The organism is Sulfurovum indicum (assembly GCF_014931715.1).
Taxonomy (GTDB): Bacteria; Campylobacterota; Campylobacteria; order Campylobacterales; family Sulfurovaceae; genus Sulfurovum; species Sulfurovum indicum.
Map to the genome: position 1 here is coordinate 57,672 of NZ_CP063164.1, position 56,794 is coordinate 114,465.

General features: G+C 43.6%; 58 protein-coding genes and 5 tRNA genes (2 of these 63 only partly in view). 41 read left to right on the plus strand and 22 right to left on the minus strand.

The features are described 5' to 3' along the window. From IMZ28_RS00245 to IMZ28_RS00310, 14 genes are all read left to right on the plus strand, one after another. Positions 1 to 238, plus strand: the 3' portion of a protein-coding gene (locus IMZ28_RS00245) for a glycosyltransferase family 4 protein (protein ID WP_197548663.1). It extends 878 nt beyond the left edge of the window; 238 of the gene's 1,116 nt are visible here — the last part of the coding sequence; the start codon falls outside the window, past its left edge; its stop codon occupies positions 236 to 238. Positions 239 to 282: 44 nt separating this feature from the next. Next, positions 283 to 2,169, plus strand: coding sequence for an exopolysaccharide biosynthesis polyprenyl glycosylphosphotransferase (locus tag IMZ28_RS00250; protein WP_197548664.1), 1,887 nt, complete (start codon positions 283 to 285; stop codon positions 2,167 to 2,169). A gap of 76 nt (positions 2,170 to 2,245) precedes the next feature. Then, the gene (locus tag IMZ28_RS00255) at positions 2,246 to 2,599 is read left to right on the plus strand and encodes a hypothetical protein (protein WP_197548665.1); all 354 of its coding nucleotides are present in this window, start codon (positions 2,246 to 2,248) and stop codon (positions 2,597 to 2,599) included. Then, on the plus strand, positions 2,577 to 3,272 hold the full coding sequence (locus IMZ28_RS00260; protein WP_197548666.1) for an LbetaH domain-containing protein: 696 nt from the start codon (positions 2,577 to 2,579) through the stop codon (positions 3,270 to 3,272). Before IMZ28_RS00255 ends, IMZ28_RS00260 begins: the two co-directional genes overlap by 23 nt. 20 nt (positions 3,273 to 3,292) lie before the next feature. Continuing rightward, the gene (locus IMZ28_RS00265) at positions 3,293 to 3,853 is read left to right on the plus strand and encodes a uridine kinase family protein (RefSeq protein WP_197548667.1); all 561 of its coding nucleotides are present in this window, start codon (positions 3,293 to 3,295) and stop codon (positions 3,851 to 3,853) included. Between the two features lie 36 nt (positions 3,854 to 3,889). Next, positions 3,890 to 4,930, plus strand: a complete 1,041-nt coding sequence (locus tag IMZ28_RS00270; protein WP_197548668.1) for a hybrid sensor histidine kinase/response regulator — start codon at positions 3,890 to 3,892, stop codon at positions 4,928 to 4,930. Further along, the gene (locus IMZ28_RS00275; RefSeq protein WP_197548669.1) at positions 4,930 to 5,580 is read left to right on the plus strand and encodes a response regulator transcription factor; all 651 of its coding nucleotides are present in this window, start codon (positions 4,930 to 4,932) and stop codon (positions 5,578 to 5,580) included. Before IMZ28_RS00270 ends, IMZ28_RS00275 begins: the two co-directional genes overlap by 1 nt. Before the next feature lie 206 nt (positions 5,581 to 5,786). Further along, positions 5,787 to 6,089, plus strand: coding sequence for a hypothetical protein (locus tag IMZ28_RS00280; protein WP_197548670.1), 303 nt, complete (start codon positions 5,787 to 5,789; stop codon positions 6,087 to 6,089). 333 nt (positions 6,090 to 6,422) lie between these two features. Next, positions 6,423 to 6,779, plus strand: a complete 357-nt coding sequence (locus IMZ28_RS00285; protein ID WP_197548671.1) for a hypothetical protein — start codon at positions 6,423 to 6,425, stop codon at positions 6,777 to 6,779. Then, the gene (locus IMZ28_RS00290) at positions 6,776 to 7,975 is read left to right on the plus strand and encodes a TolC family protein (RefSeq protein WP_197548672.1); all 1,200 of its coding nucleotides are present in this window, start codon (positions 6,776 to 6,778) and stop codon (positions 7,973 to 7,975) included. The genes IMZ28_RS00285 and IMZ28_RS00290 overlap by 4 nt, the downstream gene beginning before the upstream one ends. After that, complete coding sequence (locus tag IMZ28_RS00295; RefSeq protein WP_197548673.1) at positions 7,972 to 9,045, plus strand: efflux RND transporter periplasmic adaptor subunit; 1,074 nt, start codon at positions 7,972 to 7,974, stop codon at positions 9,043 to 9,045. The genes IMZ28_RS00290 and IMZ28_RS00295 overlap by 4 nt, the downstream gene beginning before the upstream one ends. Continuing rightward, a complete protein-coding gene (locus IMZ28_RS00300; protein ID WP_197548674.1) occupies positions 9,038 to 12,124 on the plus strand; it encodes an efflux RND transporter permease subunit in 3,087 nt (1,028 codons plus the stop codon). The genes IMZ28_RS00295 and IMZ28_RS00300 overlap by 8 nt, the downstream gene beginning before the upstream one ends. 160 nt (positions 12,125 to 12,284) lie before the next feature. Beyond that, entirely contained in the window at positions 12,285 to 12,710 is a 426-nt protein-coding gene (locus IMZ28_RS00305; RefSeq protein ID WP_197548675.1) for a permease, read from the plus strand. Beyond that, on the plus strand, positions 12,707 to 13,192 hold the full coding sequence (locus tag IMZ28_RS00310) for a permease (protein ID WP_197548676.1): 486 nt from the start codon (positions 12,707 to 12,709) through the stop codon (positions 13,190 to 13,192). The genes IMZ28_RS00305 and IMZ28_RS00310 overlap by 4 nt, the downstream gene beginning before the upstream one ends. 284 nt (positions 13,193 to 13,476) lie before the next feature. Here IMZ28_RS00310 and IMZ28_RS00315 read toward each other — a convergent pair whose 3' ends face one another. Next, positions 13,477 to 14,739: an arsenic transporter gene (locus IMZ28_RS00315; RefSeq protein ID WP_197548677.1), complete on the minus strand. Its 1,263-nt coding sequence runs from the start codon at positions 14,737 to 14,739 to the stop codon at positions 13,477 to 13,479. 123 nt (positions 14,740 to 14,862) lie between these two features. Here IMZ28_RS00315 and IMZ28_RS00320 point away from each other — a divergent pair, with 123 nt between their 5' ends. Genes IMZ28_RS00320 through IMZ28_RS00330 form a run of 3 tightly spaced genes read left to right on the plus strand, consistent with a single transcriptional unit; the run spans position 14,863 to position 15,878 of the window. After that, positions 14,863 to 15,186, plus strand: a complete 324-nt coding sequence (locus tag IMZ28_RS00320; protein ID WP_197548678.1) for an ArsR/SmtB family transcription factor — start codon at positions 14,863 to 14,865, stop codon at positions 15,184 to 15,186. Then, positions 15,183 to 15,596 (plus strand): arsenate reductase ArsC, encoded by a 414-nt coding sequence (locus tag IMZ28_RS00325; protein WP_197548679.1) that lies wholly within the window; start codon positions 15,183 to 15,185, stop codon positions 15,594 to 15,596. Before IMZ28_RS00320 ends, IMZ28_RS00325 begins: the two co-directional genes overlap by 4 nt. A gap of 21 nt (positions 15,597 to 15,617) precedes the next feature. Further along, positions 15,618 to 15,878 carry a hypothetical protein gene (locus IMZ28_RS00330; protein ID WP_197548680.1) on the plus strand — a complete coding sequence of 87 codons (261 nt, stop codon included), beginning with the start codon at positions 15,618 to 15,620 and terminating at the stop codon, positions 15,876 to 15,878. Positions 15,879 to 15,969: 91 nt separating this feature from the next. On the opposite strand, the gene IMZ28_RS00335 is transcribed toward IMZ28_RS00330, so the two are convergent. Together IMZ28_RS00335 and IMZ28_RS00340 are read right to left on the minus strand one after the other, a co-directional pair. Further along, positions 15,970 to 16,785 carry a hypothetical protein gene (locus tag IMZ28_RS00335; RefSeq protein WP_197548681.1) on the minus strand — a complete coding sequence of 272 codons (816 nt, stop codon included), beginning with the start codon at positions 16,783 to 16,785 and terminating at the stop codon, positions 15,970 to 15,972. 126 nt (positions 16,786 to 16,911) lie between these two features. After that, positions 16,912 to 18,360, minus strand: coding sequence for an alanine/glycine:cation symporter family protein (locus tag IMZ28_RS00340; RefSeq protein WP_197548682.1), 1,449 nt, complete (start codon positions 18,358 to 18,360; stop codon positions 16,912 to 16,914). A gap of 152 nt (positions 18,361 to 18,512) precedes the next feature. Here IMZ28_RS00340 and IMZ28_RS00345 point away from each other — a divergent pair. The 6 genes from IMZ28_RS00345 (at position 18,513) to IMZ28_RS00370 (ending at position 19,570) form a co-directional block, all read left to right on the plus strand. Continuing rightward, positions 18,513 to 18,589: transfer RNA gene (locus tag IMZ28_RS00345), tRNA-Pro, on the plus strand. A 77-nt stretch (positions 18,590 to 18,666) separates the two neighbouring features. Next, positions 18,667 to 18,742 (plus strand) — tRNA-His (locus tag IMZ28_RS00350). 30 nt (positions 18,743 to 18,772) lie between these two features. Continuing rightward, positions 18,773 to 18,849 (plus strand) — tRNA-Arg (locus IMZ28_RS00355). A gap of 20 nt (positions 18,850 to 18,869) precedes the next feature. Further along, positions 18,870 to 18,946: transfer RNA gene (locus tag IMZ28_RS00360), tRNA-Arg, on the plus strand. A 29-nt stretch (positions 18,947 to 18,975) separates the two neighbouring features. Next, a tRNA-Leu gene (locus IMZ28_RS00365) sits at positions 18,976 to 19,060 on the plus strand. Positions 19,061 to 19,156: 96 nt separating this feature from the next. After that, positions 19,157 to 19,570, plus strand: a complete 414-nt coding sequence (locus tag IMZ28_RS00370; RefSeq protein ID WP_197548683.1) for a hypothetical protein — start codon at positions 19,157 to 19,159, stop codon at positions 19,568 to 19,570. 9 nt (positions 19,571 to 19,579) lie between these two features. On the opposite strand, the gene IMZ28_RS00375 is transcribed toward IMZ28_RS00370, so the two are convergent. From IMZ28_RS00375 to rsmA, 7 genes are all read right to left on the minus strand, one after another. After that, complete coding sequence (locus tag IMZ28_RS00375) at positions 19,580 to 20,290, minus strand: OmpA family protein (protein ID WP_197548684.1); 711 nt, start codon at positions 20,288 to 20,290, stop codon at positions 19,580 to 19,582. 24 nt (positions 20,291 to 20,314) lie between these two features. Further along, entirely contained in the window at positions 20,315 to 20,596 is a 282-nt protein-coding gene (locus IMZ28_RS00380; RefSeq protein WP_197548685.1) for a glycine zipper domain-containing protein, read from the minus strand. A 73-nt stretch (positions 20,597 to 20,669) separates the two neighbouring features. After that, positions 20,670 to 21,860 carry a replication-associated recombination protein A gene (locus tag IMZ28_RS00385; protein ID WP_197548686.1) on the minus strand — a complete coding sequence of 397 codons (1,191 nt, stop codon included), beginning with the start codon at positions 21,858 to 21,860 and terminating at the stop codon, positions 20,670 to 20,672. Positions 21,861 to 21,862: 2 nt separating this feature from the next. Then, a complete protein-coding gene (locus tag IMZ28_RS00390; RefSeq protein ID WP_197548687.1) occupies positions 21,863 to 22,669 on the minus strand; it encodes a pseudouridine synthase in 807 nt (268 codons plus the stop codon). A gap of 9 nt (positions 22,670 to 22,678) precedes the next feature. Then, entirely contained in the window at positions 22,679 to 23,647 is a 969-nt protein-coding gene (locus IMZ28_RS00395) for a KpsF/GutQ family sugar-phosphate isomerase (protein WP_197548688.1), read from the minus strand. Positions 23,648 to 23,741: 94 nt separating this feature from the next. Continuing rightward, complete coding sequence (locus IMZ28_RS00400) at positions 23,742 to 25,871, minus strand: RNase J family beta-CASP ribonuclease (protein ID WP_197548689.1); 2,130 nt, start codon at positions 25,869 to 25,871, stop codon at positions 23,742 to 23,744. After that, on the minus strand, positions 25,801 to 26,664 hold the full coding sequence (rsmA, locus tag IMZ28_RS00405) for a 16S rRNA (adenine(1518)-N(6)/adenine(1519)-N(6))-dimethyltransferase RsmA (RefSeq protein ID WP_197548690.1): 864 nt from the start codon (positions 26,662 to 26,664) through the stop codon (positions 25,801 to 25,803). The genes IMZ28_RS00400 and rsmA overlap by 71 nt, the downstream gene beginning before the upstream one ends. 126 nt (positions 26,665 to 26,790) lie before the next feature. On the opposite strand from rsmA, the gene hisF reads away from it, so the two are divergent. From hisF to rlmN, 3 genes are all read left to right on the plus strand, one after another. Next, positions 26,791 to 27,555, plus strand: coding sequence for an imidazole glycerol phosphate synthase subunit HisF (gene hisF, locus IMZ28_RS00410; protein ID WP_197548691.1), 765 nt, complete (start codon positions 26,791 to 26,793; stop codon positions 27,553 to 27,555). Beyond that, entirely contained in the window at positions 27,555 to 28,175 is a 621-nt protein-coding gene (locus IMZ28_RS00415; RefSeq protein ID WP_197548692.1) for a phosphorylase family protein, read from the plus strand. Before hisF ends, IMZ28_RS00415 begins: the two co-directional genes overlap by 1 nt. Positions 28,176 to 28,257: 82 nt before the next feature. After that, positions 28,258 to 29,334: a 23S rRNA (adenine(2503)-C(2))-methyltransferase RlmN gene (gene rlmN / locus IMZ28_RS00420; protein ID WP_197548693.1), complete on the plus strand. Its 1,077-nt coding sequence runs from the start codon at positions 28,258 to 28,260 to the stop codon at positions 29,332 to 29,334. A gap of 233 nt (positions 29,335 to 29,567) precedes the next feature. On the opposite strand, the gene IMZ28_RS00425 is transcribed toward rlmN, so the two are convergent. Continuing rightward, on the minus strand, positions 29,568 to 30,512 hold the full coding sequence (locus IMZ28_RS00425) for an RluA family pseudouridine synthase (RefSeq protein WP_197548694.1): 945 nt from the start codon (positions 30,510 to 30,512) through the stop codon (positions 29,568 to 29,570). Positions 30,513 to 30,640: 128 nt separating this feature from the next. On the opposite strand from IMZ28_RS00425, the gene purB reads away from it, so the two are divergent. Next, positions 30,641 to 31,969 carry an adenylosuccinate lyase gene (gene purB, locus IMZ28_RS00430; RefSeq protein ID WP_197548695.1) on the plus strand — a complete coding sequence of 443 codons (1,329 nt, stop codon included), beginning with the start codon at positions 30,641 to 30,643 and terminating at the stop codon, positions 31,967 to 31,969. A 295-nt stretch (positions 31,970 to 32,264) separates the two neighbouring features. Next, positions 32,265 to 34,634: a ribonucleoside-diphosphate reductase subunit alpha gene (locus tag IMZ28_RS00435; RefSeq protein WP_197548696.1), complete on the plus strand. Its 2,370-nt coding sequence runs from the start codon at positions 32,265 to 32,267 to the stop codon at positions 34,632 to 34,634. Between the two features lie 628 nt (positions 34,635 to 35,262). Here the strand turns inward: IMZ28_RS00435 and IMZ28_RS00440 are convergent. Further along, positions 35,263 to 35,982 carry a heparan-alpha-glucosaminide N-acetyltransferase gene (locus tag IMZ28_RS00440; protein WP_197548697.1) on the minus strand — a complete coding sequence of 240 codons (720 nt, stop codon included), beginning with the start codon at positions 35,980 to 35,982 and terminating at the stop codon, positions 35,263 to 35,265. A 31-nt stretch (positions 35,983 to 36,013) separates the two neighbouring features. Continuing rightward, the gene (locus IMZ28_RS00445) at positions 36,014 to 37,297 is read right to left on the minus strand and encodes a citrate synthase (protein WP_197548698.1); all 1,284 of its coding nucleotides are present in this window, start codon (positions 37,295 to 37,297) and stop codon (positions 36,014 to 36,016) included. A gap of 86 nt (positions 37,298 to 37,383) precedes the next feature. Between IMZ28_RS00445 and ppnP the strand changes: the two genes are divergently transcribed. From ppnP to infC, 4 genes are all read left to right on the plus strand, one after another. Further along, a complete protein-coding gene (ppnP, locus tag IMZ28_RS00450; protein ID WP_197548699.1) occupies positions 37,384 to 37,695 on the plus strand; it encodes a pyrimidine/purine nucleoside phosphorylase in 312 nt (103 codons plus the stop codon). A gap of 313 nt (positions 37,696 to 38,008) precedes the next feature. After that, positions 38,009 to 39,070, plus strand: coding sequence for a GGDEF domain-containing protein (locus IMZ28_RS00455; protein WP_197548700.1), 1,062 nt, complete (start codon positions 38,009 to 38,011; stop codon positions 39,068 to 39,070). A gap of 145 nt (positions 39,071 to 39,215) precedes the next feature. After that, complete coding sequence (thrS, locus tag IMZ28_RS00460; protein WP_197548701.1) at positions 39,216 to 41,030, plus strand: threonine--tRNA ligase; 1,815 nt, start codon at positions 39,216 to 39,218, stop codon at positions 41,028 to 41,030. A gap of 50 nt (positions 41,031 to 41,080) precedes the next feature. Continuing rightward, positions 41,081 to 41,575, plus strand: a complete 495-nt coding sequence (gene infC, locus IMZ28_RS00465) for a translation initiation factor IF-3 (RefSeq protein ID WP_408646988.1) — start codon at positions 41,081 to 41,083, stop codon at positions 41,573 to 41,575. Positions 41,576 to 41,857: 282 nt separating this feature from the next. Here infC and IMZ28_RS00470 read toward each other — a convergent pair whose 3' ends face one another. After that, positions 41,858 to 44,794 (minus strand): MutS-related protein, encoded by a 2,937-nt coding sequence (locus tag IMZ28_RS00470; protein ID WP_197548703.1) that lies wholly within the window; start codon positions 44,792 to 44,794, stop codon positions 41,858 to 41,860. 192 nt (positions 44,795 to 44,986) lie between these two features. Between IMZ28_RS00470 and rpmI the strand changes: the two genes are divergently transcribed. Further along, entirely contained in the window at positions 44,987 to 45,178 is a 192-nt protein-coding gene (rpmI, locus tag IMZ28_RS00475; RefSeq protein ID WP_197548704.1) for a 50S ribosomal protein L35, read from the plus strand. Positions 45,179 to 45,280: 102 nt separating this feature from the next. After that, positions 45,281 to 45,637: a 50S ribosomal protein L20 gene (rplT, locus tag IMZ28_RS00480; RefSeq protein ID WP_197548705.1), complete on the plus strand. Its 357-nt coding sequence runs from the start codon at positions 45,281 to 45,283 to the stop codon at positions 45,635 to 45,637. Positions 45,638 to 45,831: 194 nt separating this feature from the next. Here rplT and IMZ28_RS00485 read toward each other — a convergent pair whose 3' ends face one another. From IMZ28_RS00485 to IMZ28_RS00505, 5 genes are all read right to left on the minus strand, one after another. Further along, positions 45,832 to 46,569 carry a ferredoxin-thioredoxin reductase catalytic domain-containing protein gene (locus tag IMZ28_RS00485; RefSeq protein ID WP_197548706.1) on the minus strand — a complete coding sequence of 246 codons (738 nt, stop codon included), beginning with the start codon at positions 46,567 to 46,569 and terminating at the stop codon, positions 45,832 to 45,834. A gap of 9 nt (positions 46,570 to 46,578) precedes the next feature. Further along, complete coding sequence (locus tag IMZ28_RS00490; protein WP_197548707.1) at positions 46,579 to 47,064, minus strand: MBL fold metallo-hydrolase; 486 nt, start codon at positions 47,062 to 47,064, stop codon at positions 46,579 to 46,581. Positions 47,065 to 47,152: 88 nt separating this feature from the next. Next, on the minus strand, positions 47,153 to 47,518 hold the full coding sequence (locus IMZ28_RS00495; protein WP_197548708.1) for a hypothetical protein: 366 nt from the start codon (positions 47,516 to 47,518) through the stop codon (positions 47,153 to 47,155). Between the two features lie 16 nt (positions 47,519 to 47,534). Then, a complete protein-coding gene (locus IMZ28_RS00500) occupies positions 47,535 to 47,972 on the minus strand; it encodes an HvfX family Cu-binding RiPP maturation protein (protein ID WP_197548709.1) in 438 nt (145 codons plus the stop codon). 567 nt (positions 47,973 to 48,539) lie between these two features. Beyond that, entirely contained in the window at positions 48,540 to 48,737 is a 198-nt protein-coding gene (locus tag IMZ28_RS00505; RefSeq protein ID WP_197548710.1) for a hypothetical protein, read from the minus strand. 165 nt (positions 48,738 to 48,902) lie between these two features. On the opposite strand from IMZ28_RS00505, the gene IMZ28_RS00510 reads away from it, so the two are divergent. The 6 genes from IMZ28_RS00510 to IMZ28_RS00535 all read left to right on the plus strand — a co-directional run bounded on the left by IMZ28_RS00510 (position 48,903) and on the right by IMZ28_RS00535 (position 53,118). Beyond that, positions 48,903 to 49,403, plus strand: coding sequence for a gluconate 2-dehydrogenase subunit 3 family protein (locus IMZ28_RS00510; protein ID WP_197548711.1), 501 nt, complete (start codon positions 48,903 to 48,905; stop codon positions 49,401 to 49,403). Beyond that, positions 49,400 to 51,094, plus strand: coding sequence for a GMC family oxidoreductase (locus IMZ28_RS00515; RefSeq protein WP_197548712.1), 1,695 nt, complete (start codon positions 49,400 to 49,402; stop codon positions 51,092 to 51,094). Before IMZ28_RS00510 ends, IMZ28_RS00515 begins: the two co-directional genes overlap by 4 nt. Positions 51,095 to 51,175: 81 nt before the next feature. Next, entirely contained in the window at positions 51,176 to 51,625 is a 450-nt protein-coding gene (locus IMZ28_RS00520) for a toxin-antitoxin system YwqK family antitoxin (protein WP_197548713.1), read from the plus strand. Positions 51,626 to 51,637: 12 nt separating this feature from the next. After that, entirely contained in the window at positions 51,638 to 52,315 is a 678-nt protein-coding gene (locus IMZ28_RS00525; RefSeq protein ID WP_197548714.1) for a M48 family metallopeptidase, read from the plus strand. Between the two features lie 25 nt (positions 52,316 to 52,340). After that, positions 52,341 to 52,598, plus strand: a complete 258-nt coding sequence (locus IMZ28_RS00530) for a hypothetical protein (protein ID WP_197548715.1) — start codon at positions 52,341 to 52,343, stop codon at positions 52,596 to 52,598. Between the two features lie 61 nt (positions 52,599 to 52,659). After that, a complete protein-coding gene (locus IMZ28_RS00535) occupies positions 52,660 to 53,118 on the plus strand; it encodes a globin domain-containing protein (protein WP_197548716.1) in 459 nt (152 codons plus the stop codon). Here the strand turns inward: IMZ28_RS00535 and IMZ28_RS00540 are convergent. The 3 genes from IMZ28_RS00540 to IMZ28_RS00550 all read right to left on the minus strand — a co-directional run bounded on the left by IMZ28_RS00540 (position 53,115) and on the right by IMZ28_RS00550 (position 55,834). Beyond that, complete coding sequence (locus tag IMZ28_RS00540; RefSeq protein ID WP_197548717.1) at positions 53,115 to 54,041, minus strand: bifunctional methionine sulfoxide reductase B/A protein; 927 nt, start codon at positions 54,039 to 54,041, stop codon at positions 53,115 to 53,117. The two genes, IMZ28_RS00535 and IMZ28_RS00540, sit on opposite strands and share 4 nt — an antisense overlap. Positions 54,042 to 54,254: 213 nt before the next feature. Beyond that, positions 54,255 to 54,914 (minus strand): response regulator transcription factor, encoded by a 660-nt coding sequence (locus IMZ28_RS00545; protein ID WP_197548718.1) that lies wholly within the window; start codon positions 54,912 to 54,914, stop codon positions 54,255 to 54,257. Next, on the minus strand, positions 54,911 to 55,834 hold the full coding sequence (locus tag IMZ28_RS00550) for a sensor histidine kinase (RefSeq protein WP_197548719.1): 924 nt from the start codon (positions 55,832 to 55,834) through the stop codon (positions 54,911 to 54,913). Before IMZ28_RS00550 ends, IMZ28_RS00545 begins: the two co-directional genes overlap by 4 nt. A gap of 230 nt (positions 55,835 to 56,064) precedes the next feature. On the opposite strand from IMZ28_RS00550, the gene IMZ28_RS00555 reads away from it, so the two are divergent. Continuing rightward, a protein-coding gene (locus IMZ28_RS00555) for a TAXI family TRAP transporter solute-binding subunit (RefSeq protein ID WP_232087483.1) crosses the window boundary here: on the plus strand, positions 56,065 to 56,794 show its 5' portion. It continues 221 nt past the right edge of the window; the window shows 730 of its 951 coding nt (coding positions 1-730); the start codon lies at positions 56,065 to 56,067; its stop codon lies off the right edge, out of view.

Consider the following 56,794-nt stretch of genomic DNA (forward strand, 5'->3'; position numbering starts at 1 on the left):
GGCAAGCGGTACACCAGTTGCAGCATCATTTACATCTTCTCTTCCGGAGGTAGGCGGAGAGGCAGCAGCCTATTTTGATCCGAACTCGCCTGAGAGTATTGCCCAGGTGCTTCAAACTGTTCTCAAAAGCACTGCTCTCAGAAACAGAATGCGTGAGCTCGGATTTGAACAGGTAAAAAAGTTCAATTGGGATGAACATGCAAGGATCATTCAAAAAAGTGCAGATTCTGCAAACTAAATGCAACATGCTGTGCGATACTGTCAAAAATAAGGAGAACAATTATGAAAGAATTTTGCAATACAGTAAAGAATAATCCCGGGAAATCAGCTATGGATATGTCGTTTGGCATACTGCTCTATCTGCTTTACCTGTGTATTCTCCCTTTTATGGTACTGATATCGGTACTGAAAAAAACAGAGCTTTATGCTCCTTTGAAAAACAGTCACGGAATGGAACTGTTGGTTTTCAATACCGACTTCAAACCTGTCCGATATTTGCCTCTGGGAAGATCGATACTGCAAAGAAAGATATCTCTTGCAGGAACAGACCTTTATGAGGGCAAACCGCATGAAGGTACTCTGCCCGGACTTATTTCTCTGCATGGACTTCGTACTCTGAGCGGTATCGATCATCTTGGTGTTGATAAGACAGATATGGAATACCTTCAGCACAGCAGTGTGATGTATGATATCAAGTTGATCGTACGTTATGCAGCAGCACTGCTGCTTTCATCCGGCAGAAGCGTATATCTGCCTCGTCTAAACCTGATGGGTGTAAGATTTATGAACACCACTATGAGTGATGCGGTTGCGATTATAGAGGCAAAAGCCAAAAGCAGAGAAAAGAGCAATATCTATTTTATCAATGCAGATACGTTGAATAAAACGTATGAACATGCGGCTTTAAAAAACATATTGAATAGAACACCTTATGTTTTTCCTGACGGCAGCGGTATCAAGATAGCCTGTAATATGATGAATATGCCGATCAGACAGAATATAAACGGTACAGATATGTTCCCGTTTATCTGCAAAATGGCGGAAAAAGAGGGCTTGAAGATATTTCTTTACGGTGCAAAGGAAGGTGTAGCAGACCAGATGAAAGAAAAAGTACTGAAAAGATTCCCTGGTTTACAGATCGTAGGTACTGCGAACGGTTATGATCTTCATGACAATGAAGTGATCAATATGATCAACCATTCTAAAGCGGACATAGTACTTGTAGCCAAGGGTGCACCGTTACAGGAGGAGTGGATCGATACTCATTCAGATAAGCTCTGTGCACCTGTTGTTATGGGAGTTGGAGGACTGTTTGACTTCTATTCGGAGAGTGTTTCCAGAGCACCGATATGGATGAGAGAGATCGGGCTGGAATGGATATACCGTCTTCTTCAGGAGCCTAAAAGGATGTGGAGACGTTATCTTGTGGGCAACCCACTCTTTTTGGTACGTACCTACCTATGGCATAAAAAACAAAAACGTGAAAGAATGAGAAGATACTATGAGACGGTAGCCGGAGAAAAAAGACTAACGTTCATTCCTGATCTCTCTTTGGTGACACACCGTGTCTATCCCTATTTCAAACGGGCGGTAGATATTATTGTAGCATCAATAGCGATACTTCTGCTTTCGCCGGTCATGTTAACTGTAGCAATGCTTATCAAGGCTGAGAGCAGAGGACCTGTCCTGTTCTCCCAAAAAAGGGTAGGAAGGGATGGAAAAGTATTCTCTATGTATAAATTCCGTTCGATGGTCCAGAATGCAGAAGCACTGAAAAAAGAGCTTGCAGCAGCAAACGAATCCAAAGACGGTGTGATCTTCAAGATGAAAGATGACCCGCGTATTACAAAAGTAGGCAAGTTTATACGCAAGTGGAGTATCGACGAGCTGCCGCAGCTGTTTAATGTGCTGAAGGGAGATATGAGCCTGGTAGGACCACGTCCACCGGTACCTTCGGAGGTAGCAGAGTACAGCAGTGAAGATCTTAAACGACTCCATATCGTTCCGGGGATCACCTGTTACTGGCAGGTATCAGGGCGAAGCGAGATACCATTTAAGCAGCAGGTAGATTTGGATAAAAAGTATATCTCTACCCGTTCGTTATGGACCGATATCAAGATTTTGTTCGCAACGATTCCTGCAGTACTTGCACAAAAGGGTGCCTATTGATCAAGTGAGCAGATTTTTACAATCTTTCTGCAAACATCTTGTATAGAATACAAAAAAACATATAAGGATAACAAAGATGTTGAAGATATTAAGAGAGTATAAAGACGGACATGTGGAATACCACTTTATCGGTTCAATGGAGGGTAGTGATCTTGAGCTGCTGAAAAAAATGATGAAAGAAGATATGAACCGTACATATAGATTTACATTTAATTTCAGAGAGACAACACATATCGATGCGAATACGGTCAAGATACTCAAAGAAGTATATGTTATGAGTGTTGAGTATGCATGTGAGATCAACCTGACAGGTCTTCATGCTCAGCCGGCGATCATGCTTGAAATCTTTCAGGCAGACAAACTCTACAATATAATGGAACCTGTCAACAATGTATATGGAGGCGAAAATGAACCTTTGTATTATGCTTGATAAAACAGACTATGAGTCAATTTGGACAGAGCCGGTACTTCATCCCGAAGCGATGAGTATTGCAGGCAAGGAGATCATACAGTACTGGCTGGAGTGGGCAAGGTTCAAAGGGATTGAAAAACTTTATATCTATACAGAGTCGGAAGGAGTAGCGAGTGAAAAGATCGATATGCTTGAGACCCTTTACGGTGTTGCAGTAGTCTACCTGCATCCTTCCAAAAACATAGAGTATACAGAGAATACCTATAGGGGGCTTGGTGTATTCCTTGACAGCGGTGAATACAGGACTATCAAAGATCTTGACAGCTTCCTGAAGTTGGAACGGGCATTGATTCAGGAACCGTTAAAGTACAGCTCTACTGTAGGGTATGGCAAGTTTAAGCATATACAGATAGGGAAAAACGTCTATATCCACAAATCTGCAAAACTGTCAGGGGCTGTGGTGATCGGAGATAACTGTATTATTGAAAAAGATGTTGAGATCAGGGACAGTGTCATTAACAGCGGTTCTCTTCTTAAGAGAGGTTCTGTTATCGATAACAGTCACATCGGCAAAAATATACACTTGGCGACGAACGTATATCTGAAAGAGAAAGCACTCTTTGAATCAACCATTTATGACATGGTCAAAAGAGAGAGTGTTGTACATGAGGGTATTTGTCTGAAAAGTTGATTTTTTATGAAGGATAATAGATGATTATAGCCGTTGCAGGCGGAAGCGGATCGGGGAAAACTACCGTATCCAGAGCAATGAAACATTCATATAGTCAGCGTTTTGATATAAATGTTGAAGTTGTCTCTATGGATGACTACTACAAAAATGAGAATGAAGAGAGGTTTGACAACTATGATCATCCTGATGCATTCGATACAGATCTACTGTACGGGGATATACAGGAGTTCCTGGACACAGGAAGCATTGTAAAACGCTCCTATGACTATGTTACCAAGAAGAGCAGTATCATTCATGACAGATCCAATGTCAAACTTCTGATCATTGAAGGATTATATGCCTTTTATGAAAAAAAAATAAGAGATATGTGCAGTTTGAAAGTATATCTTGATACAGAGGAAGAGATAAGGCTTCAAAGAAGGATATTGCGTGATCTGAGAGAGCGGAGTATCACAGTAGAAGAAAATATGAAAATGATAAAAAGGTTTGTCAGGCAGATGCATGGAAGATATGTGGAAAGGCAAAAAAGGCTGGCAGACAGAGTATTTGTAGACAGTGAAGAGGTGTTAATGCTTTTATAGCGGATATTTATGGTATAGTAATATTCAAGGAAAAAGATGTTAGAGGATGAGAATGTGGAAAAGAAACCCTATATCATGGCTATCGATGACACTCCTTACAATCTTGAAGTATTGAGAGTGATACTGATGGATACAGATGCTGAGGTAGCGTGTGTCGAATCGGGCCGTGAGGCGATCGGGATGATCAGGGAAAGGGTACCTGATCTGATACTGCTTGATATCATGATGCCGGAGATGGATGGTTTTGAAGTCTGCGAGATCCTGAAGAGATCACCTGAGACCAACAGTACCCCGATTATTTTTCTGTCCGCACTTGATGATATCAACAGCAAAGTCAAAGCTTTTGAGGTAGGAGGGGTCGACTATATTACGAAACCGTTCAATACCCTGGAGGTTGTAGCAAGGGTCAAGACCCATCTGAAGCTTCACTATATGCTTGAAGAGATGAATACTCTGCTCAGAGAATCGTTTCATGAAATATATACACCGCTGGGGCTCATTAAAAGCTCGCTTTCTCTTTTAGAGCTTGAACAGGGTGACAACGAGCATCTTCAGAATATAAAATCTTCCGTACAGTCACTTCACTCAATCTATGAAGACATATACTATGCCATTAAAAAAGAGGTACGGTCATACCCTCCCGAGTGGATAGACCTGGAAGCCTTCCTGAACAAAAGAATTGAACTGTTCAAACCCCAGATGAAGTATAAAAGACTCAAGTGTGAGATCACATCTGAAATAGAATCTCCTATGATAAGGATAAACCTTACCGAACTTGAAAGGCTGATGGACAATCTGTTGTCCAATGCCATTAAGTATGCAAATGAAGAGAGTATTGTAAAGATAGAGATCACTCTTTCGGGGGAAAAGATCAGGCTGGCTGTTTCGAACAGTTCCAAAAAGATCAAAGATCCCAAAAAGCTTTTTGAAAAGCTGTACCGTGAAGACCATTCGGTTATGGGGCTTGGTATAGGTTTGAGCATCGTAAGAAAGATATGTGACAAATATGACATAGACATTGATGTGGAATCAAACGAGCATATTACAAGTTTCATACTTTATTATGAGGAGAAATGATGAAGATCTTACTTTTGGAAGATGAAGAGGTTCTTTGCAGGAATATAGAAAAGTTTTTAACTATCAAGGGGCATCAGGTTGACAGTTATGGAGACGGTGGAGTGCTTCTGGACGAAGCCAACCTCTTTGAATATGATTTTTTTATATTTGATATCAATGTTCCGGATGTTGACGGCTTTGAGCTTCTTACCTATATTAAAGACAAAAAGATCGAAACTCCTTTGATCTTTATCAGTGCCATGGTCGGTATTGAGGAGATAAGCAAAGGGTTTAAGCTGGGGTGCAGTGATTATCTGAAAAAACCTTTTGAGCTTGAAGAACTTGAACTGAGAATCAATAATATCAAAAACAGCTTCAGTGCCCATGAACGGATCGAACTGCCCGGAGGCCTGGTCTATGATTTTGATACCAAATCCGTATATAAAGACGGAGAGCCGTTGGAGCTGTCCAAAAAACAGAGTGAGATCCTCTATATCATTATGAAGTATAATGGACAGGTAGTCAGTTTTGATACTATTGCCGACTATGCCTATGAAGATGATTTTCGCGATATGCATACCATATCAAGCCATATCAGGGATATACGGAAGGTTATAGGTTCGGAAACTATTAAAAATGTAAGAGGTGTAGGATACAAACTGGCTTTGTGATACTTTAGACTTGAACTCAGTAGGCAAGCACCTGCTATTGTGATCCAAAAGAGAAAAAGGAGGAGATATTTTTTCAAAGTGTTTATACATCTGTAAGAAGAGAGCATACACGGTAATAAAAAAGTATACTAAATAATAATTTTTTTCATTTAGATTTAAGATAATTTAGTATAAAGTTCTTCATTCTTAAAAAGAAAGGAGTATAAATGCGATCTAAAATAGTATTTCTTGTTGTATTTATGCTCTCTTTTGTTATCGTACACGATACAGTACTCACAATGATCGATCAGAACAAGAAGATCGGTGTGACCTCCTCTTTGGAGAGTTATACTGTATCAGAGAAAAGTCCGAATATCCATCAAATACATAATATGTTCCACTTTGTTGCACTTGTCTGTACAGAGCTTCCCTCCGTGGATGTTCATGCTGAGAAGAAAACCATTGCATATTACATACCACAATACACTTTATCCTGCAAAGAGAGCATCATCAAACCCCCGATAGCCTAACTTTTTTACTATAGGGCACCTCTAATAACCCCATATGCTCATAACATTGCCGGCTTTGTTCTAGGCAAGGCACACTTTACAGACCTAGCCGTAGCTAAGTCGAAAAAGTGTAACGCCGCATAGGGCAAAGCCGGCATTGCCCAAAGGGTGGGCTTTGCAGACGCGATCTTTCACAAGATGCTTCCCATCGTCTTAGCTTTGGCTAGGACTTGAAAGCCTCTTGCAAAATCTCACATCTGCAAAACCCATTATGGGTGTATGGGGTTATTAGAAGTGCCCTATACTCTTATTTATACAATACAATATTTTTTTATGTAAAAAAGGAATACCCTTATGAAAATTATATTATGGGTCATACCATTCTTTATGGCCGGTATGGCAGCTGCCGAGCAGTTGAAGATAGAGAGTTCCATACCACTTCGGATCTATAACCATAGACCAAGTGTACAGTTGCAGCATCAACAAAGGCTGAGGCAATTGTGCAAAATAAAACCGGAGGAGGCCAGGTGGATCGCACTGAAAGTGTGTCATGCACGAAAGCTTCGTTCCCGAAAACTGAAACATAAAGGGCAGCTGCTCTTTTACCGTATTGCTACGGAACACTGCACAGTAGAGATCAATGCACTGGACGGGGCGGTGATCTCCAAAATAACAGACCAGAATGTCAATGAAAAAGGAAAAAAACAATGAAACTGAGATATATGATGTATGCCCTTTTACTGATGCAGGGGCTATATGCATCGACTTATACACTTGACAGAGTATTGGAATCGACAAAAAAACATGGTGTACTGACAAAAGCACAGTATTACGAAAGACTTTCTCTTGAGGCAAAGAACCGGGCAGATACGGCAGGAGATCCCTTCTCCCTGACAGCAGAAGGAACACATGCTGCTCCGCATCTTGACAAAAGCGGTACTGAGTACAGTATCGGTCTCTCAAAGAAGATTATGATGCCGGGAGTACTTTCACAGGAGCAGCGGATCACACAGCTCTCCAATGATGCCTATATGCTGGAAAAAGAGATGGAACTGCTTGATTTTGAGAATGGACTGAAGAACCTCTACCATCAGTATTGTCTTGATGTACAGAACTACAGAAGTTTCAGAGCAAGCTATCTTGATTTTGTCAAGCTCTATAAAAAGAAACAGAAAGCCTACCTTTATCAGGAGATCTCCAAAATGGAGCTTATTCAGCTTGAAACTGAGAAGAACAGGCTTAATGCACAGCTTCAGGCATTGAAAATGCAACAGAGTATCTCCCGACGAAAGTTGCTGATACTCGGAAGCATCCCGGAAAAAGAGACGGTTGTCTTTTCATGTCAAGATATGTACCCTGTTCGAAGAAAGGTAGACTATACAAAATCACTTTCCTTGTCAAAAAAAGCCTATAAAAAACGTATACAAAGTACAGAGGAGACGCTGAAGCGTTACTCCAGAGCGATCGAATCTATCGACACCTATGCACAGTATACCAATGAACTGGATACGGAGAGATACTCCATAGGTATCTCTATCCCTCTGAACTTTACCAGTCGCCGTTTTGAGGAGGAGCGTGCTGCCGCAATGTATAAGAACAGTGCACTTCAGTATAAATTCGAGCAGCATATGCGTCAGAAACAGAGTGCTCTTATGGAGCTGCACTCACAGCTGCAGAGTCATGCACTGATGATCGATGCTCTGCGAAAGAATGAATATGATTACACAAAAAAGCTTTTCCCAATGGTACAAAAGAGTTTTGACCTTGGAGAGATCTCGGTTTTGGAGTATCTGATGAACAGACAGAAGCTCTATCAGATCAGACAAGCGATCTATGCGGAAAAGGAAGCCTACTATACAACTCTGTTCAGACTCTATACGATCAGCGAAACAAAGGATAAAAAATGAAAAAACGATTGATACTGCTTGCAACCCTTATTTGCTTTGCCCGGGCTGAAGAGGTGAAGTTAACGCCGAAACAGGAGAAGAACTGGGATATTACAGTAGCCAAACCCGAAAGAGCCGACAGTTACCCTCTGGGGAGGATCATTGTCGAAGTAGTTACTCCTCCGACACTGCTGCATACGATATCTTTGCCGTTTGAAGCCAATGTACAGAAACTCTATGCCGCGAAGTACCAAAAAGTGCAAAAAGGCGAGATATTGGCGGAAGTGACAGGAACCAAGTGGATTGAAGTGCAGCAGAAAGCCATTGCAGATGCCATTGAATACCGTCATCACAAACATTTGACAGAGCGAAAGATAATGCTTTGCAAAGAGGAGATTATTCCACAAAAGGAGTGTAAGGCGGCACGTGCTGAACTTGAAACGGACAAAATAAGGATTGCGGCTGCCAAAGCACTTTTGGAGAGTTACGGTGCGGACCGGGAGAGTATTGAGACCCTTTTTAAGACCTTGAAGATCGCTCGTACTGTCAAGGTGAAGAGTAATGTGGCAGGAAGTATCATTGTGCTCAATGCAACACCGGGAAAGAGCACAAATCCTTCTGATGCTCTTTTTGTGATCAAACAAAAAGGGCCGCTCTGGATCGAAGCCAATATTGAAGCATTGCGTACGCTTAAGCTGAAGGAGGGGGAAAGGGTACGGCTTTCGGTAGCTGATAAAATGTTCGAGTCCCGTGTATTGCAGCTTTCAGATGTGATTAACCGGGAAAACCAGACACGAAGGGTACGTTTTTCTGTTCCGGAAACAGTACAGCTTGCTTCGGGCTTGATGCTGAGTGCCGACCTGATCGTTTTCGGAGATGTGCTGAAACTGAAAAAGAGTGCCGTGATCAAAGAGGGAGGTACGCAGATTGTTTTTATGAAAACACAATTTGGATTTAGAGCTATTCCCGTAGAGGTGATGGCGGAAGATGATACCTTCTACTATATCAAGCCTTCGCCTCTGCTAAAAGGTAAGGTTGCGGTGAACTCCCTTGCTATTCTGAAGAATCTGTTAGGCGGAAACGATGAATAAGATCATAAGTTTTGCTCTCGCAAGACGCTTTTTTGTCTCACTGTTGGCGCTTGCGATCCTCGGGTTCGGAATCAAGACTTACAATGAGCTGCCCGTCGATGCTTTTCCGGATATCTCTCCCACGCAGGTAAAGATCATTATGAAGTCCAGCGGGATGACACCTGCTGAGGTCGAGTCACGTATTACAGTTCCTATTGAGACGAAGATGGTAGGAATTCCCTACGAGACCATGATGCGTTCAACAACCAAATACGGGCTGTGTGATATTACGATTGACTTTGAGGATGGGACCGATATCTACTGGGCGAGGCAACAGGTGAGTGAGCGTCTGGGTGAGATCAAAGATGAACTGCCGGCCGATATCACAGGCGGGCTTGCACCTATCTCTACGCCGCTCAGTGATATACTGATGTTCACGATAGAGTCGGATGTACTTGACCTGGAAGCCAAACGTACGCTGCTTGACTGGGTGATCGCTCCGAAACTGAGAGCTATCAGCGGTGTAGCTGAGGTCAATGCACTTGGCGGAAAGGTTAAGACCTATGAAGTGGTACCCGATCTGGACAGAATGCGTGCGATGGGTGTAACGCTTGATGATATTCTCCAGACCCTTGAGAAGAACAACCGCAATGACGGTGCAGGACGTGTCTCACAGGGAGTGGAGAGTATTTTGGTACGTAGTGTCGGTCGTCTGAAGAATATCTATGATATAAAAACACTGCCGGTCAAGAAGATCGGAGAGCGTATTGTTACTATCGGTGATGTAGCAACTGTACATTTCGGACATCTGACCCGTTCGGGATTTGTCAGCAAGAACGGTGAAGGTGAAGCGGTCGAAGGATTGGTACTCGGACTTAAGGGGATCAATACAGCAATTGTGCTTGACAAGGTCAAGGAGGAACTTACACGTATTGAGAAGATGCTGCCAAGCGGTACGAAGATCGATATTTTTTATGATCGGTCCGACCTGGTGAATCTTGCTACCGATACGGTGAAGAAAGCGCTTTATGAAGCGATCATCCTCATTATGGTGATCCTGCTTCTGATGCTGGGAAATTTTGCATCAGCGGTAAGTGTGGCGCTCATTTTGCCGTTTGCCCTTCTGATGAGTTTTATTGCCATGCAGTACTTCGGTTTGACCGCGAACCTGATGAGTCTTGGCGGGCTTGCCATCGCCATCGGGATGCTGGTGGACTCAGCAGTTGTTGTTGTCGAGCATATCACTGCGGAACTGGGTAATCCCAAACGAAAACGCCAGAGCAAACTGCATATTATCTATGAGGCTACGGTAGAGATGGCTCCTTCGATTATTACAGGAGTACTGATCATCATCATTGTATTTATGCCGCTTTTGACCCTTGAAGGACTGGAGGGAAAACTCTTTAAACCAGTGGCACTGAGTATTATCTTTGCACTTTTCAGTTCACTGGTACTGGCACTTACTCTCATTCCTGTGCTCAGTTCGTTCATTCTGAAAAAGCGTCCGGACAAAGAGTCGTCCATTGTCAAAATACTTGTCAAAGGTTACCGACCCATACTCAACTATGCCATCAAGCATGCCAGACTGACCCTTGCAGCAGTTTTGGTGCTGTTTGGTATCTCTCTGGTGTTTGCCAATAAAACCGGTAAGACTTTTATGCCGACAATGGATGAAGGTAGTATTATTATCGGTGTGGAGATGCTTCCTTCCATTTCACTCAAAGAGAGTCTCGCTTTGAACCTGAAGGTGCAGAAAAAGCTGCGTGAGCATATTCCTGAGATCAAAGAGATCATTGCAAGAACCGGAAGTGATGAGCTTGGGCTTGACCCGATGGGGCTGAACGACACAGATACCTTTTTGGTGCTTAAACCCAAAGAGGAGTGGCGTGAGCCTTCCAAAGAGTTCGTTATCGATGAAATACGGAAAGTACTTGATGAGTTTGTCGGGATCGAATACAGTTTTACCCAACCCATTGAGATGCGTGTTTCCGAAATGCTGACGGGAGTCAGGGGGGACCTTGCCATTGCGATATTCGGTAACGATAACAGGAAGCTTGAAGAGATCGCTGTGAAGATCAAATCACTGCTTGAAAAGATCCCCGGAAGTGTTGATGTCTACAAAAAAGCCAATGAGGGTGTTGAGTACTTTGAGCTGGAATTCGACAAAAAGACGATGGCCTACTATGGCATCAGTCAGGAGGCACTCAACAGTTTCCTTAAGTCGATGCTCACCGGTATGGAAGTGGGGATCATTCAGGAGGGGATGCGACGTATTCCGCTTACGATCAAAGGGGAAAAGAATCTGCGTAACTCTCTGGACAAGATACGTAATCTTTACTACCCTGTTGCTGAAGGCAAGGCGATTCCTCTGAGTAACTTTGTCAAATTCGTTTCCAACTCAGGGCCGGTACAGATAGAGCATGAGCATGGCTATAGAAAGACCATCGTTCAGTCCAATGTGGAGGGACGTGACCTTGTCAGTTTTGTGGAAGAGGTTCAGAAGAGAGTTGAGCAGGAGATCAAGATGCCTCCTGGCTACTATGTTGAGTATGGGGGAGAGTTCAGGAACCAGCAGCGTGCGGCGGCAAGACTCGCTGTTATCGTACCGCTGGCACTCTTTTTGATTTTTGTTTTGCTCTTTATCTCTTTCGGTTCGCTCAAGCAGGCGCTGATCGTACTTATCAATGTACCGCTGGCACTTATCGGAGGGTTTATCGGACTTTACTTTAGTGGGGAGTACCTCTCTGTTCCGGCTTCGGTAGGCTTCATCGCCCTGCTGGGTATTGCGGTGCTTAACGGGGTGGTGCTGGTCAACTACTTCAACTATCTTGTAAAGAACGGCTCAGAGGTTAAAGATGCTGTTGTTGAAGGTTCTATGAAGCGTCTGCGTCCGGTACTGATGACTGCAATGATAGCGGCTTTGGGACTCTTGCCGCTACTGTTTGCTACAGGTCCTGGTTCTGAGATACAACGGCCGTTGGCGATTGTTGTAATTAACGGGCTCATCTCCTCTACGCTGTTGACACTGGTGATCCTGCCTATTCTCTATTTGCGCTTTACCAAAGAGCCCGAAGAGGATAGCGTCAGAAAAAGTCAATAGATTTCAAATAACTTTTAACAGTGCTGCGCTCTCCTCTTTTCGGGGGAGAGGATAGAACAGGGAATCTTTCAGATAAAATAGTGCATCTTAGGCTGAGGGCTAAACCAACTGTCAGCAAGATAGGGAAATAATAGCAGTATACATCTTGTAAAGGTGATCTATGCAGAGAAAATTCACAAGTGCTTTGAAAGGTATGTTCAAAACTCTCTATCTCATCGCTCCTATGTTATTGGCGGTTATCGGCCTGATAGGACTTTTCAAGACATTTATTACACCTGAAATGCTTCATGAACTCTTCAACGGCTCAATATGGCATGATATGTTGATGGGAACAGGCTTGGGCGGTATTTCCGTAGGTCAGCCCTTTTTGAGCTATATCATTGGAGGAGAAGTGCTTGATGAGGGAGCCTCTTTTTACGGAGTAACAGCCTTCATCCTCTCTTTCGTAACGCTGGGTGTGGTTCAGCTGCCAATGGAGTTTTCTGTTTTCGGATTTCGTTTTACATTGCTTAGAAACCTTTTGAGTCTTCTTTTTGCTTTTCTGCTCTCTATGGCAATTGCCTTTACTCTAGGACTGTTGTCATGAAAAAAAGCAGAAGTGGACTTATCATGCTTGCTATTGTGACCGTATTATATCTTCTGCTCTATTTTATGCATCCGGATAGAACAATGGATGCACTGAATGAAAGTCTGGGTGTGTTGAAGATGGTCCTTCCTGTTTTACTGATCGTCTTTTTTTTAATGGCACTGCTCAATTCTTTCATTGATGAAAAAGCAATTTCAAAATATTTGGGAGAAGAGAGTGGTACCAAAGGATGGCTGCTGGCACTTGTAGGAGGTATTTTGAGCCATGGACCCGGATATGTCTGGTATCCTCTCCTGCAGAACCTCAGAGAACAGGGAGCCAAAGACGGATTGATTATTGCCTTCGTCTATGTCAGAGCCATAAAGCTTCCCTGGTTGCCGTTGATGGTCACCTATTTTGGTTTGCCCTTTACCCTGGTCTATACTTTTTATGTGGTCTTGGGTGCCTATGTGCAGGGTATGATCGCCGATAAATTCAAATAAATTCCAGCACAAATATCTAGTCTGTATTTTCTATTGTTATTATCTAACTTGATTTTATTACTCCCCCATCAAACATTCGGGTTATTTGATGGGGGAGTAATAATTATAGTGTGGTATTTTTTCAGGAGTATTTATGAAGAGACTTGCAGTGCGGCTTTGTTTTGCAGCTATCAATACGAATGCTATAGAGTTTCAGGCCGTTCACTCCAGTCTGCAGAGCTGTTTTGAAAACAAAGATTGACAATACAAAAGTGATTGTCAACTACACGTTCTAACGTATGCTGTTACAGTAGTCCAAGCAGTGCGGTTAAAAGTACGGGCGGTGTGATGATCAGTCCTACCTTCATATATTCACCCCACCCTATTTTCACACCTTTTTGGGCCAATACATGCAGCCAAAGCAGTGTGGCGAGTGATCCGATAGGTGTCATTTTCGGTCCCAGGTTGGAGCCCAGAATATTGGCATAGACCAATGCTTCATTGCCTATATACCCTACTTTATCAATGGCGATATCCATGATCATGATGGTTGGCATATTGTTCATAACCGAAGAGATGATAGCAGAGAGAAACCCTGTTCCGATAATAGCAATTGCATCGCCCTGTGTTTTGATTATCTCTATCCATGAGGCTATGATATCGGTAAGCCCTGCATTTTTTAATCCATATACTACGATGTAGAGCCCGATGCTGAACCAGACCACCTGCCAGGGGGCGGCTTTGATGGTCATCATGGGTTTTGCAGCCCGATAGTGTGCAGCGAGAGCAAGAAAAACAAGGGCACCTCCCAGAGCGAAGAGAGAGACAGGCAGATCGAAGTAGTCGCCGATGAAGTAGCCAACCATCAGCAGTCCAAGAAAAAGCCAGCTGAGTTTGAACATAGTTCTGTTTTTGATTACGGTGGCAGCTTCGGGAAGCTGGTCGACATCAATGGTCAAAGGAATCTCTTTTCTGAAATAGACCCATAGCACAGCGATAGAGGCAATGATACTCAGCAGGTTTGGCAGGAACATATGTCTGGCATACTCAACAAATCCTATATCAAAATAACCTGCAGTGACAATGTTAGTGAGGTTTGAAATGACCAGCGGGTTGGAGGCACTGTCACCTATAAAGCCGCCGGCCATCAGAAAGGCGAAGATCGGAAGAGGCTTCATTTTGAGGTATTTCATCTTTGCCAGAAGGATAGGGGTAAGAATGAGCGCTGCACCATCGTTGGCAAAGAAGGCTGCGACGATGGCACCAAGCAGCAGAATGTACACGAACATCCTGTTCCCGTTTCCTCCGCTGAGTTTTGCCATTTTGATGGCTGCCCACTCAAAAAAACCGATCTCATCAAGTACCATAGAGAGAAGAATGATACCGATGAATGCCAGTGTTGCATCCCAGACGATACCGGTAACGGTGATCACATCATCAAAACTTACTATGCCAAGCAGCAGTGCAGCAGCAGCACCGGTTACTGCTGTTGTCCCTATTTGAAGTCCTTTGGGTTGCCAAATGACAAATATCAGTGTAAGCAGAAAGAGGCTGGATGCGAGTACCATAGATATCCTTTGTTCAATGTTTGGCGGCAGTATAGCAAAAATATATGCTTTAATCAATATATCTTGATATATTAAAATTATTTGGTTATACTTTGTATCTTATTTAAAGTACAGGCGGTAGGTATGGATATTTTTTTAAAAACAGTTTCTGCTTTAAATGATGAAACGCGTATACTTATACTCCGTTTTCTGGATGAATATGGGGAGCTGTGTGTATGTGATCTCCAGGTTTCTCTCGGAATGATACAGTCGCGTCTTTCAAGACATTTGAAAATTCTCAAAGAGGCAGGGTTTCTGCGTGTGGAACGCAAAGGGACCTGGGCATATTATGCCATCCGTTCACCGCTTGACAGGTTTAGAGCAGAAGCACTTGAAGAGATACGCCATCTGGATATTGGACTTCCGTCCCTTAAAAAAGTATCACAGACAGGAGAATGTAAAGTATGAGTGACAAAAAACAGGTATTGGTCTTATGTACAGGAAACAGCTGCCGTTCCATCATCGCTGAAGCAATGATCAACGCAAGACTTGGTGACTGTGTTGAGGCGCAGAGCTCCGGCGTCAAAGCCAGCGGGAAAGTAAACCCCTATGCCAAGGCGCTGCTTGAGTCCAAAGGAGAGTGGAAAGAAGCGTATCACTCTAAAGCAATAGAGAGCGTTTTGGCTACACCGTTTGATCTGGTCGTGACGGTATGTGATCATGCGAAGGAGACCTGCCCAATATTCCCCAAAGCGGTCAAGACTATTCATGTTGGCTTTGAAGATCCAAGCGGTAAAGCAGAGGAAGAGTATGCAAAGACCTATGATCGTATAAAAAAAGAGCTGCTTCCGGTCATCAGGGCGGAACTTTGTGAATAATGTAAAATAAAAAGGATAGATATGCAAAAAAATGTCAGTAAAACGAACAATGGTGTCAAGATCAGTTTTTTAGGTGAAGTACAAAAGCAGAATATTGTACAGATGGTACAAAACTGTGCAACAGGAGAGTGTGAGTGTATGAGTGATACTACAAAAGCCAAGATCAGGGAGATGAGGGTAGAAGGTGCAGATGGTAATGTTGAACTTAATCTCGAAGGAGAGGTAAGTGTTGAGGAGATCAGGGAGGCACTTTCACGCTCGAAGGTGTTGAAAGGAGAGTAGATTTCCTCCCCCCATCAAGCTGCAATACAATATGTTATAGGTTCAAAGAGAGGGAAGGTGCTATTGCCTACCCGCTTTACTCTGTACTATATTAAACTGTAGTGTTATTATCATCTTCAAGATTATCATCTGTAGTGTTGTTATCATCTTCAAGGTTATCATCATCAACATCGTCTGGTAGACCGTCATTGTCATCATCATCATCAACATCGTCTGTCAGACCATCATTGTCGTCATCATCATCAACATCATCTGTCAGACCATCGTTGTCATCATCAACATCAGCTGCATTGTCAATACCGTCATCATCAAGGTCATTGTCAATGTCAACTATACCATCACCGTCATCATCATCATCATCACGGTTGCACAGCGTATCATTATCATCATTATCATAGACATTGAGCAAGCCGTCACCATCAACATCCATAGGATCATTTTCCAACTCAATTAAAATCACTTCGCCGTCAACGCTGATAGACAAGATATCATCAGAAACGCCATCACCTTCGGTATCATTAATGTCGTCACGGCTCATAGGAAGATCAATATATCCAAGATCTATATCTTCGGCTGCCTGGAAGAGTGTACCGTTTCCGTCTGTCGTGATAATACCGATAGGAGTAACAACTTTGGTGGCATTGTCATCTTCATTGGTGGTCATGACCAAACGACAACTCAGGTTACTTGGAATTTCCAACTCAAATGGATGTTCTGTTGTCCCATTGTCTGTTGATTTTACAGAGTAGTAACTGCCATCACTACAAAATGCTTCAATAAGTGTTCCCGGAACTGTACCACTGATCTTACTGATTTGTGTAGTGGAAGTAGTAGAGCTTCCGCCACCGCATCCTGCCAAAGTTAATGCCGCTGTAATCGCAGCAAGCTTCAATGAATTTATTTTCATATCTATCCTTTTAATTTCTTTATATAGTATTATAATCACATATAATACACAGTATTATTTTAATACTAGCTTAAAAGAAGGTGTTTTTAGGGAATGTGTCATCACAATATTATATAGGATACCCCTTTATTTGCGTATTGCCTCAGCATCAAGTTCTCCGCTCTTCCATTTTTGTAAATAGAGATCAAGGTTGGCTTTGACGTCTCCTTGCAGCATATAGAGTCCGATAATATTTGGCAGAGCCATAGTCAATATGAGCAGGTCTGAGAACTCCAGCATTGCCGAAGCACTGGTTACCGATGCCATAATGGTAAATGAGATAAAGATCAGTTTGTAGACAAGGGTATATTTCTCTCCAAAAAGATAGGTCCATGAACGTTCTCCGTAGTATGACCATGAGATCATTGTGGAAAAAGCAAAAAGAACTATAGAGGCCGAGAGGATGATCGGAAACCAGGAGATGACCGTTCCATAGGCAGCAGCAGTGAGTGCGGCACCCTGTTTGGCAGCAACAAGGTCTGCAAATGCACCAGACGGGTCATAAACGCCTGTAGTGACGATGACCAATGCAGTCATGGTGCAGATGACGATCGTATCAATAAAAGGTTCGTAAAGTGCCACCATCCCCTGACGTACAGGGTATTTTACCGAAGCAGTGGAGTGTACGATCGCAGCAGAACCGATCCCCGCTTCTGAAGAGAATGCCGCCCTTTTGAAGCCCTGTACCAAAACACCGATGATGCCTCCGGCTGCTGCACTTGGTGCAAAGGCTTCATGGAAGATCGTTGCGATAGCTCCCGGTACGGCTGAGGCATTGACAGCCAGGATCCATAAAGAGGCAAGAAGGTAGATAAAGACCATAAGCGGTACGATCTTTTCAGCAGTACTTGCGATACGTTTAATACCTCCGATGATCACGAAACCGACAATGACCGCCATAATAAGTCCGAAAGCAATAGGGTAGTCGGCAAAGAATGGAACACGGTCCGAGAGAGCACCAAGTGCCTGTGAAGTCTGGAAAGCATTCCCCGCCCCCAGGCTCCCTCCAATAGCAAGAAAAGCAAAGAGCATGGCAAGCACTTTTCCTAGGTGCTTGTGCCCTTTGGCGGCAAGTCCTTTGGAGAGGTATTGCATCGCCCCTCCCATAATGCGTCCGTCAGGACGTTTTTCACGATAGATCTGTGCAAGTGTCACTTCGGTAAACTTGAGGGTCATTCCAAAAAAACCGGCCAGTATCATCCAGAATGTCGCACCCGGACCACCTATGGCAATGGCAATGGCTACCCCGGCGATATTACCCAGACCAACAGTAGCTGAAAGTGCTGTTGTCAATGACTGGAAGGGTGTTATCTCCCCCTCATCATCGGCTGTGCGATATTTGCCCGTTAGTATTTTATAGGCATGGGAGAACATACGAATATTGATAAAACCGAAACGTAAAGTCATATAGAGACCGCCTGCTACCAGCCATGCAACGATAAAAGGCATAGATGATCCCTCTATCTGACCAAAAAAGATATCAAAAAAGAAAACAGAAGCCAAGATACTGTTTATTTGTTCAAAAATAGTGTCCATAGGTGTGTACTCCTTGAAAATAGCGCATTTATTATACTCAATTAAGCCAAAAGAAGCTCTAGCGGAAATAAAAATATCACTTTTTTTATTTTTTTTAAAAAAACTATTGACAAATAGAAACCTTTTGACTATAATTGCAGTCCTTTTTATAACGGAGTGTAGCGCAGTCTGGTAGCGCACCTGGTTTGGGACCAGGGGGTCGAAGGTTCGAGTCCTTTCACTCCGACCATTTAAGTTATTTAACATTGCATCATTAAAAATATTAAGACACTATTTGAAAGTTTTCAAAAAACGTCTTGTTTCATGGTAGGCGTAGTTCAGTTGGTAGAGCACCAGTTTGTGGCACTGGTTGTCGCGGGTTCGAGCCCCGTCGCCTACCCCATTGGTATTAACAGGATAACCCCGAAATGAAGCGCCAGTGGCTCAACTGGATAGAGCATCAGACTTCGGATCTGAGGGTTAGGGGTTCGAGTCCTCTCTGGCGTACCACTTATTTTTTTGATGTAGATGCACTCGTAGCTCAGCTGGATAGAGCACCCGCCTTCTAAGCGGGCGGTCTCAGGTTCGAATCCTGACGGGTGTACCACCTTTTTATTGTTTTGTAAACAATCACATGCGGATGTGGTGGAATTGGTAGACACGCCAGACTTAGGATCTGGTGCCTAACGGTGTGGAGGTTCGAGTCCTCTCATCCGCACCACTTACAAAATATTTTCTTAAAACAATCACTGCACTTATCTTTTCCCGGAAATCATAGTATAATTATTTATAAGCATTCTATATATAAGGATAGAAGATGGATAAATCATTTATGGTGTTTATTGCTGTCGGAATGGCATTTTTTTATGTGGTAACTACTTATGTGGGAGAGATTCAGGAAGAGGATGAACGTTTTCGGAATACAGGTTATGAACAGGAGCACAGATATGACCAGTACTATCTGGAAGACAGTATCGGTCAGAAGATTCTGGATGTGACACTGGCTGAGCCGGCAACACAGATTGAAGCATGGAACCGCAGTCGGCTGAGGGAGGAGTATTTGGAGCTTTTTCCGGATTTTGATACGATGAAGGCATTTATCCAACAGAGAGTAAGAGGAGAAGTATTGGTTGGAAAACTTACAGCACAGATCAATGGGGTAGAAGATAAGTTTTTCTCCGGTGAGATGAGTCCGGAAGAGGCCAAGCGTACACTTGGCCGACTGAAGTAAAGTGTGCCTTTATCTGCACGGATCGGTCATAGCATTTCTGTCTGCATAGAGATAGACCTCTACACGTCGGTTAAGTGCTCTGTTTCGTGCATTGGTGTTGGGTACAATAGGTTTGTTGTAGGAACATCCTTTAACCAGTGGACGTCCATTGACAGCCAACAGATTGGCAACACTTCTTGCACGTCTTTCTGAAAGGCCAAGGTTATATTCGTAACTTCCCCTGTCATCTGTAAAGCCTGCAACGCCTACTACGGTTTGCGGATAGTTTGCAAGTACCTGGGCAATCTTTTGCACTTTACGTCGTGCGCGAGGCTGCAGTCTGGCAGAATCGGTTGCGAACATCATCTTGTCTCGGAACATGATCCTGACGTGGGTAGGGTATTTGGAGACAATGATCTCATGGTTGGGATCGAGACGGGCAAGAGGATCGTTGTTTACTCCGGTTCCAAGGGCCCTGGCAATTGCGTTTGCCTGTTCATCCATACTGTAGCCTATGGCTCCGCCTACAGCAGCACCAAGCAGTCCGCCAATGAGAGCACGTTGTCCTTTATCGTGTCCCTTTGTATTGTATCCGATGATGGCACCCGCAAGGGCACCGGTTGCTACACCGGTTTTCGTACGATCGTAACTGGTATCTTCTACCAGGCCGGGCTCCCTGTAGCATCCGCTGAGGGTCAATAATGCTGCAATAGAGAGCAGCAGTGATCTGGATAAAGTCATTTTTTCTCCTTTTTGGTCTAAATTTTATTCATGCCAGCCGCCGCTATCTACAGGTGGCTGATTGCTCTTGTCGATTTCATGACCGATAAGAGCACCGGTTGCGGCACCTACGACTGCACCGATGGCAGCACGTTGTCCGGGATGATCTCCTTTGGTATTGTACCCGATGACTGATCCTGCAACAGCTCCTGTGACAGCACCTGTTTGGGTAGCATTGTTGGGTAGTACCTCGTTACCTGTACATCCGTTGATAAAAAGAGCCGATGTAAGCAATAAGGGTATAATAGTCTGCAAAGAGTATTTCATTTGTCTCTCCTTGAGATTGGATTGAAAAGATTATAGCATATCATTGTGAAGTAAATGTGTTGAGCAGTTTTTTCTATGGCTTTTTCTCTCTCACTATCTTTTGATGCCACTCCCAAAGTGTCTTTTCAAAACCGATCTTCCGTGTTTCGTAGAAGTGCAAAGGTTTACTCAAATATTTCTGTGCCACCCAACCGTCAAATTCATGTGGATAGAGGTAGTTTCCGGCATGGGTTTTGATATGGTCCGGAATAGGGTGTATCTCACCCCTTTGGATTGCTTTGAGTGCTTTGTTTATGGCTATATAGGCACTGTTTGATTTGGGAGAAGAGGCAAGATAGACCACAAGCTGTGCCAGAGAGATACGTGCTTCGGGGTATCCGATATGTTTGACGATGGTCAGGGTTGAAGAGGCAAGGTTGAGGGCGTGCGGATTGGCATTGCCGATATCCTCACTTGCCAGGATACTCAATCGTCTCGCAATGAATTCTGCAGGCTCACCGCCATCGATAAGACGGGCAAGGTAGTAGATGGCAGCATCAATATCCGAACCTCTGATGCTTTTGATCATGGCGGAAGTAAGTTCATAGTGGCTTTCACTTTCAGAACTTCCAGCCTGCATGGCATGAGGCCGTATCTGCTTAAGTACCGGCAGTACTACAGGTGTTTGTACTGCCAGTGCACTCTCAAGCAGATTGAGCATGGCACGAAGATCACCGCTGCTTGAAAAGACTAGATAGGCTTTGGCTTCTTTTTCTATTTCTATCTCTTCACGCTGCAGTACTTTTTCCAGGAAAGCAGACATTGTTTTTTCGTCTATAGGCTGCAGCTGATAGAGATGGGAACGCGAACGTATTGCTGCGGAGAGAGCGTAATAGGGATTTTCGGTAGAAGCTCCGATGATCAGTGCAGCATTGTTCTCCATAAAAGGCAGCAGTACCTCCTGCTGGTTCTTGCTGAGGCGGTGTACTTCATCAATGAAAATAAGAGGTTTTTGCAGGGCATGTTGATATCTCTTGAAGATATTGCGCACTTCTTCAATCTTGAATGAGGTGGCATTCATCTCATAAAAAGGTCTGTCGAGGTGTGTGGCAATGACTCTGGCAAGAGAGGTTTTCCCACAGCCTGGAGGACCGTAAAAGAAAGTGTGTCCCAGCTTCTCCTGCTCAAGGAGTCTGCGAAGCACTCCTGTTTCTCCAAGCAGTTTCTCCTGTCCCACGATATCATTGAGAGTTTTAGGACGGTATTTGAGTGCCAGGTTTGCCATGGTTATGCTTCAGGTGTTTCTTTTTGTTTGGCTCTCTCTTTTTTTTGAGCCTTTTTTCTCTGTTTGAGGAAAGCATGAAGGTCATCATATTCTTTTTTTGTAAAGAAGCGTGTTTTATTGGTAGGGAGATTGTTTAGCTCGATACCGCCGAAGGCTACACGTTTGAGGTCAAGTACCTTGGCATTGAAGTGACCAAAAAAACGTCGAAGTTCACGGTTTTTCCCTTCATTGATGGTCACACGAAGTTTGGTGTAGCTTTTCCCCTCCGAACGTATATCAAAGCTGATAAACGGGGCGAATTCCATACTGTAGATTTTGCTCTTCTCGTGGGCCCCGGCACGCGCATCATCGAGTACCAGCCCCTCCTGCATGGCGCTGACCATCTCCTGGGTAAGGGGTTTGTCTATCTTTATGTTGTATGTACGGTCAAGCTTGCTTTCCATGAGTGCTGTAGCAACTTCAACATTGTCTGTCAGGAGTAAAAGGCCCTCCGAGGCATAGTCGAGCCTTCCTACAGGGATAAAGTGTCTGAATTTTCCCGGAAGCTTATGGTAGATTGTGGCGCGTCCTCTGTCATCTTTTTTTGTGACAAGTACTCCCTTGGGCTTGTTGTAGACAATGACAGTCACCTCATTGCCTTTCTCTTTGACCAACCGTCCTTTCACAAAGATACGGTCTCCGGGCTGTACCTCATATCCGAACTCTTTAATGGGCCGTTTGTTGAGTGTGACCTCTCCGTCTTCTATCAGTTTATCCGCATCACGTCTGGAGTACTTGGTATTGTGTGCAATATATTTGTTCAGTCTCATTTTACTCTCTTATTTGCTTTTGATACCTGCATTGACCAGGTCGTGTATGTGTAATACGCCGATGATCTTTTTCTCTTCTGTGGTGATGGGAAGAAGCTGTATGCGGTCATTTTCTATGATCTCCAGTGCTTCACTGGCAAGGAGTTCTGTATTGTGGTAGCATTTTGGTGCTTTGGTGGCATAGGTGAATGCAGGCTCATCCATACTGAAGCTCTCCTGCATGAGTGCCCGTCTGAGGTCTCCGTCACTCAATAGGGCTGTCAGCTTTTTTTGATCATTAATGATAAGGACATTCCCCAGTTTCCCTTCACTCATCACGACGATCGCCTCTTTCAGAGGTGTCTGTTCATCAATGATGGGAAGATCCTCTGTACGCATCAGGTCTTTGATCTTGATAAAGAGTCTCTTCCCCAGTGAACCGCCCGGATGGAAAGAGGCAAAATCCTCTTTTTCAAAACCGCGTTCTTTCATAAGGGCAACGGCCAAAGCATCTCCCAGGGCCATTGTCAACGTAGTAGAAGCTGTAGGAGCTGTATTGAGAGGGCAGGCCTCTTTCTCAACAGAGATATTCAGCCAGACATCGGCATAGCGTCCCAGAGAAGAGTCTTTGTTCCCCGTCAGTCCGATAAGAGGTATCTCGAAACGTTTGATATGAGGAAGTATTTTGGTAAGTTCTTCACTCTCTCCGCTGCTGCTGATGGCAAGCAGAGTATCCTCTTTGCCTATCATACCAAGGTCACCGTGGAGTGCTTCGGTAGGATGAAGAAAGAAACTGGAGGTTCCTGTAGAGGCAAAGGTTGCCGCTATTTTTGCACCGACAAGTCCTGATTTGCCTACACCGGTAATGATAAGTTTGCCTTTCGTGTTCAAAATGAGTGATACGGCATCCAGAAAATTCTGGTCAAGTCGCTCTGTCATTTTTTCAAGGGCTTCTATTTCAATCTGTAATGTCTCTTTTGCGATTTGAATGAGATCCATGGTTCTACTTTATTGGGATGAAGATTTGTTTATGTGATTATAGCACAAATTTATCCATCGGAGAATGACCATCCGATGGGTTAGAGTATACGAACTATACAATAAATACAGTAGGAACGATGAGCGGGTAACGTTTTTTGGTACGGATAATATGTTTGCGTACGGCATTGCGAATTTCATTTTCTATGAAAGTATGCTCTTTGAGGCCCTCGCCTTTCATGTTGAGCAGCATGGTTTCCAGTAGCACCTCGATCTCTTTGGCAAACTTTTTGTCCTCTTTGTCAGGTACAAGCCCATGTGTATGTACTACCGGTTTCCCAACTATCTTTTGGTTACTCTGTGCAATCTGTGCGACGATGGTCACAATACCGTCTTCAGCCAGTTTCTGCCGGTCAAGGACGACATCATTCTCAATAGTCATGTTGTTCTGGTTGTCAATATAGGTCTTCCCTGTCTTGACCGTTTTGACCTTTTTGAGGTATTTAGGTGTGATCTCGACTTGGTCTCCGTCACTCATCAGCAGAATGTTTCTTTCGTCAACCCCACATGAAACAGCAGTTTGTGCGTGTTTGGCGATATGGTTGTACTCACCATGGACCGGAAGAAAGAATTTGGGCTGAACCAGTCTGAGGATAAGTTTCTGCTCCTCTTGTGCTGCGTGACCCGAAACGTGGATATCACTGAACTCTTTATAGCGTACAGTCACACCTGCCTTAATGAGCAGGTTCATCAGTTTGGAGACAGAGGCTTCATTTCCCGGGATCGCTGATGCAGAGATGATGACTGTATCGGATGGTTTGAGCTTAATGTGTCTGTGCTCATCCGTTGCCATACGGTTGAGTGCAGCCATGGTCTCTCCCTGAGAACCGGTAGTGACGATGAGGATCTCATGGTCTGCATATTTCGGGACTTCATGCACTTCGATGAAATGTCTGTCCTCGATGTCTACAAAACCGAGTGCTCTGTTGGTTTCTACATTTCTTTCCATGGAACGGCCGATAACACAGATCTTTCTACCATGTTTGACACCACGCTGCATTGCCTGGAAGATACGGTGTACATTGGAGGAGAAGGTAGACATGATGACCCGTCCTTTTGCCATTTCAAAGAGAGAGTCAAAAGTTTTTCCTACGACGGTTTCACTTTTGGTAAATCCCGGGTTGTGGGAATTGGTGGAATCAGAGAAGAGACAGAGTACCCCTTTCTCTCCATAGTAGGCATAGCGTCTAAGATCCATTGTGTAGCCGTCTACAGGTGTGTGGTCTATCTTGAAATCTGCCGTATGCATCAAAATACCTGCCGGTGTTTCGATGGCAAGTGAACAGGCATCGATGATGGAATGGGTATTGTGTATCCATTCGATCTTCATGTCACCGATGGTGTACTGCTTACGTTTGGTGATAAAGTTAAAATACTTTGCATCGGCCTTAAGTCCGTGTTCATTGAATTTGTTCTCTATCATTGCAAGTGCCAAAGGGGTTCCGTACACAGGGAATTTCAACTCTTTGAAGAGGTACGGCATTGCACCGATGTGGTCCTCATGGCCATGGGTAATGACAATTGCTTTGATCTTCTCTTTAATCGTATGCAGATAGGAGAAATCGGGTACGAGTATATCCACGCCATGCATTGTCTCATCAGGGAAGCTCATACCTACATCAATAACAATAGCTGTCGTCTCTGTTTCAAGGACTGCCATATTCCCTCCGATCTCTCCAAGCCCGCCAAGCGGTGTAAAGCGTACTTTGCCCTTGCTGTTGAGGTCGATCTGCTTCCACGGTCTCATTCTTGCTTCCTGAATACGTTTGTTCTCCTCGATGGAAGCTCGCATGATATCGTTGACCGTAGTTACATTTTTGCGTTTGTTGCGGTTCTTGTTCCCCCCTCCGCTTTTACTCTGGTTGGTGTTACTGCCACCCTGTCTGTTTTGATTTGGTTTACGGTTTGGGTTTGGTTTTCTGTTAGGGTTGTGGCCGCCTTGTGTTTCAGAGCGCTGCTTAGGGTTGCTGCCACTCTGTCTGTTCGGGTTTGGCTTGCGGTTTGGGTTTGCTTTTCTGTTGGGATTGTTTCTGCTCTCTCCCTCTCCACTGCGATTTTGGTTAGCGTTGTTTTGGTTCTGTCTGTGTGGGTTGGGTCTTCTGTTGCGCTGTGGTTTATTCCCCTCTTGCGGCGTTTTTTGTCCTTGATTTTGACTGTTTTCGCTGTTTTGATTGTTGTTTTCCATCTAGCTTATCCTTTAATTCATTATATATGAGATGATAAATAGATGTCTCAGCTTCATGAGGTCGCATATTGGGGGTTAGTCCCAATGTTGCAAAGGTTTGCTCCACTATCTCTTTGGAGAAGGCCGCGGACAGGTTTTTAGAGAGTTTTTTTCTGGGCTGTGCAAAAGCGATCTTCAGAAAGCTTTCAAACTTCTCGTCATCCATGGAACGGTTCTTCTCTATTAAAAGCACGGCAGAAGTGACATTCGGAGGAGGTACGAATGCTTCGGGTTCTACCTCGAAACAGAGTCTCGCTTCTCCTACGCTGGCTGCAAGTACAGAAAGAGCGGAAAACTCCTTCTGATTGGCAACGGCAGAGAACTTCACGGCTACTTCTTTTTGAACCATTACCAGTATGGACTGGCACTGTTCATCCTTGAAGGCTTTTAATATGATATTGGTTGCAATATAATAAGGCAGGTTCGCTACAAGATGATAAGGCTCATCAAGCAGACTTCCTTCCCCCCAACGCTCAAGCACATCTCCGCACTGTAATTCGAAGCGGCCCTGTGAGATGGGTGCTTCAAATTCCGTCGCAAGATGCTCGCATAATCTTTTATCAACCTCAAATGCTGTGACATTTCGAACTTTTACAAGTTCTTTGGTTAAATCACCTAAGCCAGGCCCGATTTCTGCAACCTTCAGGTTGTCATCGGGCATCGCTTGGATGATTTTGTGCAGATAGATATCATTTTTAAGAAAGTTTTGGCCAAATTTCTTTGATGCAAATTCCGCCAAATTATCAATAATCATACTATAATCTACCTTTATACTGAATGGCTAAACCCCTATTTGGGATAATTTTTGTATAATCTTACCATATTCTGAGCGAAGATAGGTTAACGTAGTGTTATTCTGTCCAAAGATTATGGAGCAATTATGGATTATTTTGCAAAACGTATCATTCCCTGTCTTGATGTTGACAGCGGACGTGTTGTCAAGGGAGTGAACTTTGTGGGACTTCGTGATGCCGGAGATCCGGTAGAGGTTGCCAGACGTTATAATGAAGAGGGTGCTGATGAACTTACCTTCCTTGATATTGGCGCAAGTCATGAGGGGCGTGAGACGATCGTCGACGTAGTCAAAAAAGTTGCCCAGGAGATTTTTATTCCGTTGACAGTAGGCGGCGGTATCCGCAGGCTGGAAGATATTTATGCACTTTTAAATGTCGGATGCGACAAAGTAAGTATCAACTCTGCCGCTATCAAACGGCCTGATTTTATCGAAGAGGGTGCCAAACGTTTTGGTTCACAGTGTATTGTGGTAGCGATTGATGCCAAGAGAGTCGATGACCGGAAATGGCATGTTTTTACCCATGGTGGTCGGAATGATACAGGTATTGATGCTCTGGAGTGGGCAAAAGAGGCTTACAGAAGAGGTGCAGGTGAGCTGTTGGTGACCTCGATGGACGCTGACGGAACAAAAGCAGGCTTTGACAATGAACTGAACCGGAGGATCGGGGAAGAGGTGAACATACCGGTCATTGCAAGCGGAGGAGCAGGAACAATGGAACATATAAAAGAGGCATTTACTATAGGAAATGCCGATGCTGCATTGGCCGCTTCCATCTTTCACTTTAGAGAGATAGATATCATGGATCTGAAACGCTACCTTAAAGATGAAAATATTCCGGTGAGGCTCTAATGATCGTTTGTGCCGGGAAAAGCGAACAGTTCGACTTTGCGCAGCCCGTCGGTATAGGGATGATAGAGTCGGCAATTAATCTGAGCCGCATCTGTGAAATAAAAAAGCCGGATTATATTGTTTTTGTCGGTACTGCAGGATCATATGGAGAGAAAGAGATATTTGAGATCGTAGAGTCGAGAACCGCTGCGAATATTGAACAGGCTTTTTTTACTGAAGATGCCTATACCCCTATTGACAATATGGTGTCTGCCTATGGCGGTACTGAAGGTGATGCACCTTCGGTTGCAAGTCTGCTAAGTCAAAGCAGTTTGACTTCCTTTAAGGGCGCTCATGTTTCACGTGAAACTCTCGAAAACAGGGAAACCATTGTTAATACGTCGAATTATATTACGACAAATAAAGAGATCTGGAAATACTATACTGCACAAAGTATCCATCTGGAGAATATGGAGTTTTTTGCAGTACTCAAAGTCGCACAGATGTATGGTATCCCTGCGGCAGGTATTTTCATTGTGACCAACTACTGTGATGAAAGTGCCCACGAGGATTTTCTCAAAAATCACAAAGAGGCGATGCAGAGGCTGGATCTCTATGTCAAAGCACGTGCCGGGAAATAAAAGGCATCTATACGGGATTACCCCTGTACAGCAAAACGGGTACCCATTTTATAATAAATACTACGGGATAAAGAAACAGAAAATGAAAAAGATAATCCAGGATCTGACAAAAGAGGAACTGGCAGAAAAGATCAAACCGGCATTTCGTGCCAAGCAGGTTTACCAGTGGATCTACCACAAATATGCGACCTCTTTTGAGGAGATGAAGAATCTGCCTAAAGCAATGCGGGAAGAATTGGATGCGGTGTATACACTTACACCGCTTAAGACTGTAACAGTACAGGAGAGTATGGATGGTAGCCGGAAATACCTTTTCGAACTTCATGACGGGCATACAGTCGAAGCAGTACTTTTACTGATGCGGGACAAGGAGTATCATGAAGATGGCTCTGTAAAGCACCAGGAGCGCTATACTGTCTGTATCTCTTCTCAGGTAGGGTGTAAGGTAGGATGTGCCTTTTGTTTAACTGCAAAGGGTGGTTTTATGCGAAATTTGACAGCAGGAGAGATCGTTGAACAGCTTCGTATGATCAAAAAGGATAATGATATCGCTGCCAACCGCCGTGTCAATATCGTTTTCATGGGGATGGGAGAACCGCTTGACAATCTCGATGCTGTAGCCAGGGCTGTGAAGATTTTTGCTGAGAAGGAAGGTATGGCAATCTCTCCGCATCGTCAGACAATCTCAACTTCCGGGCTTTCAAGCAAGATAGAAAAGCTGGGGAGAATGGAGCTTGGTATTAATCTGGCCATTTCTCTGCATGCAGTGGATGATGAGCTCAGACAACAGTTGATGCCTATCAATAAAGCCTATAACATTGAGTCAATTATTACTGCCGTCAAAAATTTTCCTGTCAATGACCGAAAACGTGTCATGTTTGAATATCTTGTCATCAAAGATGTCAATGATGACATCTCTGCAGCAAAGAAACTGCTTAAACTGCTTGAGGGAATCAAAGCAAAGGTCAATTTGATCTACTTTAATCCCTATGGCGGTACAGAGTTTAAACGTCCGAGTGAAGCAGATATGAAGAAATTCCAGGAATACTTGACAAAGAGAGGCTTGCACTGTACTATACGAGAATCAAAAGGGCTTGATATCTCTGCAGCGTGCGGTCAGCTTAGAGAGCAGGAACTGGAAGGAGAAAGCCATGAGTAGTGTAGAGATCGCGTTACTGACACTGATTGTACTGGTTGTGGGTGTCGGTGGTGGATGGTTCGTGTATGATGCGAACCGTTCACCGGATGACGAGTAGGGTGCATTTCCAGATGCACCATGTTTAACGGTTTCTATATTTAAACTTCTTCCAGTGTTTGGTGTGGAAGGTACCCTAAAAAATGCGCTTATGCGTGATTTTCTCTAAAATTCTTTGAAGGAAAGGGTTGTGTATATCAGTATTTCTGATTTCTCGCGTTGAAAACCCGTTTTTCTTTAGGACAGATCAATCCTTTCATCTTGGTAAAACCCACTTTGCTTTCAATAAAATAGGTTGCTCCATATGTGAACTTCAATGTCTGGGCATGCAGCATCAAACGTGTTGACCCGGTTTGTTCGAGTCGTTCTTCCTGAGACAGAGTGCCTTCCAGGTATTCGTTGGCAGCATGGAAAGCAGTGCCATAGATAGGGTCGCCTAAAATAGGGTGTTTCACGTGAAACAAGTGGACTCTGATCTGATGTGTACGTCCGGTAAGCGGGTAGCAGGCCACCAGTGTGGCATCAAGTGTTTCATCATACATAAGCGGTTTGAAATCGGTATGTGCATACTTTCCCTCCGCTTCGACAAAGACTTTGTGTTTGCATTTTGAGTAGTCGTTATTGATCTTGATGGGCATATCAACGGAAAAAGGTTCGCTTACTTCTCCGTCAACCCATGCAAGATAGCTTTTTTGTATCTTTTTGAGCTCAAACGCACTCTTTAGGTAATGCTCTGCCTTTTTGTGTTTACTGGCCAGCAGCAGCCCGGATGTCTCCATATCGATACGATGTGTTGCATTGGCCTTATCCCCGCACAGTGCACGTATCTCATCGAGCATCGAGTAGGGGGTGGCCATGGTATTTGGGTGTACCAGAATACCGGAGGGCTTTTCAAACACCATGAAGTCCCTGTTTTGGAAGAGAGGCATCCGGCCTTTGGATAAAGCTTTAAAATGTACTACTTCTACTTCTCCTCTATCTATCTTCGTTCCAGGGTTATAAATAGATTTTCCATCGATAAGAAGACGTCCTTTGCAGATGAGGCGCTGGGCTTCCCCCTGGGTATAGTTGAAAGCACGCATGATAAAAAGAAAGGCAGGCATACGCTCGGGAACAGTGAATCTCTCTTTGACAAATGGCATAGTCTGCTTACCTCTTTATAACGGGAAATTAGATAGAATTGTATCAAAATTTTCATAGAGGCCTGATATAGGATGATACATCACCAAGTGATTTATGGTCTGTGCAGGGCTCTTTAAAGGGCAAATAGATGGTAGAACGATATTCACGTAAAGAGATGGCTGAAAACTGGACAATGCAGGCAAAATATCAGGCATGGCTGGATGTAGAGCTTGCCGTGGTCAAAGCCTGGAACAGGTTGGGGCTTATCCCGGATGAGGATGCAAAGAAGATCATAGAAAATGCCGGGTTCTCTGTGGAACGTATTGATGAGATAGAAGCGGTGACAAAGCATGACCTGATCGCTTTTACGACATCAGTTGCTGAAACACTCGGAGAGGAGAGCCGCTGGTTTCACTATGGAATGACAAGTTCTGATACTGTCGATACAGCTGTAGCACTGCAAATGGTACGATCTCTCAGGATCATCATCGAAGATGTCAAGATGATGATGGAGTCAATCAAAAAGAGAGCTTTTGAGCATAAGATGACACTGATGGTCGGAAGAAGCCATGGTATACATGGTGAGCCTATTACATTTGGTCTTGTCCTGGCAGTCTGGTATGATGAGATGGCCAGACACCTGGAGAATCTTGAACAGACCATGGAAGTGATCCGGGTAGGCCAGATCTCAGGAGCAATGGGCAACTTTGCGCATGCACCGCTTGAGCTTGAAGAGATTGCCTGTGAAGAGCTGGGGCTCAAGCCGGCACCTGTTTCCAACCAGGTGATTCAGAGAGACCGTTATGCACGCCTGGCCAGTGCATTGGCACTTTTGGCATCTTCTGTTGAAAAGTTTGCTGTACAGGTACGTCACTGGCAGAGAACAGAAGTATATGAAGTAGAAGAGTATTTTGCAAAAGGCCAAAAAGGCTCTTCGGCGATGCCGCATAAAAGAAACCCGATCCTTACAGAGAATATTACCGGACTTGCCCGTATCATCAGGGCCTATGCAACACCGGCTATGGAGAATGTCGCACTCTGGCATGAGAGAGACATCTCCCATTCATCTACGGAACGTTTCTGGCTGCCTGACTCATTTATTACCACGGACTTTATGCTTCACCGAATGAACAATGTGATCGCCAACATGACTGTTATGCCGGAGAACATGATGAAGAACCTGAACCTTACAGGCGGACTTGTCTTCTCTCAGCGTGTACTGCTTGAACTGCCAAAAGCAGGAGTAAGTCGTGAGGATGCATACAAGATCGTTCAGCGTAATGCTATGAAGGTATGGGAAGAGATACAGCAGGGTAAACCGACCCTCAATGAAAAAGGGGAGTCTCTCTATCTTCAGTATCTGCTTGCAGATGAGGAGCTTGGAAAATTCCTTTCCGAAGAGCAGATCCGTGAATGCTTTAACTATGATTACTATACCAAGAATGTAGACAGGATATTCGATAGGGTTTTTAAATAAAACTGTAGTCAGAAGGTATAGAACAGACCTTCTGACCGTAAGTGGAAAATCTGTAAAAAATCTCATTTTAGAGGTATTTTTTTTGAGATAAACCACCCTTGTATTTGCACAAACTGCCGCTACCCCGCAGTTTCAAAAACTATCATATTTTCTTATAAAAATATTGTCTAAAAATGATACGTAATTTCAAACACACTTAACAATAATTTGAGTAAAATCGGTTAATCTTTTTACCTCAAAAATGAGGTATTTTCATATGGGTATTTCTACTGTACCCTTACAATTAGGAGTATGTATGATTCGTGTAGTGAAACGGAACGGAAGAGTGGAGACGTTGGATGTTACCAAAATACAGAAATATACCTCTGCGGCTGTTGAAGGCCTTGAGGGGGTAAGTCAGAGTGAATTGGAAGTCGATGCAAAACTACAGTTTCGTGACATGATCTCCTCCGAGGAGATACAGACAACACTGATCAAAACAGCGGTAGACAAGATTGATATCGATCGACCAAACTGGACTTTTGTGGCCGCACGTCTTTTCCTTTACGATCTTTACCATAAAGTTACAGGGTTTACCGGTTACAATCACCTTCGGGACTATTTTGAAAAAGGGGAGAAAGAGGGACGTATTGTTCTTGGGCTGAAGGAGAAATATGATCTTGATGACCTCAATGACTATATCAAGCCCGAGCGTGATCTGCAGTTCAACTATCTTGGTATCCGTACCCTTTATGACAGATATCTTATCAAAGACAGACAGGGTGTGCCTATCGAGCTTCCGCAACAGCTCTTTATGGGAGTTGCAATGTTCCTCGCACAAAATGAGTTTGACTGTCAGACCTGGGCAAAGAAGTTTTACGATATTTTAAGTAAGTTCGAGGTGATGGCGGCTACACCGACACTCTCCAATGCACGTACACCGAGACATCAGCTCAGCTCCTGCTATATCGGATCGACTCCCGATAATATAGAAGGGATCTTTGACGGATACAAAGAGATGGCGCTGCTGAGCAAGTTTGGTGGTGGTATCGGTTGGGACTGGTCCTTGGTGCGAGGTATGGGCTCTTATATTGACGGGCATAAACATGCAGCAGGAGGTATTGTACCGTTTCTTAAGATCGCCAACGATGTTGCCATTGCTGTCGATCAGCTTGGGACCCGAAAAGGAGCTATTGCAGTTTACATTGAGCCCTGGCATGTTGATGTGAAAGATTTTCTGGACTTGAAGAAAAACTCCGGGGAGGAGCGCCGCAGAGCACATGATCTCTTCCCTGCCCTCTGGCTTAATGATCTTTTCATGAAGAGGGTAGCCAATGATGAGATGTGGACACTTTTTGATCCGTTCGAAGTTTCCGAATTGACAGAACTTTACGGCGAGGAGTTTGAGAAGCGATATATCGAGCTTGAGAACAGTGAAGAGGATATCACCAGAGAGCGTATCTCTGCCAAGGGACTATGGAAAGAGATCCTGCGTTCCTATTTTGAGACAGGGAATCCATTCCTTACCTTTAAAGATACAGCCAACCGTGCCAACCCGAACAAGCATGCAGGAGTGATACGCAGTACCAACCTCTGTACGGAGATATTCCAAAATACGGCACCAAACCACTACCGGTCACAGTTTGTATTTGAGGATGGTACGACAGTATCGTATGAGGAGAATGAGCTTGTCACTGTTGACAGCGGCATGACCAAGCCTGCAAAGAAGGTCACAGCCCTTGACAGTATTGATGGTAAACAGATCTGGATCGTTGACAAAGAGAAGATAGACGGGGATACAGCAGTGTGTAACCTTGCTTCTGTCAACCTTTCCAAGATCAACACCAGAGAAGATCTTGAACGAGTTGTACCGGTTGCTGTACGCATGCTGGATAATGTCATTGATCTGAACTTCTATCCGCTTGCCAAAGTAAAGCGTACCAATGAAAAGTCCCGTTCCATTGGTTTGGGGGTCATGGGTGAAGCACAGATGCTGGCTGAACACCAGATTGAGTGGGGGAGTTCGGAACACCTTGAAAAGATCGATGAAGTCATGGAGTCTTTCTCTTACTATACGATAGAAGCATCAAGCAATCTTGCACTTGAAAAAGGTGTCTATCCGAATTTTGAAGGGTCTGACTGGTCCAAAGGGATTCTGCCTATTGACAAAGCCAATGAAAATGCCTGCAAACTGGTTGACAGAGGTGGTCTGTTCGGTTACAGCCATGACTGGCAGAGACTCAGGGAGAAAGTACAAAAAGACGGCATGCGTAACGGATACCTCATGGCGATCGCACCAACAAGTTCTATCTCCATTTTGACAGGTACGACGCAGGCGATAGAACCAGTATACAAGAGAAAATGGTTTGAGGAGAATCTCTCCGGACTCATTCCTGTAACGGCTCCGAAGCTCTCACCTGATACCTGGCAGTACTATATCCCTGCCTATGATCTGGACCAGAACCTTCTCATCAAAGCAGGAGCGATCAGACAGAAGTGGCTTGACCAGGGACAGTCCCTGAACATCTTCATTACGCTTGACAAAGCAAGCGGCAAATACCTGAATGAGATCTACATGAATGCGTGGAAGTTTGGACTGAAGTCGACATACTATCTCAGAAGCCAGTCACCTGAAACGACAGGAGATGTAGAAGACAGATCACAGGAGTGTGTGGGGTGTCAATGATGCACGTCAAAGAAAGTGGCCTTGTGCCAGCACTCTCTGTGAGAGCTGTTTGTCATTTTTAGTGCAGGAACCGGAGTGTAGTCACGAAGGCTGATCCATTTACTACTTTTTGACGAAACTGCTTCATTCTGTTTGGTCATTTGCCTTTAAGCAAACTCCCTCTCCATTCAGACTCTTTAGCCAAACCAGTGCAGCAAACTAAAATAATTTTTAGGGCACCTCTAATAACCCCATATGCTCATAACATTGCCGGCTTTGTTCTAGGCAAGGCACACTTTACAGACCTAGCCGTAGCTAAGTCGAAAAAGTGTAACGCCGCATAGGGCAAAGCCGGCATTGCCCAAAGGGGTGGGCTTTGCAGACGCGATCTTTCACAAGATGCTTCCATCGTCTTAGCTTTGGCTAGGACTTGAAAGCCTCTTGCAAAATCTCACATCTGCAAAACCCATTATGGGCGTATGGGGTTATTAGAGGTGCCCTTTAGTAATTCCTATTCGCTTTTTTATGTGAATATCTCCATAAATGCTTAAAATCCAAAATAACCTATCTATCTCGTAAAATAATCCATTTTAACCCTTTTTTTAACCTTAGGTATGGAAAAAACAAAAAAAACGCTTATTTTTACCTGTTATACAAGCAGCAGAAAGATGCCGAAGATGAGAGGCTGATGCAGCAGATAGATAAGCAGAGAGTGTCTGCCGAGAAAAGAGAGAGGAGAGGCGGTACGAATGGAGCGCATGGACATTTCGAGAAAGTGGAAAGGTTTGAAATGCAGATTATACCCTGTCAGGAAGATCCCGAGCAGAACAGCAGCAAACCATGGGACAAAAGGTACAAGGTCGACAGTATAACGGGACGGGAGCATCAATAGAGGCTGAAGCATACTAAAGAGCCAGTGCATATGAAACCACTGAAAGAATGAACCAATAAGAAGTATGGCGGCCAGGATCAAAGCGACTGCAGGGAAGCGGATGAAGAGAAGGCCCGCAAGAGACGCAATGAAGATAAAGTGGATAATGCCGAAATAGACCCAGGATGACGGGAACTGCAGATAGGTCACAACACTAATTGCAAGAGAAGCGGCAAAAAGGATGATAGAACGCCTGAGAACATGCTTCCACCGTATACCGTTCTGGTGTGTCAGCGCAAGACTGATCCCCGCACCAATGAGAAACATACTGATGATCAGATATCTGAAAGCAAGCCAAAAGGTATCATGGCCCAGGTCAATCTCTATCAGGTTAAAATGGTTCAGATCATAAAAGAAGTGGAAACAGATCATCAAACAGATCGCTATACCTCTGAAAATGTCGAGTCCTTCGATACGTTTGTTTTTTGGGGTCTGCATATTTGAAGAGGTTATCCTTTTTTACTATTGGCTATTGCCCGCTATAGAGCTGTCTTGGTCTGGCGATCTTGGACTGGGGATCCTGTTTGAACTCAATCCATTGCGTGATCCATCCTACGGTTCTGCCGATCACGAAAACAGGGGTGAACATACTTTTTGGAATCTGAAGTGCAGTGAGGATGATACCGGTATAAAAATCGATATTGGGATAGAGGTTTCTCGAGATGAAGTACTCATCACTAAGAGCAATCTCTTCTACTTTCTCTGCAATCTCCATGAGATGTGAGTTCAAGCCTATCTCCTCTTTAAGCTCATCCTGAAGTTTTTTTAGGATTCTGGCGCGCGGATCAAAGTTTTTATAGACACGGTGTCCAAAGCCCATCAACCTGAATGGATCATCCGGATCCTTGGCTTTTGCAATAAATGTGTCCACCCTGTCAACGGAACCTATCATTTCAAGCTGGGCAATGACCGATTCGTTGGCACCTCCGTGTGCCCGTCCCCAAAGTGCAGAGATACCCGAAGCAATGGCAACATAGGGATGGGCTCCTGTTGAGGCAACATTACGTACCACAGTGGTAGAGGCATTTTGCTCATGGTCCGCATGAAGGGTAAAAATAGTGTCAAGGGCACGTACTTCAACCTCTTTGATCTCATCATGCCCTTCTGTCCCAAGATGCATCTTCCCGCCGGGGTAGGCACGCATCATTGTCAGAAAGTTCCTTGTGAAAGCAAGGTCAATATCCGGTTGAATAAAGGGGATACCAAGTGAATGTCTGTAGGCAAAGGCTGCAATTGTCGGGATCTTTGCAATGATACGGTGTGCCATTTCCAGATATTCAGTCCCATTTTCCATGTTCAAGTGTTCATCATAAAAAGAAGCAAGGGCAGTCACAGCAGCAGAAAGAGTTGCCATAGGGTGCGCATTGTCCGGAAAGGCATTGAAAAGGTGGCGTAACCCTTCATGCAGAAAAGCGCGGTGGCGTATTTCCAGATCAAATGCAAGAAGCTTTTGGGCAGAGGGGAGTTCACCATTGAGCAGAAGATAGCAGGTTTCAAGATAGGTATGTTCTGTAGCCAATTCCTCTATGGGAATACCACGGTAGCGCAGTTCTCCTTTTTTGCCATTGATGAATGTTATGTTTGATCTGCAGCTTGCTGTGGATGTATAACCCGGATCATAAGAGAAGAGACCGGTATCACTGAAGAATGTACGAAGATCGAGTACATCAGGTCCCCTGCTCCCTTTCAACACAGGATATTCGTACTGTTTGCCGTTACGGTTATCTATTAAAGTAAAACTCTCCTTTGGCATGAAAAATCCTTTTTACCCAAGTATAAAATCTTACTGTAGAGTATGTGTGTAGTTTGGTTATAATACGCAAAAAAGGAAAATATCTGATGAAACAGTTTAATAATGTAACGGTTCTCTTGGAAGGGAACAGCTATTTTGACGGCGCTGTAACAAGCCGAACAGTAATGTTCGAAGATGGAAGCAGAAAAACACTGGGATTCATGTTGCCGGGAGAGTATGAGTTCGGTACCGATGCAGCAGAATTGATGGAGATTGTTTCAGGTGAGCTGGATGTCAAGCTTCCAGGAGCTGATGAATGGCAAACGATCAAGAGCGCTGAGTCGTTTAACGTCCCCGCAAACAGCAAGTTTCAGGTGAGTGTCAAGGTAGTAACAGACTACTGCTGTTCATATCTGTAACTGCTACACAAATAGTTCACAAATGGGTGTTATAATGCCAGAAGGAAGGCCAGAGAGCAACTTTTTCCTCCTCCCTTAATATTAAGAGGCTCTCTCCTTCTGGATGACTTTTCGTGATAAATGTGCCAACTTCACTCCCCCCCTTGATTTGCACAAACCTATAAAATATTGTTGAAGAAAAGTCATCACTTTCATACATTTTAAAACATGACCTTTTGAATACGATAAGATGTGTAGAACTTATGCCGTACTATGCCTGTGCAACGGAAACTTAAGTGTTTTCTCTGTATGATAGTAAAAAGGATGGAGTTTTATGCTTTTTAAGAATATCTGTTATCAAAAAGAGCGGAAACATGCAAGTGGCAGGTTTATTGCACTTCTCATTCTGACATTATTGGCATTTGTTCTTTCGGGGCAGAGTGATGGTAAAATAGCAGAAAAGGCTCTGTTGGCAGGGTTTACACTGCTTGTATTGACACTTTTTTCGATTTTGCATTTTTATTTTATCTCCGTTTTTCCCAGCAAGGTGGTCACTCTGCGTAAAAACCTGTTGATCTTTATTGATCTTGCAGTCCTGACCTACTTTATTGTCTCTTTTGGAGAGCATGGCCTCTTTCTTTTCCCATTCTATATACTGATCGTAATGCACAGCGGGTTGAGCCTGGGGGTATATTTTTTCTACTCGAGTATGGTGATCGCAGCTATTTCCTGGGTCGCGTTGTTTACCTATTCGTCTTACTGGAAAGCCCACAGTGACATTATTGTTACCTTTGCAATGACTACATTTCTGATCCCTCTTTTCTATTTGAAAACTATTATCAGGATAGATGAAGAGAACACGGAATTGAATCAGACACTCAATGAAGTGGTCTATGATGCAACATATGATGCCTTGACAGGGGCAGCGAACAGAAAAAAGTACAAAGACACGATCATGGAACTGATCAATAAGAAGGAGCCTTTTGCCCTGCTTTTCATTGATTTGAATAAATTTAAGGTGATCAATGATACGCATGGACATCATGTAGGTGATGAGGTACTCAAGGAGGTAGCACGAAGACTTTCTGAGAATATCGATGAAGATGATTTTCTTGCACGTCTGGGAGGAGACGAGTTTGTTATTATTACGAAACGGAAGAAAATCTATATGGAGAAGTTTTTGGCTAGACTGGAGAGAAATGTGATCGGCCGTCACAAGGTGGGAAACACTGTTGTTCCTATTGAACTCAGTATAGGTGTGAGTCTTTATCCTGATGACAGCCGTATAGCCATGATGCTGTCAAAATATGCGGATGAAGCGATGTACAGGGCTAAAAAAGATCCTGACCGTTATCACTACTTTTATCATGAGATTGCCAAGAAGCAACAGGAATAGAAACAAGACCATTGCGTTCTTTTCCTTTTATTGCAGTCTGAGATGATCATACCTTTTCTATTTTAGAATAAAAGTTGATTTTGGCTATAATAGCTCCATTTTTAACGCATCTATGTGGTGTGATACCAAAAGCAAAAGGTTTATTTTGAGCGAAAATCTTATCGGTTACCTAGATGACCAGGGCAATATTATCGATACACAGAGTGCAGGGGAGAACTGCAACGCAACACCTATTGAGTATGACAACAGCGAAAAAGCACTGGAGATTATCCGCCACTCTACGGCACACTTGATGGCACAGGCGATCTCGGAGCTCTATCCCAGCGCGAAGTTCTTTGTCGGACCGGTTGTAGACGAAGGATTCTATTATGACTTCAGAGTCGATGAGAAGATCTCGGAAGAGGATCTCAAAACAATCGAAAAGAAGATGAAAGAGCTTATCAAAAAGAAGTACAAGATTGAAAAGTACGAGATATCCAAAGAGGAAGCACTTAGGAAATTTGCCAATGATGATCTGAAACAGGCGGTACTTTCACGTATCCCTGATGATAGAGTCTCTATCTATAAGCAGGGTGACTTTGAAGATCTCTGTCGAGGACCACATGTCCCTGCACTGCGTTTTTTGAATAACTTCAAACTTACCCGTGTAGCGGGTGCCTACCTTGGGGGTGATGAGAACGCTGAGATGCTCACCCGTATCTATGGTGTGGCATTTGCAACCAAAGAGGCGCTCAAGGCCTATACGATCATGATGGAAGAGGCGAAAAAGCGTGATCACCGTAAGATCGGTACGGAAATGGAACTTTTCATGTTCAATGAAGAGTCGGGTGCCGGACTGCCGTTCTGGATGCCTCAGGGAGCAAAGCTTCGTGCCAAACTTGAGGAGATCCTTCATAAAGCACACCGAGTCAGAGAGTATTATCCTGTACGCGGTCCGGAGATACTGAAATCTGATATGTGGAGAACCTCCGGACACTATGCCTGTTACGGAGAAAACATGTATCTGACCGAGATAGAGGATCAGGAGTACGGCATCAAACCGATGAACTGTATCGGACATATTCAGATATTCAAGCAGACACAGAAGAGTTACCGTGATCTGCCGTTGAGGTATTATGAATACGGTGTGGTACACAGACATGAGAAATCGGGAGTACTTCACGGACTGCTTCGCGTAAGAGAATTTACTCAGGATGATGCACATATCTTCTGTACACCGGAGCAGATTGCTTCTGAGGTCCTTGAGGTAGTGGAGTTCGTTGACTCGGTTATGAAGCTCTTTGGTTTTGAGTATACGATGGAGATCGCAACCAAGCCGGAAAAAGCGATCGGTGAAGATGCTGTATGGGAGATGGCGACACAGGGGCTTAAAGAGGCTCTTGAAGGCAATGGCCTGCCGTACACGATCGATGAGGGTGGTGGTGCATTCTACGGACCGAAGATCGATATCAAGATCACTGATGCGATTGGCAGAAAGTGGCAGTGCGGGACCATCCAGGTAGACTTCAACCTGCCTGAGCGTTTTGATGTAGAGTATGTTGCAGAAGACAACAGCAGAAAACGTCCGGTTATGATCCACCGTGCTATTCTTGGATCATTCGAACGATTCATAGGTATCTTGACAGAACACTATGCAGGAGAGTTCCCGTTCTTTATTGCTCCGACACAGGTGATCTTTGTACCGATCTCCGAATCACATAAAGAGTATGCATACAGACTTAAGAAAAAGTTGCTCCTTGAGGGTATAGACTCTGAAGTTTATGACAAAAATGATTCACTCAACAAACGTATCAGAACCGCTGAAAAGCAGCGTGTTCCGTATGTTGTGATCATCGGGGATGAAGAAGTGAGCAATAACAGTGTCGCAATTCGTAACCGAAGAAGAAGAGAACAGTATAATCTTACACAAGACGAATTTATGGTAGAATTAACCAAACAACTTCAAGAAGGAAAAATTTGAGTAGACAAAACGATAGAAACAGGGGTAGAAAAAAAGCTGACGATACCATCATGAATGATGCGATCCGCGCCAGTGAACTAAGAGTTTTAACAGATGATGGGGAACAATTCGGCATTATCTCAAGAGACGAAGCGTTAAAGATTGCAGAAGAGAAAGGACTTGACCTTGTGCTTGTCTCTCCTCAGGCAAAACCACCTGTTGCTAAGATTATGGACTACGGTAAACATAAATACCAACAAGAAAAGAAGAAAAAAGAGGCAAGAAAGAATCAGAAGAAGATCGAAGTCAAAGAGGTTAAGTTCTCTTGCAAGATCGCTGAGAACGACATTGCCTACAAAGTAAAGCATGCACGTGAATTTCTTGAAAAAGGCAAACACGTAAAACTGAGAGTATTCCTGAGAGGGCGCGAGATGGCTAACCCTGAGTGGGGTGTTGAAGTGCTCAACCGTGTCTGGCCGATGCTTGAGGATATTGCACAGCTTGAGTCACCTCCGAAGCAGGAGGGACGTTACATCAATATGTACGTCACACCGCTTAAGAAGTAAGTACGCCTCTCTCAAAATACTTCCTCGCACTCCTTATGGAGTGCAGAGAATACTTATAACATTTTCTTTTGATCCAATGTTGGTTTGCATATTCTCTTTATTACTCTTTTTCTTTGTTACGTCAACAAAGAAAAAAGAAAGAGTGATACAGAGTCATCTTGTAAAATATCTGCGCTTTGCTGCAAAACTGCTGTGACACCATAAATTTTTTGAGCAGGAACTTTCACAGATTTCTAAAACCCGTTGACAAGAGTAGATGATCAGTCTAAGTATTTTATATGCTCAATGCTCATTGATCTGATAATGCAGTTTGAGGCCTTCTGATGTCATCATAAAGCCTGATATGACGATCTTTCCCTCATGTACCATCTGGTGATGTTGTCTGCAGAGGGGGATGAGGTTGTATTTGTGGTTTTTATGGAAATGGTCGATGTGACCAGTTTCGTTTGCCTGATTCTGATGGGCAATGTGGTGGACATCTTCGACATTTTTGTCACACAGGGCACATTTTGTCAGGTAGAGGGCTTTGTTGTATTTGCTGCTTTTCTGTCTGCGCAGTTTTTTAACCTCACTGTCTGAGTGGTTCAGGCTCTCACGGATATCTTGTGCTGTTTGAAGAAACTCTTTATCCATATGCAGTGATTTGGCGAACTCAAGCCCGTAGAGACTGTCTCCCTGCCCCAGCTGCAGTACACGGTTGTAGATGAGGGTGTCGCTGCACTCATCGTATTTAATACCAAGGTGAAGGAAGATGAGATGTTTAAGCTCTTTAAGCTGGGCGATATTGCCCAGCTGATGCAGGTGGGTAGCAAAAATGAAGGTAGAACGCAAAGAGATGAGCTTCAAGATAGCCGAAGAGACGATGGCAAGTGCAGATTCGGTTTCGGTTCCCTGTGATATCTCATCTCCAAGTATCAGTGAGCGTGTATCGGCACGGTTGAAGATGTTCTTTAGTTCCATCATCTCCACAGAGAAGGTGCTTAAGCCTTTGTAGAGGTTGTCCTTGCTCACAATACGGGTAAAGAGTTTGTCGTACATTCCAAAACGCAATTCAACTGCCGGTACAAAAAAACCTGCCTGGGCCAGTATCACCGACAGCCCAATGCTCTTCATAAGTGAAGACTTTCCTGAAGAGTTGATACCGTAAAGCAATACACCAAGTACATCCTCCCCATTACTGGCATTTAGGGTAATGTGGTTGTGTACTGTATTGTTGTTCTCTCCAAGATAGATATCGTTAGGAACATAAATGCCCCGCTCATCATTGGCCTCGATGATAGGATGCCTGAGTCCGATCGCTTCATAGAAGTTGCCCTCTTCAATGATAGGACGGACAAGATTCATGCTTTTGGCACATTTTGCTGTAGAGATAGCGACATCAATATTTGCGATGAAGACAATGAGCTTATCAAGCAGAAGGGAAAAGCGCTTCTCCAGCAGGTTCAGACTCTCAATGTAGCGCTGTTTGACAAGTGAGATCAGTTTGATCTGTGCTGTCTCATAGGAGCGGGTAATTTCGTCAAAGAGCGGAGCCTGGACTTTGACAGCGTTTTTAAGGTGTTTGTACTGGAAGTCCTTAAAGAAGTGGTGTTGGTTGTCAATGGTGACAAAAGAGTCTTTGAGTCTCTTTTCTATAAGGGAGAAACGGTTCTTTGTCAGGTTGATAAAGTAACCCTCACTCTCCAGATAGCTTACGGAAGTATAGCGTGTACCGGAAGAAGAGAAGAGCTTGTCTTTATCAAAGAGTGACTCGACATGTTCAGCAACCTGTTCCATTTTGTCAACCTCTTTTTGTTGCGATCTGACAATAGTATCAATAGCAGGATAGACCCCTTGCTTGAATATATTGTCATTGATCTGCTCGATCCGGAAGCGTGCACAGATGTCCAGTTCGAATGTCTCTTCAAGTACGGTAAGCATCTCCTGTGTTTCATCCTGAAGGTGAGTTTCTATCTCCAATCCATTTACCTGGGCATCTTCAAGCAGTTTCAGGACTGACTCCAGTGACATAGCAATATATGTCAGTTCTACAGGATGGAGCTTCCGAAGCTTTATGCGCCGCGCTATACGCTCCAGATCATAGATCTGCTTGAGGTGTGTCTCGAAACGGTCAATACTTGGCATCAGTTTCTCTACCAGATCGTAACGCTCTTCCAGTAGAGATTTGTCACAGATGGGGTTGAGCAGCCGTTCTTTGAGCAGGCGTTTTCCAAAGGCGGTTGATGTTTTGTCAATAAGGTCAAGCAGGGTCATCTCCCCAGGGTCACGACTGATGACAGAAAGCTGCTCCATCGCATTGTTGCCGATGTACATATAGCGGCTGTTACCCAGAAACTGCGGACGGTTCATCTTCTCTATAATACTCTCATCATGCTCAATAATAAAGTCGATGAGCACGGCCAGTGCTTCCGTTGTGTAAGGGTGTCGTTCAAGGTCGAGAAACTCTATGGCACTGAGAAAAGAGTTTATCTCGAAGATGCGGTTAAAGAGTTCGTTCTGGTAGGTGATCTTGAAGTGTCTGGTGTTGACTGTACAGTGTATCGAGCTCAGCTCCAGGTAGTGTGTCAGCCACTCAAGATCGATCTCTTTGCTCTCCAGTGTGATGATCACTTCTGAAGTTGTATAGGTCTGCAGCAGATTGAACGCTTCATCGAGTGCATAGGTTTTGTCATCGCGTGTTGAGTGGATCTCATTGCAGATGGTCTTTCCTGTACTGACATCGATGGCTGCATACCCTACTGAGTAGATCCCGGCATTTGCATCAATGAGCAAAGAGACAATATTGTTTTCTGTCGGTTCGCTCAGATACTCGAAGTTGGTACCTGGACTGATAATGTTGGCCACATAGCGTTTTACATTGGGCATCTCGCCTTTTTGTTTAACAACAATAATGGTGTATTTTTTGGTAGCGATGAGACGTGAGAGGTAACGGTCGAGTGAAACTGCCGGTACGCCGGCAAGCAGCGGATTGCTGACAGAGTTCTCCAGTACAGCTTTGCTTTTACGGGTAAGCTGGATATTGAGCAGCTCAGCGATCTCCTTGGCTTTTCCGATTTTAAGGTCGTCATTATTGACCTCATAGACCTCGAAGAAGGTGCCGATCTCCATAAGAACAAGAGCATCTTTACCGTACTTCTCTTCAAAATGGCGCTGCAGGTCGAAGTAGATCTCAGTAAGAAGTCTTTTTTTTTGGGAAAGTATTTCAGTTGCTTTGTCCACGAAGTGCCCTCTGTTTTAGTGAAAATATTTTAACACATATGTTCCCTGAATATGCTTGTTTGTCAAGCCGGCAGATGAAGGATAACATTAATTTATAAATATTTCAGAAAATTTCGGTATAATACCGTCCCATTTTATGACAATAGAACAGCAGTTCCATTGCACATAAAAAATTCAACAGGGAGTAAGCATATGCCTAAAATGAAAAGCGTAAAAGGCGCTGTAAAGCGTTTTAAAGTGAAAAAAAGCGGCAAGATCAAAAGAGGAACGGCGTACAGAAGCCACATCCTTACCAAAGTTGACGGCAAGCATCACAGACAGATGAGAAGTCCGAAGCATGTTGACGCAGTAGATGCAAAAAACATCAAAGAGATGATCGTATAAGACGATTCAACTGAAGTAGAGGTTCCCCCGAAAACGGGGCAAGTTCAAACTCTGAGAAGTTTGACACCTATTTCTGAATAAAGAAAACGGTAAAGGAAAACCATGAGAGTAAAAACTGGTATTGTTAGACACAGACGTCACAAAAAACTATTAAAACAGGCAAGAGGGTTCTACAGCGGTAGAAGAAAACATTTCAGAAAAGCGAAAGAACAACTCGAGCGTTCATTAGTATATGCTTACAGAGATAGAAGACAAAAGAAAAGAGATTTCAGAAAACTCTGGATCATTCGTATTAATGCGGCGGCAAGACTCAATGGCTTGAACTATTCAAGATTTATGCACGGTCTTAAACTCGCAAACATCGAGCTTGACAGAAAGATTCTTGCCGATATGGCAATGAACAATCCTGAAGCCTTCACTAAAGTAGCGGAAGCTTCCAAAGCAGCATTGGCTAAATAATTCTATTTCCTGGGGAGCTTTTGCTCCCCATCCCTTTATCTTCTTATATCATTCTCCCATTTTGCTTCACTTTATTTAAGCTAATATAAAGATATGCTATTATCAATGATTTTTACGGACATGATGCAGGTGATCTGGACTTTTAGATGCATAGTGTTGCAACAGGGGTCTCTTTCGGAAGAGGGAAGGCTGTACTATCCCTTTTTAATATCTCCCGAATAGGCAATGATCCCGGGTCTGAGGTTGCATACATGTTCAAATCCCAAAGCCTTCATAGCGTGCTGTACCTGGAAACTTCTGCTTCCAGTATGGCAGTAAACGATGACAGGGGAGTCTTTCTTATCATTGTGTTCTTCGATTTTTGCATAGAACTGTGAGGTTGGTACAAGAGAGTCTGTTCCTGCGATGTGCCCCATCTGGAATTCCATAAATTCACGTACATCTATCAGTGTAAAGTCAACCATACCCAGATTTCTGGCTTCAAGGAGTGCCTCAAGTTCATCTCCATCAAGCTGTTCTTCTTTCAGCAGCATCCGGGCTTGCTCTTTGGTAAGGCCTTTTGAGTGCTGGTGTACGACCTCTTCTATCTCATCATGTTGTGCCTGTGCTGCAGCATATTCGGGAGTACAGAATATTCCGCAGTGGCACAGCCCGTCTTCCGGGATCTCCTTTTCAAGAGCCGGTTTACACGGACAGATACGGTTATCAGCACTCTTTTGCTCCTCTTTGGTTTCTCCAATGACCATGAAACAGGGACAGAATCTTTTACCGTAAATAAGCTTGTTGCGTGCAAGCCCCATGGCGACACCTTCGTTGACCTCTTCATTGGGGTTCTGTACGAACCCGAACTGCTTGTTGACCTTTTGTACAAAATTCCATGTTTTTTCCAGTTCTGCCTGGAATTCATCAGAATGCATATCTATCTGCTGCATGATAGTCCTTTAATAGGTTGTTTTGTTAAGCTCCTGTGCAATAGTATCAAATTCTTTTGCAAACTCTGCCATTCTCTCAGCCCAGTGCTCCAAAAAATTTTTGGTTTTGTTCAGATCGATATGAATATGTGTTTCATTGACTTCTATACCGGCCTCTTTCTCTTCAACTACCCCTCGGTGTATATCAGCAGTCAGCCTGTCTGTTTTTTCTTTCACTGTTTTGGCAAATTGTTCCAAGTAGCTTTTTGTCTTGTCGGTATCGATAATGATCTTTCCGTCAGGAGTGGTGATAATACCGATATTTGCAAGTTTCCCCTGCTGTTGTATTTCAAGCTCTCTCTTACGTTTGGCTTCTGCTTCTGCTTGGAGCTCTCTGAGCAGCTCTTCTCTTGCCTGTTGTGCCACTTTTTTATCATGTTCAGCCTGGTCTTTTTGTTTTTCCTGGCATCCTGTGAGCGCTGCAAGAACAATAAGAGATATAAGTATTTGTTTCATGAAGTACCTTTTTTTGAATAAAAGATATTATACATGATTTGTGAAGAAAATGTGAAAGTGTGTGCCAAAGGCACACGAATAGGGAGAGTTAGTTGGAACCGCATTTGCCTTTGCCGCATTTACCGCTTTTTTTCATATCTTCCATCTTTTTACTTTCCATTGTCCCGGCACCGGATTTGCCGGCTTGGCATTTTTGTCCTTTGGGAGATACTTTGTTTGCACCGCATTTACCAGCCTGACACTTCATCTCTTTGGGGACACCTTTCCCTTCACCGCATTTGCCTGCTTGACATTTCATCTTTTTGGGAGATACTTTGTTTGCACCACATTTACCGGTTTGACACTTCATCTCTTTGGGTGCTTCTTTCCCTGATCCGCAGGTAGCGTTAGCTGCAGTAAGTGTAAAGGCGGCGGCACCCGCGATGATAAGTCCAAGTTGTAGCAATTTTTTCATGATTTTTCCTTTTTTATTATTGTTCATCCCCAAACAGCAGGTGGTCGAGACTGAATTTTCCGGCTCCAAACGAAGCAAATATAGTTAAGAACAACATATAGTAAAGCGGTATCTCAAAACCGTTGTTACCAGCACTGAATCCGTGTGGAAGGTGTACCGTGATGATCGCTACTGTCATAACAACGATCAAGGGAAGTGAGATAAGACGCGTAAAGAGTCCCAATGTCAAAAGAACTACACCTGTTATTTCAGTTGTTGCAGCCATATAGGCATTAAGTGTCGGGAACGGAATGCCTATAGAGCCAAACCATGTTGCTACTGCACTGATGTCAGACCACTTCTGCATAGCCGGTTCATAGAAACCGTATGCGATAGCCAGACGGGCAAACAGCAAGGAGAGACTCTGTCCATGACTTAACAGATCTTTTGTAAATGGGTAGATATGTTTTAACATGGGAACTCCTTTTTAGATTTTTTATATGCCGTATCACAATGATTTGATACAGTGAAAGTATAGGGTAACTGTTGTGTAATGCGTGTGTAAATGTTTAAGATCGGAGTGTTGGTATATGTATGCTGTCAGCAGGCAGAACATGATTGGTGTATGGAGGAAGAGGAAAGGGAATTTGTATAAGGGCACCTCTAATAACCCCATACGCCCATAATGGGTTTTGCAGATGTGAGATTTTGCAAGAGGCTTTCAAGTCCTAGCCAAAGCTAAGACGATGGAAGCCTCTTGTGAAAGATCGCGTCTGCAAAGCCCACCCTTTGGGCAATGCCGGCTTTGCCCTATGCGGCGTTACACTTTTTCGACTTAGCTACGGCTAGGTCTGTAAAGTGTGCCTTGCCTAGAACAAAGCCGGCAATGTTATGAGCATATGGGGTTATTAGAGGTGCCCATAAGATCAAATATTTCCGGATGAATAGTGATCAACGGAATAAGAAAAGAGTATGCTGTGTTACGAATAACGATGCGCAACACAGGAAGCCGGGTAAAGAGGGAGTGTGAAGCAAATAAATACTATTTACCGCATTTTTCGCCGCTTTGGCATTTTGCATCTGTCTGTTTTTCTCCAGCGCATTTTTTAGCTTTTGCCTGGTCACTCTGGCACTTGCCTGACTGGCACTTCTGTTCTGCATCAGCATTTTCGCTTGTTGTACACCCTGTAAACATGATCAATGCCAATCCTATTAATGAACCGAAAAGTAACTTTTTCATTTTATTCTCCTTATATGAAGTTGTTTTTATCTGACAGATAGCAGTATAATATGTTGTGTGTGCAAGTTGTGTGCAGCAATTTGCACTGAGAGTACACATAAAAGTGTTACGATACCGTAAACCATGGATAATTTACACAAAGAAGCACAAAAGAAAGATACGAAAATGAAAAGAAGAGATTTTTTAATTATAGGTTCAGCATTAGGGTTGTCTCCCTATCTTAAAGCAGAGGTTGATACCGGATTTGAAAAAGAGTTCAAAGAGGTAGAAAAGACCATTGCTGCGGTACAGGAGCATATGTTTCCCGAAGGCAGCAAGCTTCCCTCTGCCAAAAAGATGAACACTATCTCCTTTCTGTTCCAGACGATCAGTCATCCAACGTATGACAAGGATATCAGAACCTTTGTGATCGAAGGGGCCGGAGAGCTTATGCATAGGGAGAAGGGTAAATTCATTCATTACAGTGAGGAGAGAAAGGAGAGTGCTTTGAGAGAGTATGAAAAGACAAACTACGGCAGAAACTGGCTCTCCCGCATTATGACCCTGACCATGGAAGCGATCTTCAGCGACCCTGTATATGGCAGCAATATCAAAGAGGAGGGCTGGAAAAGCGTGCAGAGTTTTGGTGGACTTCCCAGACCCGAAACGAGGTACATTAGGCTATGAGCAAAGATGAATTTGATGTTGTGGTCATCGGGTCGGGTGCCAGTGGAGGAGCAGTAGCCTATACATTGTGCAAAGCCGGATACAAAGTAGCAGTTCTGGAGAAAGGACGGCTTATCCGGCGTGATGAGTTTTCCAAAGATGAGCTGGCATACTGCAGACGTGATATCGTCACTCCCAATCTTTTTGAAGAGTATCATGTCATAGAAGAGAAGGTGAACGGAAAATGGGAAGCGACCCCAACATATGATTCAGGGTGGAGCTTCTGGAACGGGAACATTGTCGGGGGCTCATCAAATTTCATGAGCGGTATGCTGCACCGTCTTCATCCTGATGATTTCCGGCTTAAAAGCAAGTATGGAGAGATAGAGGGAGCCAATGTGGTCGACTGGCCCATCAGCTATGAGGAGCTTGAGCCCTATTATACTTTGGCAGAGGAGATTGTCGGAATATCAGGATATTATGAGCCGCATCCTTATGAACCGCCAAGAAGTACCCCCGGTTTTACGCAGCCCCCTACAAGAGAGAATGCTGTAGTCACACTGCTGGATAAAAGCTGTAAAGCACTGGGTATCAGGTCTCTGGTGACTCCAAGGGCAGTTCTCTCTCGGGACAAAGGCCATCGGAAGGCTTGCTACTACTCCAATTTCTGTGGAAGTTACGGATGCAGTTCCGGTGCCAAAGGAAGCTCCAGGGAAGCCCTCCTCAAACCGGCGCTGGCAACAGGAAACCTGACACTGATGACCAATACCCATGTTAAATATCTGCATACAGAGCAGAAAGATCGTGTCAACAGTGCTGTAGCAATTGACACTGTTACAGGAAAAGAGAAAAAGATCTATGCCAGACTCTTCGTTGTAGCGGCACAGGCACATGAGAGCGCCAGACTGCTGCTGAATTCGGCAAACAAGTATCATCCGGAGGGTCTTGCCAACAGCAGTGGGGAGCTGGGGAAGAATCTCATCTTCTCAGGAGGCGGTTCCGGACAGGGGGAGCTGCATGAAAATGAACTGAAAGAGATCTCTTTTGGCGAACTGATGCAGACAGGATACTTTGTCAACCGCTCCATCCTTGACTGGTACTTTGTTGATGACTGGTGGCATGGCAAGTTCAAGGGCGGTTCGGTAGAGTTTATGTTTGAACATCAGAACATCATCTCAAGGGCAAGAAAGAACAACTATGAAGAGGGCAGACTGGTTTGGGGTAAAGCACTTGGAGAGAGGGTGGTTGATCGCTTTACCAAACAGAAAAGTATCCGTTTCGAGATCTTTAACGACTGGCTGCCAAATGACAACTGTTTTGTCTCACTGGACCCAACACACAAGGATAAATACGGTATGCCTGTAGGAAAACTGCGTATCGGTGCACATCCGCAGGATATCAAAGTAGGAAAATATATTGCCAAAAAATGTGAGGCAGTTCTTGAAGAGATGGGAGCAAAGAATATCTACTCTTCCATCTCTGCCGATCCGGCACAAAATCTTGTTGCAGGGGGGTGCCGTTTCGGTAATGATCCTAAAACATCGGTCCTTAACAAATACTGTCAGGCACATGATGTTCCAAATCTCTTTGTGGCCGATGCAAGTTTTATGCCAACAGGTGGTTCGGTTGCCTATACCTGGACAATATATGCCAATGCATTCCGGGTGGCCGACCATATTGCCAAGATACTGAAAAAAGGTATGCCGGGTTAATTCTGGGAGCATTTGCAATGGCAAGGCAAAGTAATTTATAGTATACTGTCTCCATTAAATGTGCATCAGGAGTTTACAATTATGAAACTATCATCTCTGCTTTTGCTACTCTTTTCACTTCTTTTTTTTACAGCATGTGAAGGGCCGTCCATGGGTGGAGAAAAGGTGAAAAAAGAGTACTTCACCAATGGTCAGATCCGTTCAGAGTTCATCATGAGTGACAATACAGAACAGAATGGTCTATTGAAAAGATATGGATCTGACGGGAAGCTTACTTCTACTGTTCCTATCCGGTTCGGGCTCAAGAATGGTGTAGAGAAACTCTATGATGAAGAGGGTCGTGTCCTGAAGAGCACACCTTACGTTAACGGAAAGAAACACGGTGAAGAGAAAGGTTACTATCCCAGTGGTGATGTATGGTTTGTCATGCCTTACCAAAATGGTATACTGAACGGCCGTGCCTACATCTACCGAAAAGACGGTAAAGTGCTGAGAAAGGGTATTTACAGAGACGGCAGGCTTGTCAACTGACCAGGTACCACCTTGACTACAATACTCCCGTATTATACGCATATTGTCAATCCCAGGCTCAGGCATACCTATCTGAGCTTTGACGGGGAGGGGAATCTTCTTGTCAAGTCACCTAAAGTGCCACAGAGGTATATTGAGCAGCTGCTGCTTCAAAAAGCTGACTGGATCAGACGATCCCGACAGAAGATCCTCAAGAAGAAAGGACGTATTTCCCGTATCCATCATGAAATGGAGCTTTATTATCTGGGGAAATCGTATCCTTTGCAATTTCGGGAACATGCAAAAAAGAGAGTTGAGTTTTGTTTTGAAGAGAGCGGTTTTTCTCTGCTATATAACAGACTTGATATGCAGCAGTTCCAGAAACGGATCTATGCATTCTACAAAACAGCTGCCAGGGAGACAATCCCCCCGCTTGTGGATAAATGGGCAGAAAGAATGAGCCTCTATCCGGAGAGTATAATATTTCGAAAAGCCAGGCGGCAGTGGGGAAGCTGTTCAGGAGAGAACAGGCTCAGTTTCAATACAATGCTGATGAAGCTTCCTCTGGAAGTCATAGAGTATGTGATAGTACATGAGTTGGCACACATACGCCATAAACACCACCAGAAAGCGTTTTGGAAGCTGGTAGAGGAGACGATGCCGGACTACAGAAAGCAGGTGGACATACTCAAAACCTATACCCCTGTGTAAGGAGTTTCCCATCGATATCTATCTTTTGCTTTTTCTTATTATTGTTCTGGTCGGATCAGTCACGGTCTATATCTATTATCTTAAAGAGAAAAAAGAGCAGCTCGATGCTATCAAGCGTGGTTTCTGTCCACGCTGCCGAAAAAAGAGTATAGAGCTTATCGATCAGCGTTCAGGAGGATGTTCGGGTCCAAAGATCCTGAGTTTTGAATGCGGCGAATGCGGGTATCACAACAGTTTCTCTGTCGAAAACGGAGGCGGGTGCGGAAGCGGCAGCTGCCGATAGTTGACACCGGGGTATTTTCCTGCTATAACATTTCCTAAAAAGAGTCTAAAAAAGGATCATTATGCAATTTTCTACACTGGATTTTTCGATCCAACCCTATATTGAAGGGGTTAACCCTCCGGTTACCAAGCCCAATCCGGCATTTTTGGAAGATATCGGTGAAGAGGGGATGAGGGAACTTCTGGACCGTTTCTATATGAAACTTTTTGAGAGTCCTATCAAACATCTTTTTCCGGAAGAGAGAGATGCTATGAAGGCGGCAGGGCAGAATTCGGCAGATTTTTTTATACAGATCTGCGGGGGTCCCAAATATTTCAATAAGAACAGGGGTGCACCGCAAATGCGGACCCGGCATGCCCCTTTTGCCATTACGCCAGAAGCACGGCTTCACTGGCTGGTACTTTTTGAAGAGTCGCTGCAGCCGATTATCGAGCAGAAGCTTACAAGTGAAGAGAATATTCAGAGTTTCTGGAACTACTTGAATGTATTCTCCCAGTGGATGGTCAATACAAAGGCTTAATCAAACCGCTTCACGTATCCGTGACAGTAAGGCTTTGAGCCTTTACGCTCATAATAGTCCTGATGATATTGTTCAGCCGGATAAAAAGGGGATTTCTTTTTTATCTGAGTCGTTACACTGTAGCCTTTTTTTTCTAAAAGCATGATCAGTTTTTCTACTGTTTTGCGCTCCCGGGGTGTTGAAACAAAAATGGCTGAGAGGTACTGTTCTCCAATATCAGGACCCTGCCCGTCTTTCTGGGTCGGATCATGGATCTCGAAAAAGGTTTTTGCCAGCTCTTCATAGGAAATTTTACCGGGGTCATAGAGCACTTCGACCGTTTCCAGATGTCCGGTATTCATGTAGACAACCTCTTTGTATCCGGGATTCTTTGTTTCTCCTCCCATGAATCCGGATATCACCTCTTTGACTCCATCAAGCTTCTCAAGATAGTACTCCACTCCCCAGAAACATCCACCGGCAAAGTAGGCTTTTTTCAAACCTTTTGCTATTGTTTTCTGTCTGTCAAGATTGAGTGAGACAGAGTTGACACAGTGGCGTGTGTTTTTGGGTGTCAGTCCTTCTCCTCTGAAAATATGTCCCAAATGGGCACCGCATTCTGCGCAGACTATCTCTGTTCGCATGCCGTCTGCATCGGGGAGTTCTTTGATCGCACCTGGAATGGCATCATCAAAGCTTGGCCACCCGCAATGAGAGTTGAACTTGTCGTCTGATCTGTAAAGCGGCGTATCACATACTTTGCATCTGTAAACACCCTCTTTGGTTGTATTGACATATTTTCCGGAGAAAGGCTGTTCTGTCCCTTTGTCAACAATGACATGCTTCTCCAGTGTTGATAGTGTACTGATTTTTGATTGCCAAGGACCGAAGTCTGCAAGAAGCAGAGTACTTAAAAGTGTACAATATAATATTAGTGGTTTCATCGGTAATACCTTTAGGTAATGGTTATTGCCATCTTATCAGAAGGATGTGCAAATGATGTGGAACATCAACAGCGGGCTTACAGAAGAGAAAAGAGCCGAATTTTAAAAAAAGACAAGAGGTTCTCTCTGTACTTCAATATCCTGAAGGTATCAGATACAGCAACTATCGGAAAATATGTTTACACCATAATAGTGACCTGGCCGCAAAACAGCTCAAACAGGTCTTTTGATCATATACCCCATATTCCTGATATTGATAATAATATCTTCTTTTAGTGCTTTTTTCAGACGGTTTACCTCTGCCCTTATGGTTGGGATCTCAACATCCATATTGTCCCAGGCATATTCCTGAAAAAGTGCATAGTCGACTACCCGGCTTCGATTATTGGCAAGAAGTATAAGGATCTTTAGCTGCCTTGCCGGCAAAACCTGGACTTCCCCCTTGAATCTCAGTGTAGAAGATTCAATATCAAGACTGTAGTTCTTTGAGAGCCTTAAGTGAGAATGGGGGATATAATCAGATTGCAGTATCTTATCTATCCTGATAGACAACTCTTTAAGATGAAACGGTTTCTTGAGGTAGTCATGACACCCAAGAGTAAAAGCACGGGAAATGTCATCTATGTCTATAATAGCCGATATAAAAATAGTGGGGATCTGTATTTTGTTTTTCTGTAGCATCTCAAGGAGTGTCAGTCCATCGATGTTTGGCACATTGATATCCAAAATAAGAAGGTCAAAGCAGTTCTCCTGCAGTGAGTGCAATACAGATTCTCCGTCTTTGAAGGTTTGAACGGCATGACCTTTTATGATAAGGAACTTACTGATCGCCTCACTAAGCAACAGGTCGTCTTCAAGTAATAAAATTTTCATTGTATTTCCTTGTTGAAATAGTATTCGAATGAAGTATTGTTATTATCGGAGTGAAGCACTATCCTGATATTCTCCTCATCACATATGGTTTTGACCAGACTTAAACCAAGACCAAGACCATCTTTACTATGATTTTCTCTGTAGTATGCATTAAAAATCTGTTCCGGGTCTTCTATGGTTGCGGAATTGGTGGAAATTTTAAAAATATAATGTTTTTTGTTTTCATAAAGTTTTATGTGTATCACCTCAAACTCTTTTGTGTATTTTATTGCATTTGTAATGTTGTTGTCAATAATACGTTGCAACTTGGTTTCATTTATTTTAACAGTAGTTTGAGTGCAATGGTTTGTAAATTCAAATGAGAGTTTTGATTGTTTTGCAACAATATCAAAAAACTCTATTCTGCTCTTTATAAAATCTGCCAAGACAAGTTCCTGTTTCGGATAAACAATTTTATCTTTTTGGGTAAGGTAGCTTAGGTCATCATAAATACCGTACATATTTTTGGTAGCGGCTTCAATATTTGAGAGGATATTGTGTTTTCCTGATACAAGTTCAAAAAGTTCGATATTCGCCATGATGATTGCAAGCGGCGTATGTGTTTCGTGTACCGCATAGCGCAGAAAAAGTTTTTGTGACTTAAGCAGTTCCTGAGAGTACTCTTTCTCTTTTTTCAATTTGTTTTCATAGTCCTGGCGGGATAAACGCATAAGCTTGAGGTAAAAAAGATTAAGGACAAACACCAGGATACCGTAGGGCAGCAAGATAGCTAAATTTTCAGTGTCTTTAAACAGCGCGACCAGGCCAAGTGAAAAAGTAAAGATAAATGCAACCATGCCAAACATATGCATAGAGTATGTCCGGAATATTTGCTTAAGCATCTGTTTAAGCAAAAGAAAATGATATGCATATCGTATCAATCGTTCCCCTTTTTGCTACATATTTCATCGTATATTATGATAGCCAATATTTATTTGAATTGTTTTGTATATCGTAGCAGGATCATATTATAAATTAGTAAAAAATAATTTAATTTTATATGTAAAAATTTATTTTATGCTTTAATGCTATTTTGAGGCTATTTTTATCTGCTACAATTTCACTATCGATCTTTAAGGCGATATATACATAACCACATTGGAGGATTTTCATGAAAAAAATAATGATGAGTACAGCACTGATTGCTGCAATAAGCATTCCATCATTTGCTACGCAGTTTATTACGATTGGTACAGGTGGAGTCACCGGTACATATTACCCGACCGGCGGCGCTATTTGCCGGATGATGAACAAAGATAGAAAGACCACAGGAATTCGATGTTCCGTAGAGTCAACCGGAGGATCTGTCTACAATGTAAACACGATCAATGCCAATGAACTTGATTTTGGTATTGCACAGAGTGATACTGCGTATCAGGCATACCATGGTGAAGGAAAATTTAAAGGTAAGGCAATTAAAGGTTTGAGGTCTGTATTGGCAATTTATCCTGAGCTTTTGGCATTTGTTGTGACAAAATCATCAGGGATCAAGTCTTTGGCAGATGTGAAAGGGAAAAAAATCAATATAGATATTCCCGGTTCCGGTACAAGAATGACGACAGATATCGTACTTGAAGCGTTTGGTATCAAGCATTCAGATATGGCACTTGCAAATGAGTTGAAATCAAGTGAAGGACCAACAATGTTGAAAGATAACAAAATTGATGGTTACTTTGGTGTATTCGGGCATCCGACAGCAAATATCAAAGATGCTGCAAACTCTGTAGATATCGATCTGGTACCTATTGAAGGGAAACCTATTGATGATCTGGTCAAGAAATATTCTTATTATGCAAAAGGTGTAATTTCGGGTTCTTTCTATAAAGGTGTAGAGCATGATA

Bases quoted from the DNA above. Each gene is read 5' to 3' on its own strand.
- IMZ28_RS00445 (WP_197548698.1), bottom strand. From the start codon at position 37,297: ATGCCAAAGGAGAGTTTTACTTTAATAGATAACCGTAACGGCAAACAG.
- IMZ28_RS00320 (WP_197548678.1), top strand. From the start codon at position 14,863: ATGGATATTTTTTTAAAAACAGTTTCTGCTTTAAATGATGAAACGCGT.
- IMZ28_RS00440 (WP_197548697.1), bottom strand. From the start codon at position 35,982: ATGCAGACCCCAAAAAACAAACGTATCGAAGGACTCGACATTTTCAGA.
- IMZ28_RS00275 (WP_197548669.1), top strand. From the start codon at position 4,930: ATGAAGATCTTACTTTTGGAAGATGAAGAGGTTCTTTGCAGGAATATA.
- rpmI (WP_197548704.1), top strand. From the start codon at position 44,987: ATGCCTAAAATGAAAAGCGTAAAAGGCGCTGTAAAGCGTTTTAAAGTG.
- IMZ28_RS00375 (WP_197548684.1), bottom strand. From the start codon at position 20,290: ATGACTTTATCCAGATCACTGCTGCTCTCTATTGCAGCATTATTGACC.
- IMZ28_RS00285 (WP_197548671.1), top strand. From the start codon at position 6,423: ATGAAAATTATATTATGGGTCATACCATTCTTTATGGCCGGTATGGCA.
- IMZ28_RS00455 (WP_197548700.1), top strand. From the start codon at position 38,009: ATGCTTTTTAAGAATATCTGTTATCAAAAAGAGCGGAAACATGCAAGT.
- IMZ28_RS00415 (WP_197548692.1), top strand. From the start codon at position 27,555: ATGATCGTTTGTGCCGGGAAAAGCGAACAGTTCGACTTTGCGCAGCCC.
- IMZ28_RS00310 (WP_197548676.1), top strand. From the start codon at position 12,707: ATGAAAAAAAGCAGAAGTGGACTTATCATGCTTGCTATTGTGACCGTA.
- IMZ28_RS00535 (WP_197548716.1), top strand. From the start codon at position 52,660: ATGCAATTTTCTACACTGGATTTTTCGATCCAACCCTATATTGAAGGG.
- IMZ28_RS00380 (WP_197548685.1), bottom strand. From the start codon at position 20,596: ATGAAATACTCTTTGCAGACTATTATACCCTTATTGCTTACATCGGCT.
- IMZ28_RS00370 (WP_197548683.1), top strand. From the start codon at position 19,157: ATGGATAAATCATTTATGGTGTTTATTGCTGTCGGAATGGCATTTTTT.
- IMZ28_RS00255 (WP_197548665.1), top strand. From the start codon at position 2,246: ATGTTGAAGATATTAAGAGAGTATAAAGACGGACATGTGGAATACCAC.
- IMZ28_RS00300 (WP_197548674.1), top strand. From the start codon at position 9,038: ATGAATAAGATCATAAGTTTTGCTCTCGCAAGACGCTTTTTTGTCTCA.
- IMZ28_RS00385 (WP_197548686.1), bottom strand. From the start codon at position 21,860: ATGGCAAACCTGGCACTCAAATACCGTCCTAAAACTCTCAATGATATC.
- IMZ28_RS00315 (WP_197548677.1), bottom strand. From the start codon at position 14,739: ATGGTACTCGCATCCAGCCTCTTTCTGCTTACACTGATATTTGTCATT.
- hisF (WP_197548691.1), top strand. From the start codon at position 26,791: ATGGATTATTTTGCAAAACGTATCATTCCCTGTCTTGATGTTGACAGC.
- IMZ28_RS00490 (WP_197548707.1), bottom strand. From the start codon at position 47,064: ATGAAACAAATACTTATATCTCTTATTGTTCTTGCAGCGCTCACAGGA.
- rsmA (WP_197548690.1), bottom strand. From the start codon at position 26,664: ATGATTATTGATAATTTGGCGGAATTTGCATCAAAGAAATTTGGCCAA.
- IMZ28_RS00400 (WP_197548689.1), bottom strand. From the start codon at position 25,871: ATGGAAAACAACAATCAAAACAGCGAAAACAGTCAAAATCAAGGACAA.
- rlmN (WP_197548693.1), top strand. From the start codon at position 28,258: ATGAAAAAGATAATCCAGGATCTGACAAAAGAGGAACTGGCAGAAAAG.
- IMZ28_RS00515 (WP_197548712.1), top strand. From the start codon at position 49,400: ATGAGCAAAGATGAATTTGATGTTGTGGTCATCGGGTCGGGTGCCAGT.
- IMZ28_RS00495 (WP_197548708.1), bottom strand. From the start codon at position 47,518: ATGAAAAAATTGCTACAACTTGGACTTATCATCGCGGGTGCCGCCGCC.
- IMZ28_RS00540 (WP_197548717.1), bottom strand. From the start codon at position 54,041: ATGAAACCACTAATATTATATTGTACACTTTTAAGTACTCTGCTTCTT.
- IMZ28_RS00270 (WP_197548668.1), top strand. From the start codon at position 3,890: ATGTTAGAGGATGAGAATGTGGAAAAGAAACCCTATATCATGGCTATC.
- IMZ28_RS00280 (WP_197548670.1), top strand. From the start codon at position 5,787: ATGCGATCTAAAATAGTATTTCTTGTTGTATTTATGCTCTCTTTTGTT.
- IMZ28_RS00330 (WP_197548680.1), top strand. From the start codon at position 15,618: ATGCAAAAAAATGTCAGTAAAACGAACAATGGTGTCAAGATCAGTTTT.
- ppnP (WP_197548699.1), top strand. From the start codon at position 37,384: ATGAAACAGTTTAATAATGTAACGGTTCTCTTGGAAGGGAACAGCTAT.
- infC (WP_408646988.1), top strand. From the start codon at position 41,081: ATGAATGATGCGATCCGCGCCAGTGAACTAAGAGTTTTAACAGATGAT.
- IMZ28_RS00520 (WP_197548713.1), top strand. From the start codon at position 51,176: ATGAAACTATCATCTCTGCTTTTGCTACTCTTTTCACTTCTTTTTTTT.
- IMZ28_RS00335 (WP_197548681.1), bottom strand. From the start codon at position 16,785: ATGAAAATAAATTCATTGAAGCTTGCTGCGATTACAGCGGCATTAACT.
- IMZ28_RS00340 (WP_197548682.1), bottom strand. From the start codon at position 18,360: ATGGACACTATTTTTGAACAAATAAACAGTATCTTGGCTTCTGTTTTC.
- IMZ28_RS00250 (WP_197548664.1), top strand. From the start codon at position 283: ATGAAAGAATTTTGCAATACAGTAAAGAATAATCCCGGGAAATCAGCT.
- IMZ28_RS00485 (WP_197548706.1), bottom strand. From the start codon at position 46,569: ATGCAGCAGATAGATATGCATTCTGATGAATTCCAGGCAGAACTGGAA.
- IMZ28_RS00545 (WP_197548718.1), bottom strand. From the start codon at position 54,914: ATGAAAATTTTATTACTTGAAGACGACCTGTTGCTTAGTGAGGCGATC.
- IMZ28_RS00305 (WP_197548675.1), top strand. From the start codon at position 12,285: ATGCAGAGAAAATTCACAAGTGCTTTGAAAGGTATGTTCAAAACTCTC.
- IMZ28_RS00425 (WP_197548694.1), bottom strand. From the start codon at position 30,512: ATGCCATTTGTCAAAGAGAGATTCACTGTTCCCGAGCGTATGCCTGCC.
- IMZ28_RS00390 (WP_197548687.1), bottom strand. From the start codon at position 22,669: ATGAGACTGAACAAATATATTGCACACAATACCAAGTACTCCAGACGT.
- IMZ28_RS00260 (WP_197548666.1), top strand. From the start codon at position 2,577: ATGAACCTTTGTATTATGCTTGATAAAACAGACTATGAGTCAATTTGG.
- IMZ28_RS00325 (WP_197548679.1), top strand. From the start codon at position 15,183: ATGAGTGACAAAAAACAGGTATTGGTCTTATGTACAGGAAACAGCTGC.
- IMZ28_RS00265 (WP_197548667.1), top strand. From the start codon at position 3,293: ATGATTATAGCCGTTGCAGGCGGAAGCGGATCGGGGAAAACTACCGTA.
- IMZ28_RS00295 (WP_197548673.1), top strand. From the start codon at position 7,972: ATGAAAAAACGATTGATACTGCTTGCAACCCTTATTTGCTTTGCCCGG.
- IMZ28_RS00505 (WP_197548710.1), bottom strand. From the start codon at position 48,737: ATGAAAAAGTTACTTTTCGGTTCATTAATAGGATTGGCATTGATCATG.
- IMZ28_RS00290 (WP_197548672.1), top strand. From the start codon at position 6,776: ATGAAACTGAGATATATGATGTATGCCCTTTTACTGATGCAGGGGCTA.
- IMZ28_RS00510 (WP_197548711.1), top strand. From the start codon at position 48,903: ATGAAAAGAAGAGATTTTTTAATTATAGGTTCAGCATTAGGGTTGTCT.
- IMZ28_RS00435 (WP_197548696.1), top strand. From the start codon at position 32,265: ATGATTCGTGTAGTGAAACGGAACGGAAGAGTGGAGACGTTGGATGTT.
- rplT (WP_197548705.1), top strand. From the start codon at position 45,281: ATGAGAGTAAAAACTGGTATTGTTAGACACAGACGTCACAAAAAACTA.
- purB (WP_197548695.1), top strand. From the start codon at position 30,641: ATGGTAGAACGATATTCACGTAAAGAGATGGCTGAAAACTGGACAATG.
- IMZ28_RS00395 (WP_197548688.1), bottom strand. From the start codon at position 23,647: ATGGATCTCATTCAAATCGCAAAAGAGACATTACAGATTGAAATAGAA.
- IMZ28_RS00500 (WP_197548709.1), bottom strand. From the start codon at position 47,972: ATGTTAAAACATATCTACCCATTTACAAAAGATCTGTTAAGTCATGGA.